At 50.3% G+C, this 57,671-nt stretch carries 37 protein-coding genes and 1 riboswitch (2 of these 38 running past the window's edge); of the genes, 20 read left to right on the top strand and 17 right to left on the bottom strand.

What is annotated here, in order from left to right; translation table 11 throughout:
* A protein-coding gene (locus GJR95_RS32975) for an AraC family transcriptional regulator (protein WP_162389907.1) crosses the window boundary here: on the top strand, positions 1–36 show its final stretch. 1,005 nt of this gene lie to the left of the window's left edge; the window shows 36 of its 1,041 coding nt (coding positions 1,006–1,041); its start codon lies beyond the left edge, outside the window; its stop codon occupies positions 34–36.
* 20 nt (positions 37–56) lie between these two features.
* Here GJR95_RS32975 and GJR95_RS32970 read toward each other — a convergent pair whose 3' ends face one another.
* Entirely contained in the window at positions 57–401 is a 345-nt protein-coding gene (locus tag GJR95_RS32970; protein ID WP_162389906.1) for a DUF4260 domain-containing protein, read from the bottom strand.
* 60 nt (positions 402–461) lie between these two features.
* Positions 462–1,502 carry an NAD-dependent epimerase/dehydratase family protein gene (locus GJR95_RS32965; protein WP_162389905.1) on the bottom strand — a complete coding sequence of 347 codons (1,041 nt, stop codon included), beginning with the start codon at positions 1,500–1,502 and terminating at the stop codon, positions 462–464.
* A 250-nt stretch (positions 1,503–1,752) separates the two neighbouring features.
* On the opposite strand from GJR95_RS32965, the gene GJR95_RS32960 reads away from it, so the two are divergent.
* The 19 genes from GJR95_RS32960 (at position 1,753) to GJR95_RS32870 (ending at position 32,062) form a co-directional block, all read left to right on the top strand.
* Positions 1,753–2,370, top strand: coding sequence for an RNA polymerase sigma factor (locus tag GJR95_RS32960; protein ID WP_232540937.1), 618 nt, complete (start codon positions 1,753–1,755; stop codon positions 2,368–2,370).
* Between the two features lie 116 nt (positions 2,371–2,486).
* A complete protein-coding gene (locus GJR95_RS32955; protein WP_162389904.1) occupies positions 2,487–3,611 on the top strand; it encodes a FecR family protein in 1,125 nt (374 codons plus the stop codon).
* Between the two features lie 211 nt (positions 3,612–3,822).
* Positions 3,823–7,323 (top strand): TonB-dependent receptor, encoded by a 3,501-nt coding sequence (locus GJR95_RS32950; protein ID WP_232540936.1) that lies wholly within the window; start codon positions 3,823–3,825, stop codon positions 7,321–7,323.
* Between the two features lie 47 nt (positions 7,324–7,370).
* A complete protein-coding gene (locus tag GJR95_RS32945; RefSeq protein WP_162389903.1) occupies positions 7,371–8,822 on the top strand; it encodes a RagB/SusD family nutrient uptake outer membrane protein in 1,452 nt (483 codons plus the stop codon).
* A 63-nt stretch (positions 8,823–8,885) separates the two neighbouring features.
* Complete coding sequence (locus tag GJR95_RS32940) at positions 8,886–9,440, top strand: gluconate 2-dehydrogenase subunit 3 family protein (protein ID WP_162389902.1); 555 nt, start codon at positions 8,886–8,888, stop codon at positions 9,438–9,440.
* Between the two features lie 66 nt (positions 9,441–9,506).
* Entirely contained in the window at positions 9,507–11,216 is a 1,710-nt protein-coding gene (locus GJR95_RS32935) for a GMC oxidoreductase (protein WP_162389901.1), read from the top strand.
* 54 nt (positions 11,217–11,270) lie between these two features.
* Positions 11,271–13,469 (top strand): hypothetical protein, encoded by a 2,199-nt coding sequence (locus GJR95_RS32930; RefSeq protein WP_162389900.1) that lies wholly within the window; start codon positions 11,271–11,273, stop codon positions 13,467–13,469.
* 74 nt (positions 13,470–13,543) lie between these two features.
* Positions 13,544–14,155 carry an RNA polymerase sigma factor gene (locus GJR95_RS32925; RefSeq protein WP_162389899.1) on the top strand — a complete coding sequence of 204 codons (612 nt, stop codon included), beginning with the start codon at positions 13,544–13,546 and terminating at the stop codon, positions 14,153–14,155.
* Between the two features lie 128 nt (positions 14,156–14,283).
* On the top strand, positions 14,284–15,285 hold the full coding sequence (locus tag GJR95_RS32920) for a FecR family protein (protein WP_162389898.1): 1,002 nt from the start codon (positions 14,284–14,286) through the stop codon (positions 15,283–15,285).
* Between the two features lie 92 nt (positions 15,286–15,377).
* Positions 15,378–18,899: a SusC/RagA family TonB-linked outer membrane protein gene (locus GJR95_RS32915; RefSeq protein ID WP_162389897.1), complete on the top strand. Its 3,522-nt coding sequence runs from the start codon at positions 15,378–15,380 to the stop codon at positions 18,897–18,899.
* A gap of 29 nt (positions 18,900–18,928) precedes the next feature.
* Positions 18,929–20,368, top strand: coding sequence for a RagB/SusD family nutrient uptake outer membrane protein (locus tag GJR95_RS32910; RefSeq protein ID WP_162389896.1), 1,440 nt, complete (start codon positions 18,929–18,931; stop codon positions 20,366–20,368).
* 99 nt (positions 20,369–20,467) lie between these two features.
* Positions 20,468–22,645: an alpha-amylase family protein gene (locus tag GJR95_RS32905; RefSeq protein ID WP_162389895.1), complete on the top strand. Its 2,178-nt coding sequence runs from the start codon at positions 20,468–20,470 to the stop codon at positions 22,643–22,645.
* 89 nt (positions 22,646–22,734) lie between these two features.
* On the top strand, positions 22,735–24,504 hold the full coding sequence (locus tag GJR95_RS32900) for an L-lactate permease (protein WP_162389894.1): 1,770 nt from the start codon (positions 22,735–22,737) through the stop codon (positions 24,502–24,504).
* 20 nt (positions 24,505–24,524) lie between these two features.
* Positions 24,525–25,436: a sugar phosphate isomerase/epimerase family protein gene (locus GJR95_RS32895; protein WP_162389893.1), complete on the top strand. Its 912-nt coding sequence runs from the start codon at positions 24,525–24,527 to the stop codon at positions 25,434–25,436.
* Between the two features lie 170 nt (positions 25,437–25,606).
* Positions 25,607–26,563, top strand: coding sequence for a D-2-hydroxyacid dehydrogenase (locus GJR95_RS32890; protein ID WP_162389892.1), 957 nt, complete (start codon positions 25,607–25,609; stop codon positions 26,561–26,563).
* A gap of 16 nt (positions 26,564–26,579) precedes the next feature.
* On the top strand, positions 26,580–27,662 hold the full coding sequence (locus tag GJR95_RS32885; protein WP_198424765.1) for a hypothetical protein: 1,083 nt from the start codon (positions 26,580–26,582) through the stop codon (positions 27,660–27,662).
* Between the two features lie 91 nt (positions 27,663–27,753).
* Entirely contained in the window at positions 27,754–29,901 is a 2,148-nt protein-coding gene (locus GJR95_RS32880) for a hypothetical protein (RefSeq protein WP_162389891.1), read from the top strand.
* A 15-nt stretch (positions 29,902–29,916) separates the two neighbouring features.
* Positions 29,917–30,816 (top strand): NAD(P)-dependent oxidoreductase, encoded by a 900-nt coding sequence (locus GJR95_RS32875; RefSeq protein WP_162389890.1) that lies wholly within the window; start codon positions 29,917–29,919, stop codon positions 30,814–30,816.
* A 112-nt stretch (positions 30,817–30,928) separates the two neighbouring features.
* Positions 30,929–32,062 (top strand): glycerate kinase, encoded by a 1,134-nt coding sequence (locus GJR95_RS32870; RefSeq protein ID WP_162389889.1) that lies wholly within the window; start codon positions 30,929–30,931, stop codon positions 32,060–32,062.
* Positions 32,063–32,261: 199 nt separating this feature from the next.
* Here GJR95_RS32870 and GJR95_RS32865 read toward each other — a convergent pair whose 3' ends face one another.
* The 15 genes from GJR95_RS32865 to GJR95_RS32795 all read right to left on the bottom strand — a co-directional run.
* The gene (locus GJR95_RS32865) at positions 32,262–33,137 is read right to left on the bottom strand and encodes a DUF1684 domain-containing protein (RefSeq protein ID WP_162389888.1); all 876 of its coding nucleotides are present in this window, start codon (positions 33,135–33,137) and stop codon (positions 32,262–32,264) included.
* A gap of 182 nt (positions 33,138–33,319) precedes the next feature.
* Positions 33,320–35,041 carry a tetratricopeptide repeat protein gene (locus GJR95_RS32860; RefSeq protein WP_162389887.1) on the bottom strand — a complete coding sequence of 574 codons (1,722 nt, stop codon included), beginning with the start codon at positions 35,039–35,041 and terminating at the stop codon, positions 33,320–33,322.
* 18 nt (positions 35,042–35,059) lie between these two features.
* Positions 35,060–36,520: a RagB/SusD family nutrient uptake outer membrane protein gene (locus tag GJR95_RS32855; RefSeq protein WP_162389886.1), complete on the bottom strand. Its 1,461-nt coding sequence runs from the start codon at positions 36,518–36,520 to the stop codon at positions 35,060–35,062.
* Positions 36,521–36,682: 162 nt separating this feature from the next.
* Positions 36,683–39,874 (bottom strand): SusC/RagA family TonB-linked outer membrane protein, encoded by a 3,192-nt coding sequence (locus GJR95_RS32850; RefSeq protein WP_162389885.1) that lies wholly within the window; start codon positions 39,872–39,874, stop codon positions 36,683–36,685.
* Positions 39,875–40,170: 296 nt separating this feature from the next.
* A riboswitch (SAM riboswitch) is annotated at positions 40,171–40,270 on the bottom strand.
* 184 nt (positions 40,271–40,454) lie between these two features.
* On the bottom strand, positions 40,455–41,729 hold the full coding sequence (locus tag GJR95_RS32845) for a YeiH family protein (RefSeq protein WP_162389884.1): 1,275 nt from the start codon (positions 41,727–41,729) through the stop codon (positions 40,455–40,457).
* Positions 41,730–41,782: 53 nt separating this feature from the next.
* Entirely contained in the window at positions 41,783–43,285 is a 1,503-nt protein-coding gene (locus tag GJR95_RS32840; RefSeq protein ID WP_162389883.1) for an SLC13 family permease, read from the bottom strand.
* Between the two features lie 6 nt (positions 43,286–43,291).
* Entirely contained in the window at positions 43,292–44,542 is a 1,251-nt protein-coding gene (gene soxC, locus GJR95_RS32835; protein WP_162389882.1) for a sulfite dehydrogenase, read from the bottom strand.
* Between the two features lie 24 nt (positions 44,543–44,566).
* The gene (locus GJR95_RS32830; protein WP_232541310.1) at positions 44,567–45,076 is read right to left on the bottom strand and encodes a c-type cytochrome; all 510 of its coding nucleotides are present in this window, start codon (positions 45,074–45,076) and stop codon (positions 44,567–44,569) included.
* Between the two features lie 100 nt (positions 45,077–45,176).
* A complete protein-coding gene (locus GJR95_RS32825; protein ID WP_162389881.1) occupies positions 45,177–47,000 on the bottom strand; it encodes a hypothetical protein in 1,824 nt (607 codons plus the stop codon).
* A gap of 13 nt (positions 47,001–47,013) precedes the next feature.
* Entirely contained in the window at positions 47,014–48,408 is a 1,395-nt protein-coding gene (locus GJR95_RS32820) for a DoxX family protein (protein ID WP_232540935.1), read from the bottom strand.
* A 22-nt stretch (positions 48,409–48,430) separates the two neighbouring features.
* Entirely contained in the window at positions 48,431–49,783 is a 1,353-nt protein-coding gene (locus GJR95_RS32815; RefSeq protein WP_162389880.1) for a RagB/SusD family nutrient uptake outer membrane protein, read from the bottom strand.
* Between the two features lie 80 nt (positions 49,784–49,863).
* Complete coding sequence (locus GJR95_RS32810) at positions 49,864–52,905, bottom strand: SusC/RagA family TonB-linked outer membrane protein (RefSeq protein ID WP_162389879.1); 3,042 nt, start codon at positions 52,903–52,905, stop codon at positions 49,864–49,866.
* A gap of 508 nt (positions 52,906–53,413) precedes the next feature.
* Entirely contained in the window at positions 53,414–54,433 is a 1,020-nt protein-coding gene (locus GJR95_RS32805) for a Gfo/Idh/MocA family protein (RefSeq protein ID WP_162389878.1), read from the bottom strand.
* 36 nt (positions 54,434–54,469) lie between these two features.
* Entirely contained in the window at positions 54,470–57,148 is a 2,679-nt protein-coding gene (locus GJR95_RS32800; RefSeq protein ID WP_232540934.1) for a PQQ-dependent sugar dehydrogenase, read from the bottom strand.
* A 126-nt stretch (positions 57,149–57,274) separates the two neighbouring features.
* A protein-coding gene (locus tag GJR95_RS32795; RefSeq protein WP_162389877.1) for a beta-N-acetylhexosaminidase crosses the window boundary here: on the bottom strand, positions 57,275–57,671 show its 3' end. Its footprint extends 1,421 nt past the window's final position; the window shows 397 of its 1,818 coding nt (coding positions 1,422–1,818); the start codon falls outside the window, past its right edge — the gene reads right to left on this strand; the stop codon is at positions 57,275–57,277.

The following is a 57,671-nucleotide window of genomic DNA, read 5'->3' as shown; positions in this document are numbered from 1 at the left end:
ACACCGGGGGCTTATCGACTGGCTCTGGCGGCTTGATCGCTCTGGCAATCCTGGCTTTAAAGCGTTTCCAAACTGGTGTGTTTAAAACTGTCCGGGTATTTTAAGCCGTACCCCATCGTACGGTCCATACTTGAATGCGCAAACAGAATGATTCCTGCCAGCATCAGGTTCTGATTACCCATCATCAGACCGAGCAATCCGATGGCAACACCTAATCCTTTATGGTGAAAAATATTATATAAAACCGCACCAACTGCCGGATTTACAGCATAACCAATCATACTCAGATCGGGTAACAACAACAGGGCAGGAAACCACCACCAGGAAAAATCAAGGCGCGAGAACAGGTAAATAGAGCCTAAAAACTGAATCAACTCTTCGGATTTCAATAGCGTTTTCATGAGTTTTCGATTTTAAAAGAAGCGAGTAAGGGCTTTTCAATCAGGAACGCAAACTGCCTGCTAAAAACTAAGAATTGAAGACTGGCTGGCGACTGGCTTAAATGGCTGTTTCAACTGGTTTTTTGCAAACCACGTTAAGGTTTCGGTCAATGCCTCGTTCATGGGCGTAGGCCGAAAATCAGGAAATAAGGCAAGCACCTTTCGGTCATCGAGCAGAATGGTGTTTTCGTAGAGGTACAGCATTTCTTTTACCTCCCGCATAATGGGCATAAACAAACCCAGCGCCGTAATCAGAAAACGGCTGTACACCTGCACTTTCAGCGGGTTGCCGGTCACCGCACTGATCTGCCCAAACCACGCCCGAATGGATGGCAGGGTGATTCCACCATAGTTCCAGACTTGATAGGGTTGTTCTGTAGACTGTTCGCCTAAAGCCCATTCGCGCAACATGAGCCGGACAATAATTTCGGCCGCATCTTTCGTGAATACTAACTGGTGTGGCACATCGGCATTCAGAATCCAGGGCATCGCTTTGCCGGTCAGCGCATTCTCAAAAATGGGGGCAATACCTGCATTCAACACATTAGGACCCCAAAAGTCGGGGAGTCGTACGTTCATCACCCGGCACCGGCCAGCGGTTGCGGCCTGTTCCAGAAGGGCTTCAATCTCAACACGTAACCGGCCTTTACGAGTGCATGGATTCGGGTGACTATCCTCCCGAATCGGTTCTTTTGTATTGCCAAAATTGTATACATTGCCGGGGAAAACAATGGTTGCTTTCGCTGGTGTGGCAGCATCGATTACTTTCTGAGTGGCTACATCCATCGTACCAAACCACTTGTTGTAGGGATAGTTGATACCATGAAAAATGAAGTCTTTATCAGCCGCAATCCGGTTCAGCAAATCAGCATCCTGCACATCACCTTCGACAATGGTTAATGTCGACTGATTCGGAAATAAAGCCTCGGCCTTTGCCCGATTACGGACGAGGATAGTAACAGGCAGTTGGCGATCGAGCAGGTTAGCCGTTACGGCATAACCGATACTACCCGTAGCGCCCAGAACAAGAATAGTTGGCAGTTTGTCAGCAATTGCGTTCATGATGGTTGTGAATCAATTAGTACATGACAAAGGTCCGACGAACTCATCGGGCGGTCGCTGACAAACGACGCAAATCGACTGACCAATTGCGAAAAAGTGCAGGAAAGCAGTCAACCTATCCTGCATACGCTGATTCTGCTATTTTATCACGATACGCAACTCTTTCCACAAACTAATTGTATTTTGCGCATCTATAATTAAGTTTATCTAATTATCGTCCTCTACGAGTAATTGGTTGTTATAAGCAACAGTGGCCAGTCTACCTTCCTCCTGGATTAACTCCACCGATCAGCAACTTTGGCGTAGCCTTCGCGACGGAGACGAATCGGCATTTACGGCCATTTTTGACCGCTATCATCGTACCCTATACAACTATGGCAATAAATTAGTGAGTGATTCAGCACTGACTGAAGATGCTGTTCAGGAGGTATTTATCGATGTCTGGCGCATGCGGGCAACGCTGTCGGAAGACATCAATTCCATCAAGTTCTATCTGTATCGATCCTTACGTCGCCGGATTCATCGGATGCAGGACAAATACCAAACAGCCGAAAGCATCGATGACATGGCTGACGATGAGAAGACGCCAATGGCTATTGCCGAAGAAACCGTACAGATCGAACAGGAATCGAGAGATTTAGTAAGTCGGCGAATTCAGGAGCTGCTTACTCACTTACCGAAACGGCAGGTAGAAGCCCTTACGCTGTATTATTTCGATGATTTCGGCATCAGTGAAATTGCCCAGATCATGGACGTCAACGAAAAATCGGTCCGTAATTTCATCCATCGCGCGCTTACTTCACTTCGCCAGAACCGGAACTGGCTCATCGGTTCGCTCCTGATTTTCTGGCTATTACTGAATCTGTAAAATTTTTAGAAAAATTTCTATCTACAAAAGAGGTCAACGGCCCATTTTCTGTTTCTTTCTTTATGAAGGGGAAATAGTTCTATAACTTCTTGCGTAGATCCCGTTTTTGTCGTGTTATGAAACAAGCCTTCTACTCGCTGATTGATTTTCTGGAAGACCCGGACTTTATAGCCTGGGTGAAGTACGCTGACGAAAAACAGGAGGCTTACTGGCAGCATTTTCTGGAAAGCTATCCGGCTCAGAAACCAGTGATCGAGACGGCCCGTCAATACATTTTGGCATTAGCCGAACAAACGGGAGCCAACCAGCCTTCGGAAGCACAGAGCCAGTCGATGCGCCAGACCATTCAGAAGCATGTTCGTCAGGAAGAAGCACCCATGCCTTTTGTTCAGGTTACACGAACCGGCTGGAGCTGGATGCAGATGGCCGCTTCGGTTGCACTGGCCTTGGGATTGGGGGCAACGGCGTACTGGTATAGCCAGAAAACAGACCAGCCGGAAGGTTATCGTCACTTTACGCAATCGGTTCCTACCGGAACGGCTCTGCAAGAAACCCGAAACGATGATGATACTCCACTTACGATTTCTCTGAGCGATGGCAGTTCGGTTGTGCTCCAGCCGGGCAGTCGGCTCAGTTATCCGAACAAGCTTCAACAGCGCGAAGTGTATCTGGTCGGGAAAGCTTTTTTTGAAGTGGTGAAAGACCCGGCAAACCCGTTTTTGGTCTACACACGCGGAATAGCAACCAAAGTGCTCGGGACCAGTTTTTCCATCGACGCGCCCGACACAAACCAGCCCATAGAGGTCGCAGTCAAAACAGGGCGAGTAGCTGTTTATTCGCTCGAAAAATCTGAATCGACAAATCCAAAAACCACTGATTCTGAACAAAATAGCCTGGTATTGACACCAAACCAGAGCGCCGAATACCTAACGGACAGCCATCAACTGGTTCGCAAAGCAGATACCCTCTCGACCTTTGCTCAACCCGGAACGCTGGTTGTTGCCAAGCAATCGTTTGACTTCGATGAAACGCCGGTGTCGGCGGTGTTCAGTACGCTCGAAAAAGCCTATGGTGTCGATATCGTTTACAATGAATCGGCTCTGGGCAAATGCTCACTATCGGCCTCGCTGGTCGGTCAGCCTTTCCACGAAAAACTGTCGGTCATTTGCAAAGCCCTCGATGCTCAATATTCCCTTCAGGGCAATCGGGTCGTTATTACCGGTGGGCAACGGTGCCAATAATACTTTATTCGTATTCCTAATCGTAAAAACCCTTAGCAGACCAAAATGAACTCTTCCATCCAGTAAAAAAGGTCAGCTATGTTCCCGCATAGCTGACCTCTGAAACTCCCCTACTTACTGACCTGACAAGCCGAAGTCATTCACTGACAATGAATGGATTAGGGGGGATTTTGCCGAATTTTCCGTTCACCCAACAAATCCTGACAAAGGTATGAAAAAACTATCACTGGCAGATGACAGTCTTCTAACAATCATGCGTATCACCCTCATCCAATGGTTTCTGGTCTGTGCTTTAGCCGGAATTTCGTGGGCGCGCGATGGGAGGGCCCAACAGCTCCTCGATCAGCGAATTACAATTCTGATTGAGGGTCAGAATGTTAAAAAAGTGCTGCACCAAATTGAAAAACAGGTTGATGCCCGATTTGTATTTAGCCCTGAACTGATTCAATCGAATCGTAAAATATCCGTGCGGAGTCAGGCCGAACCGCTGGCCGACGTACTCAATCGGGTTTTAAAACCACTCCAGTTAACGTATGAAGTTAGCGGAAGTAATATCATTATCAAGCCCGATCATCCGGCAAAATCCGCCCAGCTCGACGAAGCCCAGGCCGTGCTACCCAGTGTACCCGAAGTAGCCATACGTACAGTTTCAGGAACCGTTTCCGATCCCAGTGGCGAAACCCTGCCCGGTGTTAATGTTCTGGTCAAAGGCACCCAGAAAGGTACCACAACCGACGCTCAGGGTCAGTTTAAGATTGACATGAACGATACCGAAACAACGCTGGTTTTCAGCTTTGTAGGCTATTTAAAGCAGGAGGTCGTGGTCGGCAATCAGTCAATACTGGCCGTTATTCTGTCGACCGATAATAAATCGCTGGCCGAAGTGGTTGTGGTTGGTTATGGTACGCAAAAACGCTCCGACGTAACAGCAGCCATTGCTTCGGTACCGATGGGCGAAGTGAAAGATATGCCCGTATCGAACGTTGCTACGGCTTTGCAGGGCAAAATTCCGGGTGTTGTAATTCAGCAAAGCAGTGGCGCACCCGGCAGTGCGCCAACCATCAAGGTCAGAGGGTTTGGTTCCATCAGCGCGGGAACATCACCGCTGGTCGTTGTCGATGGAAACATTGTCGGAGCCGGGGTTTTCGGTTTGCTCAATAGCGTTGATATCGAGAGCATCGATGTACTGAAAGATGCCTCATCCACTGCTATTTATGGCTCCAAAGGGTCCAATGGCGTGCTGCTTGTTACAACCAAACGGGGCAAATCAGGCCGCACGCTGGTGAATTTCGACGTCTATACGGGCTTTCAGGAAGTAACCAAGAAAATCGACCTTCTCAACTCGCAGCAATACGCCGAATTTGCCAAAGAAGGGTCAAATAATGCATACCTCGACAATGTTCCGGGAGCAAAAGCTACTGACCCAAACAGCGTACGACCAGCGAGTTACCTTCGTTATCGCTACCCACGGGGCGACCTGTTCGACTGGTTCAACTACGACGATCCGGCCAAAGTAGCCAACCTGCCATATACTGACTTTCAGGATCTGATTTATCGGAAAGCAAAAATGAGCAGCTACCAGCTTTCGGTATCGGGCGGAAACGAAAAAGCGCGTTATCTGGTCAGTGGAAGCTACATGAAACAGGATGGTATCATCCTGAAATCGGGCCTCGATCGGTATATTTTTCGGGCTAATGTTGAAGTAAACTTATTGCCGACATTGAAGGTAGGGCTGAACCTGAATCCGTCATACCGTATCACGCAGGAGGTTACCGCCGAGAATCAGTGGTTCAATCAGGGCATTATTACCGCTGCATTGGCCGCCATACCGATGGCCCCGACCTATGCAGCCGATGGTTCGTATTCATCACAACTGGCACTGGCAGCTCCCTACAACCTGCCGGGCGTTACAAACCCGTTGGCAAACATTACCGAATACAGCAGCCCCTATACGTCAGGGAATCTGTTGGGGAATGTGTACGTAGACTACGGCTTCCTGAAAAATTTCAACTACCGGGCATCGGCCAACATTAACTTTAGCGACAACCGCCGGAATACTTACCGGACTTCCCGAATGCCGCTGAGCAACCTGTTGCCGCCTACTACGGCTATGGGAACGGCCTATTCCGATCAGGGCCTGAGCTGGTTATTCAATCAGGTGGTCGGCTACAATAAGACCATCAAGTCGGTCCACAACATTGAAGCATTGGTGGGTATGGAAGCCACCTCGACCAAGTTTCAGTCGAGCAGTGCATCGGGGAGTTCCTACGCCAATGATGTGGTCGAAACGTTGAATGCCAGCGCTACGGGCTCAACTACAACGGCCTGGTCGTTCAAATCGGCCAATGCATCGGTTTCCTACTTTGCACGAGCCAACTACAACTACAAAGGCAAGTACCTGGCCAACCTCTCTGTTCGTCGCGATGGGTCGTCCATCTTCGGTCCCGAAAATCGCTGGGGTACATTTCCGGCCGGTTCGCTGGGCTGGCGCATCAGCGAAGAGTCGTTCATGAAAGACATTCGGGCCATCTCGGAAACAAAGCTCAGGGTTAGTTACGGTCTTTCAGGAAACAACGCCTTTTCGGACAATTATCCGTATGTGGCCCTGCTTCGGCCGGATAACTACAGCTTCAACAATAACCTCATCAACGGATTAGCCCCGTCGTCATTAGCGAACTCGAAACTGGGCTGGGAAAAAAACCAGCAATTCGACGCCGGTGTCGACCTGGGGTTGTTCAACAACCGCATTTATCTGATTGTCGATTATTACCATCGGATTACCAAAGATCTGCTTCTATCGGTCAATGTACCGTCGCTTACGGGCTTCACAACGGCCTATAAGAACATTGGTAAAATGGAGAATAAAGGCTGGGAATTTGGCATTAACACCCGCAACTTCACCAAAGGATTTATCTGGAACACAACGCTCAATATTTCCTTCAATCGAAATAAAGTGCTGGCGTTGGGGCCCAACGGCGATCCCATCCGGACAGCCAGCGGCAGCATTAGTGACCTGAATATCACGCAGATCGGCGCACCCATCGGTAGTTTTTATGGCTACAAGCAACTCGGCATTTTCCAGAATCAGGCTGATCTGGATGCCAATCCGCACGATGCTACGTCCAAACCCGGCGATGTAAAATATGCTGATATCGATGGAGATGGCAAAATCACGGCCAACGACCGGACAATTTTGGGCAACAACCAGCCCGACTTTATTTATGGTTTCACGAATTCGTTCAGCTACAAAGGTTTTGATCTGAACATTGCCATTCAGGGAACACAGGGCGGCAAAATTCTGAATCTGGGTCGCCGGTATTTCGACAACATGGAAGGCAATCAGAACCAGTTGACAACGGCTCTGCACCGCTGGCGTTCGGAGAGCGATCCGGGCGATGGCATCACGCCACGGGCCAACGAACGAACCACTGGTAACAACAATGCCATTTCGTCGCGCTGGGTAGAAGACGCCAGTTATGTACGGATTCAGAACGTTAGTTTAGGCTATCGGCTGCCAACAACCCTGCTCAGCAAGGTCAAACTTCAGCAGGTACGGGTCTATGTCTCCGCGCAGAATCTGTACACCTGGACGAAGTATCTGAACTACAATCCCGAAGTAAGCAACTACGAAAGTCCACTATCGGCAGGTATCGATTATGGTGCTTACCCGTTGGCCCGTACGCTCACGTTTGGTATCAGTGCAGGATTTTAAATCAGGTTTTCTCAGAAATCCGACAATTAACCAACGCATTCGCAATCATGAAGACCTATACAATTCTTACGACTCTGCTGATTTTGCTGACGATCAGTTCATGCAGCCAGCAATTTCTGGACTTAAAGCCCATTTCGAACGCAACAACCGACAATTTCTACAAAACGGGCGACGATATCCGGAACGCCGTGAGTGGTAGCTACGCGGCTCTACAAGCCGACGGTGTTACGGGAAACAGCTACGTATTCACCGAAATAGCTTCCGATAACACCTTGCCGGTGGCGTCGGGGTCAATCACCGATCAGGATGAGTTCGACCGTTTCTATATCAAAACGACCAATCCGTACATAAATGGTCGCTGGAATGATAGCTACACGGCCATTGCCCGCTACAACACGATTCTGGATAAAATTGGCGATATCACCATGGACGAAAGCCTGAAGAGCCGCAACATTGGTGAAATTAAGTTTCTGCGTGCGCTGATCTATTTCAATCTGGTGCAAACGTTCGGCGATGTACCGCTGGTTACCAAGGCCATCAATGATCCTGACGAAGGCTACGCCTACTCCCGTAATCCAAAAACAGAGGTTTATGCTCAAATTGAGAAAGATCTCGCCGATGCCGAAGGTGCCTTGCCCGTTTCCTATACGGGTGTCGATATTGGTCGGGCAACAAAGGGTGCCGCCAGGGCGCTCCTGGGCAAAGTCTATCTTACAGAAAAGAAATTCGCACAGGCGGTGGCCAAACTCAAAGAAGTCATTGATCTGAACGTGTATACCATTCTGCCGAGCTACGCCGATGTATTTAAAGTGAGCAATAAAAATCACAAAGAATCGGTTTTTGATGTGCAGTACAAATCGGGCGGATCGGGTGAAGGCAACCCCTGGCCCAACCTGTTTGCTCCCCAAAATTCGGGCAACTCGGTCATTGCGTTTAGTGGCAACGGCAACAACCAACCCACCGACGATCTGATAAAGGCTTTTGAAACGGGTGATGTACGTAAAGACGTTTCGCTGGCTACGTCCTATGTCAATGCAAGCGGGCAGACGGTTCAGGCTAACTATGTAAAAAAGTATTTCGATACGCCGGTCGTCAACAACGACAATGGGAACAACATTCCGGTCATTCGCTACGCTGACGTGCTCCTGATGTACGCCGAAAGCCTGAACGAAGTTGGTTATCAGGCAACGGGTGAAGCGTTAACGTACCTGAATCAGATTCGGAGCCGGGCTGGCCTGAAACCTAAACCCGCCACCGACATTCCTGATCAGCAGTCGTTCCGGCTGGCGATGGAACAGGAACGGCGCGTGGAGTTTGCGTTTGAAGGTCAGCGCTGGTATGATCTCGTTCGCACAGGGCGGGCCGTTACGGTGATGAATAGCAAAAAAGACCAGATTAGACTGGTCAATGTACTGACTGACAACAATCTGGTTTTCCCCATTCCACAGAGCCAGATCGACATCAATAAAGACAAAATCAAGCAAAATCCTGGGTATTAAACCGATATGCTGGTCTTTTATGGGCAACTCTTAAAAGGCCAGCCTAACTTAATCAATAAGCGAATGAACAGACGGGAAGCAGTAACGCATGTAGCCTGGATACTCGGAGGAGTATTTTCGGCCCCAACTCTACAGGCCATGAGCCGGTGGGAACAGATTGGCAGCCAGGCAAGTGCTCTTCGCCAATCAGGTTCTTTTCTGACCGAAACGCAGCATGAAATCATGGCTCGCGTTGCTGAGCTGATCATTCCACGAACCGATACTCCCGGCGCCATCGACGCGGGTGTACCCGATTTCATGGAGGTTATGCTTCGCGACTGTTACCGGAAGCCCGCCCAGGATACGTTTTTGGCCGGAGTAGGCGAACTGGAGCAGAAAGGCTTCCTGAAGTTATCGCCCGATCAGCAAACGACCACTCTAAAACAGGTAGAAGCTGAAACACAGAAAACTAGTGATTCGTCGTTCTGGCTCATCACTAAAGAGTTGACCCTGCTTGGCTATTACACATCCGAAGTGGGCGTTAAAGCCTCATTTGATTACCAGCCGATTCCGGGGCGATTCGAAGCAATTAAAATAAAACCGGGGCAAAAAGATTTCATGTACGGCAATCAGGCCTAATCACTGATCATCACCCTGTCAACGTCCGTTGCGGTAATCCTTCACTCTTTCACCCATTAGAATACGATGAACCTGAACATCAAAGCAGATAAAGCCCAGACCTATGATGCCATTGTTGTTGGATCGGGAATGACCGGGGGCTGGGCCGCTAAAGAACTGACCGAAAAAGGCCTGAAAGTACTGGTCGTCGAACGAGGCTATGAACTCAAGCACGTCGAAGATTACAAAACGGCCATGAAAGACCCGTGGGAGTTCGAGCATCGCGGCAAAATACCCATTGTGGCTGCCGAAGAGCATTATGCGACCATGTACTTTTCGGCCAAGGAAGGTTCGCAATACCTCTATAGCAACGACAAGGAAAATCCATACATCCAGAAGCGGCCTTTCAACTGGATTCGGGCTTACCATACGGGCGGGAAATCGCTGTTGTGGGGCAAGCATACCTACCGCTGGAATCGCGAAGATTTTCTGGCGAATGCGAAGCAGGGGCTTGGTGTCGACTGGCCGATCCGGTACGATGATCTGATTCCCTGGTACAATTACGTCGAAAAGTTTGTGGGAATCAGTGGCCAGGCCGAAGGATTAGCGGTATTGCCCGACAGTAATTTCCTGCCACCCATGGCCATGACCGCGCCCGAAATTCATCTGAAAAAATCGGTAGCCCAGAAGCTGAATCGCCCGATCACCATTGGCCGGGTTGCCCACCTGACCAAGCCTCAGCCGTGGCATACCGCCGTTGGCCGGGCCAGTTGTCAGTTCCGAAACCGGTGTTCGCGAGGCTGCCCGTTTGGTGCTTATTTCAGCTCACTGGCCGCAACGATACCGGCGGCTCGACAGACCAACCGGCTCACCATCGTGCACAATGCTATCGTCAAGGAAATTATTCTGGACGATAAAGCCCAGAAAGCCAAAGGCGTACGGGTCATTGATCAAAATACGCTGGAAGTTCGTGAGTTCTACGCCAAGCTGATTTTCCTGAATGCCGGAACCATTGGCTCTACATCTATTCTGATGAATTCGAAATCGGCCCGTTTCCCGAATGGACTCGGCAACGACAGCGATCAGTTAGGCCGCAACCTGATGGATCACCACCTTGCCATTGGGGCACGGGCCGACATCGAAGGGTTCGAAGACGACTACTTCTTTGGGGCGCGTCCGGGCAGTTTGTACATACCGCGCTTCCGAAACTGGGGCAACGACAAACGCGACTACCTACGGGGCTTTGGCTATCAGGGAGGAGCCTCCCGCGCCGACTGGTCACGAGGGGCCACCGAAACGGGCTTTGGCGCTGACTTCAAGAAGAAAATGACGCAGCCCGGACCCTGGAAAATTAATCTTAGCGGTTTCGGTGAAGTGCTTCCCAATCCAAACAATCGCTTCTACCTCAGCGAAGACCAGAAAGACAAGTGGGGTCTACCTCAGATCGTTTTCGATGCTGATTTTGGCGAAAATGAACGGGCCATGCGCAAAGACATCATGAACGATGGTGCCGAAATGCTCGAAGCGGCTGGCTTCAAAAATGTGGTTCCTTACGACAATCCCGTCGCACACATGGGTTTGGGCATTCACGAAATGGGCACGGCCCGCATGGGTAAAGATCCAAAAACGTCGGTGCTCAATAAATTCAACCAGGTACACGCCTGCAAAAATGTATTCGTCACCGATGGATCAGCAATGACCTCGGCCTCAAATGTAAATCCTTCGCTGACCTATATGGCACTGACGGCTCGGGCAGCCAGCTATGCGGTCGAGCAGTTAAAAGCCGGAAGCCTTTGAGTTGTTCGGCGTAGCCTTGGTTTGACTATGCCGAACAACAAATTATTTCAACTGATGAAAAGGCAATACATTATTTTTTGGGTTTTCATGCTGGTGTCTTTCCCGCCATTTGTGTTCGCACAGGCAACAGGCGGCAAGAATTCTCAGGTCGCCATTAGCTTTGATACAAGCAGTAAACCACTTCGTTTTGGTGTAGATCATCTGGAGAAAGCACTTCAAAAGGCTGGGCAATCCGTCAGGACAGAGTCACTGACAGCGCAGGCAAAAACAGGGAATATCACGATTCAGGTGCTGTCCGCCCAGGCCGAGCCAACGATTCGCGAGGAGGGCTACCGAATCAGTTATCAGGCCGGGCAGCTTCAGCTAACGGCCGTCGATCCGGTGGGAGCGATGTATGCTGCTATGGATGTTGCGGAGCAGATCAGCATGGGTAAAACCTGGAAAACATTGGCCTCTAAGACCGTGAGCCCTCACTTTACCGTACGCGCTCTGAAAGTCAATTTACCGTGGTCGTCCTACCGCTCCGGCCCGGCGATGGAGGTGCATACAGACGTGTGTAAAGACCTGGCATACTGGCAGAAGCTACTGGACCAGATGGCCGAAAACCATTTTAACGTGCTGTCACTCTGGAATATTCACCCGTTCCCGTTCATGGTAAAACCCACTAACTTTCCCGAAGCCAATAGCTTTTCCGACAAGGAAATGGCCGAGTGGAAACAATTGTGGACAGCTTTGTTTCGAATGGCCAAAGAGCGGGGTATCGATCCCTATATTGTCAACTGGAATATTGCCGTATCGCCCGAATTTGCAAAGCACTACGGCGTCAACGAGCGAAACGATACCTCAGCCATCGTGAAGCGATACACCCGCGAAGTCGTTACGCAGGTGATCAACGAATACCCCGATCTGGCGGGTATCGGCATTACGCTGGCCGACTGGATGAGCAATTTTAAAGCAGAAGGATCGACCTTACCCGACATGACACCCAAAGACCGGGAAGACTGGCTGGAAGAAACCATTGTAGCCGGTATTAAAGCAGCCAACCGCCCCGTCAAATTCCTGCACCGATCGGTGCTCTCTGCCGATCCGGCCGAAATGCGACGCGTCATCAACAATGCCCATCTGCCCGATACGACCCTGGTCGAGATTAAATTCAACTGGTCGCATGGGCACTCGACACCGGTGCTTGCCTTAACGCACGACTCCCATTCCGGCAAGCGTGATGATGGCTACTGGAATCCGACACCCACGAATTACCGCATTCAGTGGATGATTCGGAACGAGGATTTTTTTATTCTCCGCTGGGGCCAGCCTGATTTCATTCGTCGGCACATTTCGCAAAATACGGCCCCCTATGTCAATGGCTATTTCGTGGGTTCAGAAGGGTATATTCCGGCCAGTGATTATTCGCACGTTGCCAACGCCCACCGTACCTGGAACTACGCGTTTGAGAAGCAATGGTTGTTCTATCAACTCTGGGGGCGTCTATTGTATGATCCCACAACGCCCGACGCCGTATTTGAAGCCAGCTTTGCGAACCGATACGCGCTTAAATCGGGCAAGCCGATGGTAGAGGCCAGTGCGGCAGCGAGCCAAATGCCCTTGCGGCTGGCATCCTTTTTCGGATCGACCTGGGATTATACGCTGTATTCCGAAGGGTTCCTGTCGCCATTTCCGGCCAGCAAGGGCTTTCAGGACGATGTTTCTTCCTTCATTTCGATCAACGAACTAATTGATCACCAGACCTTAGACCCGGCTTATGTATCCATCAAAGATTACGTTACCTGGGTACAGGAAAAGAAGCCGATACCGACCGACAAGGTAAGCCCATTAGCACTGGCCGATTTACTCGACGCCGATAGTAAAACGGTTCTTACACGTGTCCAGCAACTACGTTTGGGGGCTTCGCCTACGTTAGCCTGCGAACTGGCAGATCTGGAAACCTGGGCGTATCTGAGCCGTTATTTTGCTGATAAACTCCGGGCCGGAGTGGCCTTGCAGACGTATCGGATTTCTCAGAATAAAACCCAGCAACAGCTGGCAATAGGCTTATTAATGAAGTGTCGGGATCACTGGCAAAAGGTCAGCGAAATCACCGCCAGTCACTACCACGAAGTACCTTACATTGAGGGGTATATCTCAAAAGAAAACGCCTATAAAGATGCAAAACGTTTTTTCTGGCCGAATTATCTGCCACAGGTTGAACGCGACATCCGATTAGCAGAAGAAGCCAGTCTGGTCGGTAAACAGTGATAAAATCAAATACGACAATGAAATTATACCACAAAGCCACGTACTCTGTTTAACTTGCTAACCGGTTCAACGAAATGGTTTCTGCTAATCGTGTAATGAGTTCCGCCGTTCAACAGGAAGATGAAACAAGCTGGTGGCTACGGCTCCTGCGTGGAGAACCGAACGCATTGGCTTTCTTTTACGAAAGGTATGCCGACTGGTTGTTAAAATACGGCCTATCGGTTGCTTATAACCGCGAACTCGTACAGGATTCTGTTCAGGAGCTTTTCATTCAAATCTGGAACCGCCGTGAAAACCTGACCGTCCCTCAATCGGTCAAGTATTACCTCATGGTTTCGCTGCGCCGAATTATTCTAAAAGATGTCATGACCGGGCGGCTCACAACCGAACTGTTTCCGGATCATACACTCGCCGTTGATGATCAGTCTGGTCTTGACTTTGAAGAAGTTGCAGAAGCAAACGTTCGAAAATTGCAGGCCGCCGTCCGGGCATTACCCCCTCGTCAGCAGGAGGTTATCTTCCTCCGCTTTTTCGACAAAATGAGCTATGAGGAAATAACAGGGCTTACTGGTCTTGATTATCAGGTACTTCGAAACACGATCCACCGCGCCATCAAAGCGCTCCGACAGGCACTCATTCACAACATTGATTTGTTGCTGCCTTTTTTTCTGCTATCTACCATTTAGCTGACTATCAGATAGTTAAATAATTTTGTTTATTTTTTAGAAAAATTTTCCTTTTTCGGAGGTTACGAAAACCGGCTTCGGCTTTCTATGTACTTGTAGCCACACACTACCTTCTCTTAATTTTTGTTATGAACTATTCTGACTTTAACGAAGAAGATTTTGCTGCCGACGATTTCTTTCAGCGATGGGTTCTTGAACAGGACATCGAAAGCGAATCGTTCTGGCAAAACTGGCTGGTCGATCATCCGGAGAAGCGGTTGATCGTCAAGAAGGCACAATGGATTGTTCAGAATGTCTCCTTCACCGAAACATGGAGTCCAGCTGAGCGGGCAGCGATGTGGCAGACCATACAGGCGAATCTAGTTCCGGACGTAAAAGAAGAGGCACCTGTTATCCCGCTTTGGCGTCGATTGGGCTGGGTCGCAGCGGCCAGTATTGTTCTGGTGCTCGGGAGTGTAGGGTTATTTTATTCACTGTGGAACGAGCAGGAAATTAAGACTTCGTTTGGCGAAATGCGCCAGATTAAGTTAGCCGATGGGTCAACCGTAACGCTGAATGCCAACTCAACGCTAAAGATTCCCAATGACTTTTTAGGGAAACCCAGCCGGGAAGTCTGGATTGAAGGCGAAGCTTTCTTCGATGTTACCCAACGAATTGTGAAAGCGGGGAAAGTACCGTTTGTTGTGCACGCCAACAACCTGACCATCCAGGTGTTAGGTACGGCCTTCAACGTGATAAACCGCCGGGAAAAGATCGACGTCGCGCTGGAACACGGTTCAGTAAAGGTGGTCGATGAGCAGAATACGACGAATGCCGTAGTACTTAAACCCGGCGAAAAGGTGAGTCAGGTTGCCCAAAAAGCCCCGCTGGTGAAACAGGCCGTTCAGATTGAAGACTATACGTCGTGGAAAGAAAACGTTATTCTCTTCAAACAGAAGTCGTTGACCGAGCTCGCCGAGATGATGAAAGATATGTATGACATCGACGTAGTGATCGACAATCCGGCCCTAAAACAGGAAACGTTTACCGGCTCTTTCCCCGCCGACTCGGCCGAGGTCTTCTTCGACAAGCTCGAAAAAATGTATCCCATTGCTATTCATAAGGATGGAAAAGTCTTTCACCTGAAGTGATAAAAAAATCCCGCCCTGATGCTTGAGGTCTTGCCGGACGAGTAGCATAAGGACGGGCGTAATCAATTGTAAACCCTAAACCTAAAAAAAGAATGTCTCAATCACTACGAGCAGTTCTGTTTTTTTTGTCGCTGCATGGCGTCCTGCTGCTATCAGAGACAGCCAGGGCCCAGACGTTTGCCGTTAACTATTCGCGGCCATCGTTTCAGGGCGAAGTATCCGCCACGCGCCTTTCGTTGAATGAAGCGCTGGATGTGCTGAGCAAGCATCACAAAGTAATTTTTGAGTTCAACGACAATTTACTGAAGAATAAAACCGTCGATCGGAGTCTGCTCGACAGTAAGCAAAGTCTGGAAGGAAAGCTCGAACGTATATTAATACCGTTCGGACTGATATACGAGCGGTATGGCAAAAAATCGTACCTGATTTTTCTGCCGAACAACGGTGTTAAACCATCCGCCGAACCGAAATCGATCGATAGGAGCCTCTTAAAAGCATCCGCCGATGAAAGCTCGCTGTACAATTCGCTGGATTCCAGAACCGACCAGGACAGGCTCCAGCGACTCAGCGAGATTCCGGTATTACCCGTCCAATTGGCCGACGTCGCTGTGCAGGGAGCCGTAACGGACGATAAAGGTGAATCCTTACCGGGTGTGAGTATTATTCTGAAAGGGTCTCAGAAAGGAACAACAACCGATGCGCAGGGTCGGTATAAAATCGATGTACCAAACGCAGCGGCTACGCTGATATTCAGCTTCGTAGGCTATCTGTCGCAGGAAGTGACCGTTGGCAATCGGACAAGTCTGGATGTGGTTCTGAAGGTAGACAACAAAACCCTCGAAGAGATTGTCGTTGTTGGTTATGGTACAGTAAAACGGAAAGATCTGACGGGTTCAGTCGGATCGGTCAGCACGCAGGAAATCAAGGAATTAGCCGTTGCCCGGATCGATCAGGCGCTTCTGGGGAAAGTAGCCGGTGTTCAGGTAAAAACGGTCAGTGGCGATCCCGGTGCGGCACCGCAAATCAAGATACGCGGCATTGGCAGCATCTCGGCCGGATCGAACCCGCTGTATGTTGTCGATGGCTTTCCGATTGATAATATCCAGACGCTGAACCCGAATGATGTGGAGAGCATGGATATCCTGAAAGATGCTTCGGCAACGGCTATTTACGGCTCGCGGGGCGCCAATGGCGTTATCATCATCAACACAAAGCGCGGTAAAACGGGCAAGGCAACGATCAGTTTTGACACCTATCATGGGTTTCAAAATGTATTGAAGCGCCCCGAATTTCTCAACGCAAACCAGCAGGCTCAATATTACTTCGATGGTATCCGGAACCGCAATATCGACAATGGGAACAATGTATCTGGTCCTTTTACGGGTTGGGCCATTCCCGTACCACAAACCGTTCAGGATGTGCTGTCTGGCAAAAATACATACAACACCGATGCGCTTGATGGTGTGTTGCGTACGGCCCCGCAAAGCCAGTATCAGCTGTCGGCATCGGGCGGTAGTGAAAACGTGAAATATGCGATCAGCGGGGAGTACTTCAATCAGGAAGGGATTATTCTGAACAGCAACTTTAACCGGTATTCGCTACGGGCTAATATCGATGCCAAACTGACCAATAAGCTATCGGTACGGCTGAATGTCAACACGGCTTATACCGATGCGAAAGTGGTTACGGCCAGCGGTCCGGGTGGTGGTGATAACGACGGCATTATCGCGCAGGCAACCTCTGCCCAGCCGTATTATCCGCTCTACAATGCCGATGGTAGTTACTTCGTTTACTCCAACCTCGATGCGTCGACCATTCTCCTCAACCCGGTAGCGCTGGCGCTGGAAATTCAGGGAAAGCGAAAAGGAATGCGGATGCTGGGCAATGTCAATCTGGAGTATAAATTCACCGATGCTCTGAGCTTGAATGTCATGCTGGGTGCCACATCGTATAATACGAAGGCGATGCGGTTCCGACCCCAGATCCCGGCTTTCTACAACAACGCGGCTGTTGGTACCGACAGCACGTCAAGTACGCTGAACTGGCTCACCGAGTACACGCTGAATTACCGGAAGAGTTTCGGCAAACATAACCTGGTGGGTCTGGCTGGCTTTACGGCCCAGAAAGAAACCAATGAGTCAAACTTCCTGACCAGCAACCGGTTTCCGAACAATTTAGTACCCACGCTAAGCGCTGTCAGTGGTATTCTGACCGATGGGTCGTCCAGCACCTATCAGTGGTCATTGCTTTCCTATCTGGCACGGGTCAATTACAACTACAGCGATAAATATTACCTGACAGCATCCATTCGTACCGATGGATCATCGCGATTCGGAAGCAGTCATAAATACGGTGTATTCCCTTCGCTGGCCGTTGCATGGCGTATTTCGGATGAAGATTTTCTGAAAAGCGTCCGGAGTTTGAGCGAACTGAAACTTCGGGTGAGCTACGGTGAAACAGGCAACAACAACATCGGCAATTACGAGCACTACCCGACCATCAACTACGAAAAATATACGCTCGGTGGTGTCGCCATCGGTGGCAATGCGCCCGCCCGGCCCGCCAATCCGAACCTGACCTGGGAAAAACAAAAATCCTTCAACATTGGACTCGACGCCAGCTTTTTCAACCGTCGGTTGACCGTCAACATCGATCATTTTCAGGCCCGGAACGCCGATTTGCTGCTGAACGTAAACGTTCCTGATATCACGGGCTTCAGCACGGCGTTGCAGAACATCGGCGAGGTTAAAAATACGGGCTGGGAGTTTGTTGTCAGTACGCTAAACCTGCAAAACAAGCTGGTCTGGTCCACTGATTTCAACATCTCGACCTACCAAAACAAGGTTGTTAAACTAGGCGTACAGGGCGACCCCATTATTTCGGGCCGGAACATCACCATGATTGGCCAGCCGATCGGCATGTTCTACGGCTTTTTAACGGATGGCATCTTTAAAACCCAGGCCGAAGTAGACAAAGGTCCGGTCTATAATCCAGGGGCTCCGGATCGGTCGCGGCCGGGCGATATCCGATTTGTCGACGTCAGCGGTCCAAATGGCACACCCGATGGTATCATCAATAATTACGATAACACCATTATGGGTAGCCCCTACCCCAATTTTTACTACGGCATGACCAACCGATTGTCGTATAAGAACATCAGTCTCAGCATCAACATCCAGGGGACACAAGGCAATGAAGTGATCAGTACGGCCCGTAACATTACGCTACTCACCCGGTCGCGCAGCCGCACACTATCGACGCAGGCAAACTACTGGAAATCGGAGCAGGACCCCGGCGATGGCGTAACACCCCGGCCAAACGATGCTCCGACCGGTGGCATTCGGCTGTCGAATCAGCGCTATGTCGATACCGGTTCGTACCTGCGGATCAACAACATCACGCTCAGCTACCAACTGCCCAGCGATTTCGTTAAGCGGCTTTCACTCAACTCGATTCGGGTTTATTCGAGTGCGAACAATCCGTTTATTTTCACGAAAAACACCTCGTTCAATCCCGATGTCAGCAGCAGTGGCGATGCGCTCACCCCCGGTATCGATCTCAACAACTACCCATTGGCGAAGAGTTTTCTATTTGGGTTAAACGTTACTTTCTGATGTCAGTCATCCTCCCAAAAACCACGACGATGAAAAAGCTCCTAAACCTTGTCGCCTTGACATCTCTCCTGATGGTGTCGTGCAGTAAAGAATTTATTGAAATTCCGCCCGTTGCTACCGTGAGCGTGGATGCTTTATACAAAACCGACAAAGATTTTCAGGATGCGGTTGTGGCTTCTTACAACACGCTCCAAACGCAGTATCAGGACTTCTGGATCTATGGCGATGCACGGGGTGATGACTCGCGGCAGGAAGTCGTAAAAACCGACCCCTGGTATTTTTCGGATGCCTTTATCCTAAGCAGTGATAACGATCTGCTCAAAACAACCTGGCGGAACTATTACAACATCATCAACCGCACGAATATCATCCTGGCAAAAATTGAAAGTGCCGATGCGGCCGTTGTTACAAATAAACCCCGGCACATCGCTGAAGCGAAGTTTTTACGGGCGTTTGCGTATTTCGATCTGGTCAGGATATTTGGCGACGTCCCTCTGCTGACCAAACCCGTAACGACGGCCGAAGCCTATACCCAGGCACGCGAGAAAGCCGATAAGATCTACGAAGAGGTAATCATTAAAGATCTTCTGGATGCCGAAAATGGCCTGCCTGTCAAATACACCGGAGCCGATGTTGGCCGGGCAACAAAAGGGGCAGCCAAAGCGATTCTGGGTCGCGTTTACATGACCCGCAAGGATTTTGTAAAAGCCGAAACCAAACTACAGGAAGTAACTACACTCGGGTATTCGCTCCTACCGAACTACAATGATCTGTTCGACTACACGAAAAACGAGCACCACAACGAATACATCTTCGACATTGAGTACGAAGAAGGTATTGGCGAAGGCAGCGTTTTCACGAATCGGTTTTTCCCAAACTCGGCGGCCATGGCCGATGTCTATGGTGTGAAAGGGGGCCTGACCGAAACCAATTCACCTTCGCCCGGTTTGTTCGCCATTTTTACCGCCGACGATAAACGAAAAGACATCACTGTGCAAAAAGATGGTTTTATCGATAAGACCGGAGCTTTTGTAAAACTTCCCTCGGCAACGTCGCAGGCTTACACCAGGAAATACATTACGCCCGTGGGAACGGCCAATGACAGCCGGGCCAACTGGAAAGTGATTCGCTATGCCGATGTGCTGCTGCTTTATGCCGAAGCGCTGAATGAAAACGGTAAAACCGCTCAGGCTCTTCCTTTTATCAATCAGGTTCGGACTCGGGCAGGTCTGACCGGATACAGTAATCTGGCGAAAGATGAGTTGCGCGAAAAGATTTACCTGGAACGCCGGTTAGAATTATCATTTGAAGGCGTTCGCTGGTTCGACCTGGTCAGAACGGGCCGCGCTTTCGATACACTTAAATCGCTGGGTATGAAAGAATACATGACAGTTTTTGCGGTTCCACTAGGCCAGATTCAACTCATGAACAATCGTACCCTGTTCCCGCAGAACCCAGGCTACGAATAACGACCTGTTTTGTTCCGACTATCCACACCGATCTATCAATCAACGAAGCAGACACGAGACAATAACATTACCGGAGCCATTACGCTCATACGTACTACTATGGAAAGAAGAGATTTCATTAAAACCACTGGCCTCATCGGAGGTGCCTATGCGCTTACAGGTCCTTCCGCCCTGGCAACTCCGGCAACCAGTATACTCGCCCCAACAGAAACTTTCTGGCTCGATGGACCGATGCGATGGGCACAGCTTGCCTTTGTGGAACGTGACCCCGGTCATTACGATCCTGATTTCTGGCTCCACTATTTCAAGCGTATCCATGCCGATGGCGCACTGTTGAGCGCGGGTGGCATTGTAGCCTTTTATCCGACTAAAATTCCCCTGCATCACCGCAGCGATTTTATGGGTAATTCCGATACGTTGGGCTACCTGGTGGAGGGCTGCAAAAAACAGGGTATGAAAATCATGCTGCGTACCGATCCGCACGCAGTCCGGCAGGATGTCTATGACGCTCACCCCGACTGGATCGCCGTTACCGTCGACGGGCAGAAACGCCGTCACTGGGCCAACCCGGATTTGTGGGTCACCTGCGCTCTGGGGCCTTATAATTTTGATTTCATGACGCAGGTGAATCAGGAGATCATGGAAAAATTCCAGCCCGAAGGGATTTTCTCGAACCGCTGGCATGGCCATGACATTTGTTACTGCGAACACTGCAAGACTAATTTCAAAACGGCCTCCGGTCTCGAACTGCCCAAAGCTGCCGACAAACTCGATCCAACGTATCGCAAATGGGCCGATTGGCGTATGAAACGCTTACGCGAAGTGTGGTCGGTGTGGGATGCAGGCATTCGTAAACAAAAACCGACGGCCCGCTTCATTCCCAACGGTTTTCCCGATAAAGTAATGACCGGCAAAGAAGCCGATCTCTTCTTCGCCGACCAACAGGCCCGACGTGGCCTTACCCCGCCCTGGGCGAATGGAAAAGGAGCCAAAGAACTCCGCTCAACACTGGGTCTGAAACCACTGATCGGTATTTTCAGCGTCGGTATTGAAGAAGAATTTCGCTGGAAAGATTCGGTTCAGAACGATGCCGAAATCAGGATTTGGGTAGCCGAAGGTACTGCCAACGGCATGCGCCCCTGTTTTGTGAAATTTGGGGGCGACATCTACGACAAACGGTGGATGGAAGCAGTAGCCAAACTGTATGAAGGCTACCATAAAAACGAGAAATACCTCCGCAACACGGCATCGTTAGCTCGGGTCGGCATCGTTTATTCGGAACAAACCGACCGCAATTACGGCGGAAAACCCTGGCAGCAGAAAAGCGGTGACCATCTTGACGGCATGTACCACAACCTTGTGGAGAACCGCATTCCGTTCGACATGGTAAACGACCGACTGCTCACACCCGAAGACCTCAAGCGATTCAAACTGCTGATCCTCCCCAATATCGCAGCACTTTCAGACACACAGTGCAAGCAGTTACAGACCTTTGTGGACAATGGCGGCAGCATTGTATCTACCTTCGAAACATCGTTGTATGACGAAGAAGGCAAACAACGCTCCGATTTCGGTTTAGCCAGTCTGTTCGGGGTTTCGTATGACCAGAAAGTAGAAGGACCTCTACGGAACAGCTACCTGCAACTGCGTCAGGATGCGAAAAATAGTCAGACACAGCTGATTCTGAAAGGGCTGGACGATACGCCCCGGATCATCAACACGATTTACAAAGTCAACGTAAAACCGACAGCTACATTCCCCAGCCCGATTACACTGATTCCTACCTACCCAGACTTACCGATGGAGGATGTGTATCCACGCGTCGCCGAAACCGATACACGGGAGCTATACCTGCGGCAGGTGGGTAAAGGACGGGTAGCCTACATTCCCGGCGATCTGGACCGCTCTTTCTGGCAACTGATGGGCACCGATCACGGACAGCTTCTGAGTAATGTCGTGAATTGGGCACTCGACGAAGAACCGGTGGCCGCCGTAACGGGGCCGGGTGTAATTGATGTAAACGTTTGGCGGCAGGCCAACTCGATGACGGTGCATCTGGTAAATCTAACGAACCCCATGATGATGAAGGGTCCTTTTCGGGAGTTGATACCCGTAGAAGCACAGGTCAGCATTATGGTTCCGGCAGGCGCAAAAGTAACTGGGGTAAAGCTACTTATGAGCGATCAAAAGCCTAAATTTGAGCTAAAAGGTGGTAAAGTAACAGTGACGGTGCCTAAAATCCTCGATCACGAGATTGTAGCGCTGGATTTAGCCTAATAGCCAATCAGACCTATCTCAAACCTATAAGGTTTCAAAAACCTTATAGGTTTAGACTTGATAATCAATTCATTAACTGAATACAACTTATGATCTGGAAACAAGTTATTGATCCGTTCAACAATATCGCTTTATCCGTCCTGGTTGCGGCAGTGCCTATTCTGTTTATATTCTGGGCGCTGATTATCAGGAAAATGAAAGGTTATCAGGCCAGTTTGATCGCTACGGGTCTGGCCATGATCATTGCCATTCTTGTCTATGGCATGCCCGTAAAACTGGCGCTGTTATCGGCCGCACACGGCGCCGTATACGGTTTGTTCCCAATCTGCTGGCTTGTGGTGATGGCCGTATTTCTGTTCAACGTCACGGTGAAGAGCGGCCAGTTTGAGATCATCAAACATTTTATGGCCTCGATCACCTCCGACCGGCGGCTACAGGCGTTATTGATCGCGTTTTCATTCGGCTCATTTCTGGAAGGAACGGCCGGATTTGGTGCACCCGTTGCCATTACGGCAGCCATGCTCGTAGGACTGGGCTTCAATCCACTCTATGCGTCAGGAATTTGCCTCATTGCCAATACCGCCCCCGTTGCGTTTGGCTCCATCGGCATTCCCATTACGGTGGCCTCGCAGGTGTCGGGTATCCCCGAATTACCCATTTCGCAGATGGTCGGCCGGACGCTGCCGATTTTATCGATTATGCTGCCTTTTTATCTGGTTAGCATCATTGCCGGTTTTAGAAAAGCAAAGGAAATATGGCCTGCCGTATTAATATCGGGCATTTCGTTTGCCTTCCTGCAATATTTCTCCTCCAACTTTTTAGGACCCGCCCTGCCCGATGTCATTGCTGGTCTTGGTTCTATTGTGTGCCTGATGGCTTTCCTGCGCTTCTGGAAACCAAAAACCATCTGGCGCTTTGCGAACGAACCAGCGGCTACCATCAATACCGATATCAGCTACACGAACGGCCAGCTCATCAGAGCCTGGTCGCCTTTTATTGTGTTGACCATCATGGTAATTGCCTGGGGCATTCAACCGATTAAAGATGCACTTAATTCGGCCGGAATGGTACAATTTGAGTTTCCGGGCCTTCATAATGCCATCCAGGGCGAAGATGGGAATTTATTACCTAAGCTATTCAAATTCAACTATTTATCGGCAGCCGGAACAGCCATTCTGATTGCGGCCCTGACCGCTATTCCGCTGGTAGGTCTAACGTATCGAGAGGGAGCAAACGTATTTGGTGCCACGTTAAACCAACTGAAATTCCCAATTCTTACGATTGCGGCTGTGTTAGGATTCGCCTATATCCTGAACGATTCCGGCATTACACTCACCCTGGCCGACGTACTGGCCAATACAGGCTTCATGTTCCCATTTTTCGCTCCCGTACTGGGTTGGCTGGGGGTTTTCATCACGGGTTCCGATACGTCGGCGAATGCCCTGTTCAGTAAACTCCAGTATGCCACGGCAACCTCGATTGGTGTAGATCCGGTGGTAACTGTAGCGGCTAATATATCGGGCGGTGTTGTCGGCAAAATGATTTCTCCGCAATCCATTGCCGTTGCCGCAGCAGCGGGTAATCTGGTGGGTAAAGAGTCGGAACTATTCCGCTTCACGGTAAAGCATAGTTTCTACATGCTGCTCTTTATCTGCCTCATTGTACTCGCTCAGGCCTACGCCTTTAAATGGCTTATTCCAGTCTATGAAATGCTTGGCACCAAAAAAGCCACAGCCTTGCCCGACGTGTCGAAAGGGTTTACGTACCTTATTGTACTGGGCGTCTTACTAATCGGTATCGCAACTGCCATTCTGATGACCGCCAGAAAGAAAGAACAAACCCCAGATTTAGTTAATTAACTTTTGCACCCTGAATTAGCATGAATGCTCCGCTTTGCAACTACATGAAAGTTGGCCTTGTCCATTTCATGGCATTTCCCGAAACCATGAAAGGCGAAGGGCCGGTGTTGGAAACCATAAAAAAAGTCGTGTTAGACGAGTATTTCACGGCCATAGAAATCACAACGGTTAAGGATACCGACGTTCGGAAGAAGGTAAAAAGTCTTCTGGACTCATCACACATGACCGTGGCCTACGCAGCACAACCCCGTCTGTTAACCACGGGCCTTAACCTCAACGATACCAACGAAGAAGGTAGACAACGGGCGCTCGCCAACGTAAAAGAAGGCATTGATGAAGCCTATGAAATTGGCGCCACTGGCTTTTCGTTTCTGAGCGGGAAATACGAAGAAGCCCGGAAAGAAGAAGCGTTCGAGTTACTGGTAAAATCGACCAACGAAATCTGCGCCTACACGAAAAGCAAAGGCGATATGAAAGTTTCACTGGAAGTGTTCGATTACGACGTCGATAAAAAATCGCTGATTGGCCCGGCCGATCTGGCCTTACGCTACGTGCAGGAAGTTCGGAAAGAGCACGATCATTTCGGATTAATGGTCGATCTGAGCCATATTCCCCTGATTCACGAAACGATTGAAGAGTCGCTATTGCCGGTAAAAGATTACATCACACACGCACACATCGGAAACTGCGTGGTCAAAAGCCCGGATATGCCTGCCTATGGCGATGTACACCCCCGCTTCGGTTTTCCGAACGGCGAAAATGACGTTCCGGAGGTAGTTCATTACCTGAAAGTATTGCTGGACATTGGTTATCTTAATACAGAAAATCCGCCCATCGTTAGTTTTGAAGTGAAACCGTTTGGCGATGAAGATCCGGATGTGGTTATTGCCAATGCCAAACGTACGTTAAACGAAGCCTGGGCACGGGTGTAGTATCGTTGTTATTTAGTTTTTTTGCCATTCCTGGAAACGAGGAATATAGGACTTTCGCTTAGATGCGTGCCACCGCACGGCGGACCGTGGTTTGTTTGCGTATCACTAGTAACCGTGGCACGCAGCTGAGCGAAAGTCCTGGATATAAAACATAATCAAAAAAATCAACGATGAAGATTGTCGTATTAGACGGTTATACGCTGAATCCGGGCGATTTATCCTGGGATGGTTTAGAAAAACTGGGTGAGTTAACGGTGTATGACCGAACTCCCGCCGATCAGGTAGTCGAGCGGGCAAAGGATGCGGAAATCATCTTTACCAACAAAACACCGCTGGGCGAAGACATTTTAAACAATCTGCCTAATTTGAAATTTATCGGCGTATTGGCCACTGGTTATAACGTCATCAATACAGACATTGCCAAAAAGAACGGAGTTATTGTCAGTAATGTACCCGGCTACGGTACGGCGTCGGTCGTTCAGCTAACCTTCGCGCTACTCCTCGAACTGACCCAGCATGTTCAACGGCACAGCGATTCGGTTATGGAAGGCAAATGGGCTAAATCGATTGACTGGTGCTTTTGGGATTATCCGCTAGTGGAGTTGTCGGGCAAAACCATCGGCATCATCGGTTTCGGCAGTATCGGCGAAAAAGTCGGTGACATTGCCACCGCATTTGGCATGAATATCATCGGCTCGAAACGGAATCGTACGGATCAGTCGCACCGAAAAAACTTCCGCTGGGCCGAGATTCCCGAACTGCTGGAGCAATCGGATGTTGTCAGCATCCATACACCTTTAGTGCCCGAAACGAAAGGGCTGATCAACAAGGACAATTTAGCCCGTATGAAGCCTTCAGCCTTTCTGCTCAATACGTCAAGAGGGCCAATCGTCGTTGATCAGGATCTAGCGGACGCACTCAATAACGATGTCATTGCCGGAGCCGGTATCGACGTTTTATCAGCAGAGCCCCCTTCTGCCGATAACCCATTGTTCAGCGCAAAAAATTGCCTGATTACGCCACACATAGCCTGGGCAACCAAAGAAGCCAGAGCCCGGCTTATGGATATTACAGTCAATAACCTCACAGCCTTTATCAACGATAATCCTGTCAATGTAGTCAATTAACCAAGCGAGTCGGCTTATGGAAATTACCCCGATCGGGCGTTTGTTCGCTACCCAGCGGACGAATGCCCTACGTCTCTTATTGTGTCTTTTTTTTGCCAGTCAGCCTGTCGTGGCGCAGCAAAATCCGACGGTTAGTACTCGCAAACAAGGTGATCCATTGGAGCAGCTTCCGGCAAACATTGAGATCCTGACACACTTCGGGGAACGAGCCGATATTTCGCCAGACAACAAAAGCATTGCCTTTATGGCTAAAAGCTTCGGCGATGCCATGACCATCGACCTCAAAACACGGACCATCCGCTGTCTCACCTGCAACGTTCCGGCAGCTGCGTTCCTGCGCGTGATGCACCTGCCCAACGGCGATTATCTACTGACGGGTCCAGACCACTTCGAAGACGCCACCATCAGTCGGGTTCGCGACAGTGAGCTCTGGTTTTTGCGGAACCAGCGGGGAGCAAAACCCATAAAATTAGGCCAGAAAATCAGTGCAGGACTGGCCATCTCAAAGAAGACGTTAAAAATAGCGTTCACGCAGGAGTACCGGTCGGAATCTGACCCAGCACGTACTACATCTGAATTGGTCGTGGCCGATCTGATTATTTCGGGCGACACGCCAATACTTACGAACCAAAAGAAAGTATACAGGGTCGAAAATCAAACGTGTACGCTGGAAGCTCAGGACTTTTACGACAACGATAGGCAGCTGATTTTCTTTTGCTACAACCCCGCCGAAAAAGCCGCCGTGATGGCTATTGATTTACAGACCGGGCAGCTAACCGATCAGTCAAAAACTACCGAAACGCACAATGAACCGGAAGGCATTTTTGCCAATGCCAACTACGTTACGGTTGAATCGGACAGGCAGGTCGCCTGGCTGGGCGGGAAAACTGGCCCCAGCAACATCGACATCTGGAAACTAAAACTCGACGGAACCGGCAAAAATATGGAGCGTCTAACTCACTTTAATGACTATGAAGGCTGTAAAGCGTCGAATTCCGTCGTGTCAACCGATGGAAAATTCATGGCTTTTCAGTCGGCAAAATCATCTGATCCGGCCGGAGTTGGTTATGGCGTACTGCTTTACTGGTTCAACAAATAAGGTGCACCCTATGTAGAAGCCCGTGGACCAGCCTCTGCGGCCCAAGCCTACATAAGGTGATTTGATTTCAGACTTTCTAAACCCAACAACCATGAAAATCAATCCCAATTTACTTGCGTTGCTGCTTCTGGCCTCCGGGGTCGTACTTGGGCAAACCGGCGCGGCAAAAAAAACGGCCGCCAATAGCACCAAACCAGATCCGGGTAGCTATGATGGCACCTGGTGGAATCGGGCACCTGTCCGGCTCATTCAAACCAACCTGCGCGAAACCGATGCGTTAATGAACACCGATGTTTATGTGCAGTCGATGGTCGATGCTTCGGCCACTGTAGTGATGTTAAACGTGGGCGGTATCGTGGCGAATTATCCGACTACGCTTGATTATCACTTCAAGAATCAGTTCATGAAAGGCGGGGATCTGGTCGGCGATCTGGTGACCAAGCTCCACGCGAAAGGCATAAAAGTGATCGGTCGATTTGACTTCAGCAAGATCAATGAAACATACGCCGAAAAGAAACCGGAATGGCTGTATGTCGGCACGAACGGAAAGCATGTGCATTTCAATGGGCAGGTTCATACGTGCCCCAACGGTGGCTACCAACAGGAATATGGCTTTGAAATATTAAAAGAAGCGATTACAAAGTATCCGCTCGACGGCATTTTCTTCAACATGATCGGCTACACGACAACCGATTATGGCGGCACTTACCACGGCATCTGCCAGTGCGACAACTGCAAAAAACGCTTTCAGACCGAAACCGGCATGATCCTTCCGGTCAAAGCAGACATGAACGATCCGGTCTTCCGACGGTATAATACCTTCAAAAAAACCACTGCCGACGAGCTTTTCTATAAAATTGGCGATTACGTAAAAAAGCTGAATCCGAATCTGATTGTCAATACTTACGCCGATGCGGGCGTCGACATGATCCGCGACGAGTCGAGCTCCTGGCTGACCGACGAATACGAATGGAATTACTCCGGCACCGATCACGTAAAACGTGTGCTCGGATCTTACAGGGATAAAACACCCAGCAACGTCTTCATCTATTTTATCGCCATCCCGTTTCGGCATACGGCGACCTCGCCCAATATTGGCCGGGTATGGTTACTGGGCAACATGCTCAACGGGGCTCCACTTGATTTCAATGTTATCGGCACACTGGTCAATCAGGACGATCGGGTGTTTATTCCGATTCTGAATGACCTCTATGGCTTTCATAAAAAGAACGAAACGTTTTTTACGAACCTTAAACCGGTGAGCCATGTCGGCCTCATCAAAGGCACCGAGAAAGAGTATAGAGGGATGATTAAACTGCTCTCCGAAGAGCACATCATGTACGATATCATTGAACCCCTAACCATTGGCAGCAAATCAGCCCCACGTCCGTTGCAGGATTACGACGCGGTTATTCTGGGTGATCTGCCCAATATGAGTGATCAGCTGACCGCTCAGCTTGACGAGTACGTACAAAAAGGGGGGAAATTACTGGTAACAGGCTTTAGCTCGACGAATGATGAAACGGGCAAACCACTGAAAACGATACGACTTAAATCGCTGGGTGTATCGCCCGAATACGAGCTATTTCCCAGAACAAATTCGACCTACCTGCAAGTGTCGGCCAGCGACAAAAAAACGCTTGGGGCCGACGGCTTCAAAGACCTCGACCTGATCATGCTCTATTCTGACTTCATGAAATGCAAAACCAGCGGTTCTTCACAAACGTTCATGAAACTCGTGCCCGCCGTTCGGTTCGGGCCACCCGAAAAATCGTATTTCACCGATAATGACATCACTGATTCGCCCGGTCTGATCAGTAATTCGTACGGGAAAGGCAAAACGGTTTTTATTCCCTGGCGTCTGGGCACACAGTATGAATTTAAAGGTAATCACGGACACCGGGCTTTGTTCACGGCTGCTTTGCAAACGGTTTTACAAACACCCGGTTCGATAAAAACCAATGCATCGCCCCTCATCGAAATGACGCATATGGCCAATCGCAATGGTGCCTTTGAATGGATCGGTATGATCAATCACTCCGGCCAGATTGGGGCATCGTTGCGGGAGCCAATTCCCATTCAGAACACGACGATTCGGTTCAAGCCCGCCAAACCAGTAAAGCAGCTAAAGCTCGCCCGGTCGGGCAATAATCTGAAATTTACCCAAAGCAACGGATGGGTAGAATGCGTGGTGCCACAAGTAGATGACTTCGAAATGCTGGTTTGTCTGTATCAGTAAGTACAAAGAATCATCATGAACGATAAAACGATTGGCGTAATTGGCACCGGCCTGATGGGGAATCCAATTGCAAAACACCTGCTGAATGCCGGGTACACCGTACATGTCCATAACCGAACCAAAAGCAAAGCCGATTCGCTCATTGAAATGGGTGCGACCTGGTTCGACACTCCGGCTGCCCTTGCCGAACAGTCGGATGTGGTGATCACCATGGTTGGTTACCCGAAAGACGTAGAAGCCTGCTATTTCGGGGCCGACGGTGTGTTTCGGGGCATCAAGTCGGGGGCTGTTACCATTGATATGACAACGACCAAACCCAGCCTGGCCGTCCGGATTGCACAACATGCCGCTACGCTTGGTGTTGATTCCATTGACGCGCCCGTATCGGGTGGTGAGGTGGGTGCGATCAACGGTACACTGTCAATTATGGTTGGGGGCGAGAAAAACGCCGTCGATCGGGTAATGCCGGTTTTTGAGGCATTTGGCAAAAATATAATCCATCAGGGCCCGGCCGGAGCGGGGCAGCACACGAAAATGTGCAACCAGATCACGATTGCCGGAACGCTGATCGGCGTATGCGAAGGGCTGATCTACGGCCGTAAAGCGGGGCTTGACTTAACGACCATGCTCCAATCGATCAGCAAAGGAGCAGCGGGTTGCTGGAGCCTGGATGTGCTGGCTCCTAAAATCGTTAAAGGCGATTATTCGCCGGGCGGCACGATCGATAATTTTGTCAAGGATATGGGCATTGCCCTCGAAGAAGCCGAAACCATGCAGTTGTCTCTACCGGGACTTGCGTTAGTCAAACAACTGTCATTATCCATCCAGGCAATGGGCAAGGGCTCGTTGGGAAATCAGGCACTGTATCTTGCCCTTGAAAAACTGTCTAATATGGATTCCAATGCCGTTTCATGAACACGGCGTCTAAAAGGGCAAAAAGTTTCTGTTCAGTGACGAATAAAACGCGAATTCTTCGTCGGGGTAGTGCCTCTGTGTTTTAATTTCGCGCCTTACTCCCCTTGCTATTATGAAAAATACGCGTGTCCTCATTGCCCCTAATGCGTTTAAACACAGCCTCAATGCTATGGATGTAGCCCTGGCCATTCAGGAAGGTTTACAGAAAAGCCGTCTCGACTGTGTATGCGAGTGTTTTCCGGTGGGCGACGGCGGTGATGGAACGGGCGACTTAATGATAAAAAAACACAACGGTTCGATTGTTTCGGCAGAAGTCAATGATCCGTTTAACCGAAAAATCATCTCGTCATTCGGCCTGGTCAATGATGGCGAGACGGCTATTATTGAAATGGCCAATGCGTCAGGGCTTCACCTGGTCAAGCCCGAAGAATTAGATCCACTACGGGCAACGTCGTTCGGAACGGGCGAACTGGTCAAACTGGCGCTCGACAAAGGCGTCAGGAAAATTGTACTGGCTATTGGTGGTTCGGCTACGGTTGATGGTGGTACTGGCATTTTACGAGCGCTTGGCATCCGTTTTCTGGATGCAGCCGGGCAGGAACTGACAGCACCCGAAAGCCTGACCGAACTGGCCAGCATCGATGTTTCCGGGCTCGATCAGCGGATTTTAGCCTGTGAGGTCAGTATTCTTTGCGATGTCGATAATACGTTAGTGGGCGATCACGGCTCTGCTGCCGTTTTCGGCCCGCAAAAAGGAGCTACCCCCGACGGCGTAAAAAAACTGGATACCAGTCTGCGGAAGTTTGCCGATGTGGCCCTGGCTCAGACCGGAATTGATATGACGCTCATCAAACACGGCGGAGCAGCCGGGGGTGTGTCGGCGGGGCTTTATACGTTTTTCAATGCCAACCTTGTCAATGGCATCGATTTCTTCCTCGACTTTACTGGCTTCACCGAAGCCGTGGCTAAAGCCGACGTTGTCATTACCGGCGAAGGCAGCATCGATGAACAGACCTTGCATGGTAAAGGGCCTTTTGGTGTTGCTTTCCAGGCAAAACGTAAAAATTTACCCGTAATTGGCCTTGCCGGAAAAATTCCGCTTGAACAAAACGAGAAGCTGAATCAGTATTTCGATGTATTACTGGCCATTGGAAACGGGCCTACAGACATTACGACGGCCCTTAAATACACGGAAGAGAACCTGATCCGTACGGCCTGGCAGGTTGGCAATCTCCTTGCTAACTAGTCGTTCTATTTCCAATCATTTCGTCCATCAAAAACTGATCATGGCGAATCTTCATCTGCCAGTATCACCTGAATTAGGATACAGGTAACGGCTAATGCTTGGCCAATTTAAACCTATAAGGTTTTTGAAACCTTATAGGTTTTGTACAACCACATTCATGACTAGTACGTATAAACTATAAATTGGAAGAGTACTGGTCTCAATGGTCACCGTAGCGTTTTTCACCGGCGGCAATCGCTACGGCCAGTTTGTTTTCCTTGGGCGGTGTTGGGCAGGTTGCATAGGGCGTGAAGGCGCAGGGCGGATTGGTGGCTTTGTTAAAATCCAGATACGTGTAGCCATCAGCGTCCGGGCCAGGCGCATCCAGGAATCGACCACCGCCATAGGTGTCATGTTTATTGGTCTGATCGGCGAAAACGAAATGCAATCGACTGGTTGTCCCGGTAGCATCCAGACTATATTCTTTGCCGTTCACCGTAAACAGTAATCTCCCCGGCGACACCTGATCACTTACCCGGCCCGTAATGTCAGTAATGGCTATTTTCTTCCCAGGCGTAGGCACGAACTTCGCTTTTACCCGCCAGTCTGTACTGATTGGATAGGTGTCGATTCCCTTGAACTCTTTCAAATACGGGCTTTCCAGATCGCGCAAACGAATGGCGTATTTGTCGCCCCGCTGAATCACGAACCACCGTAGCGACTGGTGTTTCAGCACAATAGGCTTGCCCGTATAGGGGAAAATATCGAGGCTGGTGACGGGCTTATCCCCCTCAAAAATCTGAGAGCCGGGTGTCGCTTCTACGGTGACTTTCCCTTTTTTCAGGATGATTTTGCCTAGTTGTGCATTGCTGTGATCGGCCGGAAACACGATGATATTTTTATCACTACCCCCAAAGGTATTGTCGCCTTCGTTGAGCCAGAATAACCCCGCCAGATTAAGCCACCCTTCTTCTTTTTTGAGGTCTTCTACCCGTTTTGCGTGCCACAGTTTTATTTCTTCTTCATACGATGAGTCGATAGTGAACGCCAGTAATAACAGCGGTAACAGCAACAGCCAGTTCATTTGTTTTTTCATGATCGTATCTAGTTAATTGGTTGAACGTTTTATACTAATTATCTTTGAGGCACTGTGGTGTCGGTTTCTAAAAACCGACATTTCGCGTCAGGAATGCAGATTTGAGAATCTGTCGTGGTGTCAGTTACCGTGGTGTCAGTTTTTAGAAACTGACACCACGGTAACTGACACCACCGCATCGGTCATAAAGGGAACAAGGCTTTGTCGCCAAACTGGGCCGTAGCGTGCAGGTGGTTAGCGTACTCCTTTGTTTTTGCCACATCCCCTTTCTGCTTGTAGACCTTATAAAGTCCCCAATACGCATTCGCCGAATTCGGATGTCGTTCCAGTAATTGGGTATAGGCCGCGATCGCTTTATCGTATTGATTGGCCTTCAGATGTGTCTCGGCCAGACTGATCAGCACCGGGCGCGCGTAGGAAGGTGGTTCGCTATAGCCCAGATCGTCTTCTTTTTTCTTGGCTTTTTCCAGCAGTGCAATAGCGTCGCTGTACTTATTTTCGGCACTTTTAATGACGCCCTGCAACTCCAGCGAAGCCACGTTTAGATCGTTCAGTCGACGGATCGTGATCACATCGTCGGGTGTTTGCTGATTGGCATTTCGCCAGAGCGACCCATCCAGTGCATCAGCAAATCGTTTGGCGTCCTCAATCCGATTGTTTTTAACGGCGTCCATCCCCGAAGCGAAGTAGTAAAGCCCATCTTTGTAGGCGATCGCTTTGGTCGTATACAGGCTATCTTTATCGAGTTTTATGGCTGCCAGTCGGTCAGCGGCCTTCTTATAAAAACCAAAACATAATTCCATTTTTGCCGGAGCAATCACGCCCTGATAGAAAAAACGGCCTTCATATTTCCGTTTCCGCTCTTTGGTTGCGGGCATATTTTGCAGTTTCTCGGCATACTGCAAGGCCGTTGCATAGCGCCCGTCTTCAGCACAATTCGAGAGCAGGTAGTTGATGTTGTGGATATAATTCCAGGCATCAACCTCCGGTATATGCTGCTTTTTCATGTAGGCCGAATCAACCGCCAGCGAAGCCTTGAAGGCATCATACGCCTTTTTATAATCGCCGATTTTGTAGTAGATATGACCGGGCATGTGCACCATATGTCCCGAAGCGGGAGCCAGTTTGGGCAGCAATTCAGCACTTTGGACCGCTTGTTCGGGGCAGCAATTTTCCATCAGGTGAATCCAGTAATGGTGCACGGCAGCATTGTTCGGATAGGTTTTGAGCAGATCGCGCAGCAAATATTCCGCATACATCTGGCCTTCGCGCGGATTCATCTCGGTATCATAGCCACCCATTTTACTCAGGGCCAGAAACAACTTGGCATCCACATCGGCGGGGTATTTATGCACAATTACCTCCAGTTTTTTCTGGTATCCCTGCTTGCCGTTCTCACTATCGGCATCGCGTAACAGAATCCCTTCGGCATAGAGTTTCTCGTGCTCCGAAGCCGACACTTTCAGTGCTTTCAGTTTCCGGATCGCCAGCTTTTTATCCGCATTGAAATCATTTCCTTCAATGGCTCCGATCGCACTGTATAAGCCCCAGTAGGGCATAATAGCCGTTGAATCGGATCGAATGGCTTCTTTAAAAGCACGATAGGCCTCGAAATCCCAGAAGCAATGCAGCAAGGCCACACCCTGATTAAAAAAGGTCTGGGCCTGTTTCGACGACGTTGTGATCCTGAACTCAACAGCCCCAATGCCGCTGATCAGTTCAGGGGCGGGCAGATTGTGTACATAAACCGTTTCCTTGCGGTAATCCTGAATGTGAGCCAGATGGCTATGGCCGAGATCGTGGCTATCGCCATCATGCACATCGTGCTGATGCTCGGGCTGGCGGGCCCGCTGTCCCATCGCGCTAAATACAATCAGGCAACCGGCTAAAATGCGTAGTATCATGGATAAAATCAGGTGTAATTAGCTCAACAGCAACTTATTGGTCGTGATCTCGGTGTTGGGAAGCGGAAAGGCGTAATTGCTTTGTGAAGGCTCGACCGCCGGAGCACTGTTCGAACTACTCGACTTGGCCGGTAATGGCAACAGGTTTCTGAGCAAATCATTTGACCGAAAGCCTTCGCCCAGCAACTCGATGCGTCGTTCTTTCAGAATCGTACCAATCAGCGACAACTGGGCTCCTACGACAGTCGCCGGGAACGTGTAGCTGGCATCCGAACGGTTTCGAACAGCTTTAAGCAGATTGGTAGCCGTTGTGAGATCGCCCGTGCGGGCAGCCGCTTCGGCGTAATTCAGAAGCACTTCCGAGTACCGGATAATGGGCAGATAATCCAGAAACGGCGATGGTTTGTTGTATTTTGTCAGAAACTGAACGCCGGAAGCAGTGCGCGCAAACGTCCGTCTCGCGTCCGTCGATTTCCATTCGGTGTCGCCCCAAATGCCGCTCGGATTCAGGTTATACTCCGAATTGGCATTAAAGACATACGGAAACGACGACTGACCCGTCACATTGTCAAGTTCGGTCATCGGAACCGACAGAATCGACTCGGTACTGGTGTAATTGGTCGTAAAAATTTCGGTGATCGTTTGCAGCTTGTGATTCACGCCCGTAGCCGCCGAATAGGGTGCACTAACCGACACAATCTTCTTCGCTTCCTCAATCACTTTTGCCCAGTTACCGCTGTTCAGGTATACGCGCGTTTTTAGCGCAATGGCCGTGTTGCGGTGTGCTCTGGTTGTATTGAGCAACGCTGTCGAATACGTGAGCGGAAGGTCGGCTTCGGCTTCATCCAGATCTTTCAGAATCTGGGTGTATACCTCAGCGACCGAACTACGTTTCAGGTCGTTGTTGGCCGTGGTTGTTTCGGCCTGCAAACGCAGTGGCAAACCGGGCGATGCCCCTTTGTTTTCGTTGAACGGACGTGCATAAAGCGTAACGAGGCTGAAATAGCTAAGCGCCCGCGTAAATTTAGCCTCAGCAATGTATTGCTTCGTGAGGGTCGCACTTACTTTGTTCGGATTGTCAGTCAGCCCTTTAATCAGAATGTTGGCGTTGTTAATGGTCGCATAAGCTGCCGCCCAGAAACCCGCCACGAAGTTGGAGCCCGAATTCAGGGTCTGATTCCATGCCTCATAAGCCGTAAACGTATTGCTCGTTCGGTTGATGAACTCCTCACCGCGGGCTTCCTGATAGGTATAATAATTGCCACCATAAAAATTCGCGTTTTTCAGCGCTTTGTAAATACCGTTGACCAGGCCCAGAATCCGGTCGGGCGTGTCGAACGCATTGGCTCCACTGATTGAGGTTACGGGTGCCGGATTCAACAACTCGGTTTCATTACAAGCCGAGACGGTTAGCAACAGACCAAGGCTGATGTACCGGCCTGAACGACCGATGGCTTTACTGAAATTATATGTTTTCATGCGGGGTAAATACTGGTTAATGTAGCTTATGGCTGTCGTTCATAGCGTTTAGCTTACGGCCTGCAACTCGCTCACTAAAACATTGACTTTCAAGAAGTACTATAAACGACAGACCATAAACTACAAGCTTTTTTACTTGGTGGAATGCGATATAAAGTCGGCTTAAAAGCCCACGTTGAGCCCAACGGTAAAGGTTCGGGCCTGGCCAATGGAATTTTTCTCTACACCCGGCGTCGTATTGGAATTACCGTTCGAGGATGATTCCGGATCAGCTCCTTTGTAAGGCGTCAGTAAAAACAGATTGGAACCCTGAGCGTACACACGAAGCGAGCTAATCCCTGTTTTACCGAACAGCGCAGTTGGCAACCGGTAGCCGATCGATGCCGTTTGCAGACGGAGGAAATCACCTTTTTCGGCATTGGTCGATACGGGAAACGACGATCCAGTCGATGTCTGATCATTGTAAACCAGGCGTGGTACATCGGTAATGTCACCGGGTTTCTGCCAGCGTGTCAGCACCTCCGTCGAGTTATTATAAGCGCGCTGATCGAGCAGCGTGGCACGGGTACCGTTCATGATCAGGTTACCACCCGAAAAGGTCAGGTTAAACCCAGCATCGAAATTCCGGTACTTGAAATTATTGGAAAAGCCGCCGTACCATTTCGGTAATGCATTGCCAATCAGGTAATAGTCTGCGCCCGTAATGGCGGGGGCCGTCTTGCCATCCAGGTACGTCCACTGGCTTTCGCCCGGTGCCACAACCTGGCTATACTGCACTTTCTCGCCTTTGGCGTTGATAAAAATGCGACGGCCATTATCAGGATTTACTCCGGCCGTTTTAGCCCCATACAAACTCCCCACCGAATAGCCAACCCGCGTGACGTTCGTGGCCTCATAGGCGACCATGGTTGTTCCGACGATGTCGGTATTACCATCCGACAATGCCGTTACTTTATTGGTCAGATTGGTGTAATTGAGCGAAGCATTCCAGGAAAAGTCACCTTTCCGAACAACGGTTCCAGTAATACCCAGTTCAATGCCCTGGTTGTACATGGCCCCGACATTACCCAGAATCGAATTACTGGGAATGCCTTTCGATACGGCCTGTGGAGCACTCAGAATCAGACCGTTGACATTGTTATTAAAATACGTCAGTTCAACCTGTACGCGGTCGTTGAGGAAGCCCAGATCAGCACCGATGTTCGTCTGGTCGCTGGTTTCCCAGCCTAAGTTGGGGTTACCCGCCTGCGAAATCGACCAGGTCGGCACATTCCCATACAGCGAGCCACTATACAATTCCAGTGAGCTATACGAATCGCTCAGGTTACCATTACCGACCCGGCCCCAGCTGGCCCGGAGTTTAACATTACTGAGAGTTGTGGACAGTCGTGAGTTTTTATAGAATGGCTCCTCCGATAAGGCCCACCCGGCCGATACTCCGCCGAAGTTTCCGTATTTCCGACCGGTTCCCAGGGCTGAGTTACCATCCCGCCGGAAGTTGATGGTAGCGAAATATTTCTTACTCAGATCATACGTCAGCCGCGAAAAGAACGACAGATAAGCCCGCTCATTCAGGTCGTTGTTTGAGGCCGTAATCGAGCCCCAGTTCCCCTGATAATTCTGAAAAAATGGATCAGACGTCTGCGTGCGGGTGGCCCCCCAGGATGAATTATTAAACTTCTGCACGTCATATCCCGCCAGAACCGACAGGGCATGTTTGCTGCCAAAGGTCTCATTATATGTCAGTGTATTGGCCCAGTCCCAGTTATCGCGAACGGCACTGACGTTGGTGGCCGAGCCCTTGCTCGAATAGCCATTCCCCTGAATCGGACTATCGAAACTGATGTTATCAGTTCGCAGACGGTCAATGGAGTAAGTCGTTGTAAAGTCGAGGTTCTTCAGCAGTTTGGCATTCGCGCTGAAACTACCGATGATCCGGTCGTTTTCGGATGAATACCGGTTTAAATCCAGCAGTGCTACCGGGTTTCCGAAATTACTGATCACCTGATTGTTGCCCATGCCAATTGTGTTCGGGCTGGCGGGATTGATGCTATAGCTCCCATCTGTATTATAGACGGGTACATTTGGTGGCAGGGCGATGGCCAGGCGGGCTGCCGAGACCAGCAGGAAGGTCGTATTGGGGGTTGACCCCGAGTAGGGCGACAGATTGAAACTGGTATTATAGGAAACGCTCGCTTTCAGTTTCAGCCAGTTTGTAATGTCCTGATCGATATTAAATCGGGCACCTTTCCGGTTAAAATCATTTCCTTTCAGAATTCCCTGCTGCTTGGTGTAGTTGGCAGAGAAATAATAGGTCGTTGATTTTGTACCACCCGATACGCTGATATTGTGGCTTTGCGATACCCCCGTCCGGTAGATGTAATCGTACCACCGGGTGTCGATAGGAGAACCATCGGGATTATTATTCTGAAAGAAAAGTGCCGATGCAACATTGTCGTTGTTCTGATTACCGCCCAGAATCTTGGCATTCAAAACAGCTTCATTCTTGATGGCGATGTATTGTTCAGCGTTCAATAGCTTGGGTAGCCGAACCGTTTCGGAAGAGCCAACCCAGGTCTCATAGCTGATCCGTGGCTTCCCTTCTTTTCCGCGCTTGGTGGTGATCAGCAACACACCCGCAGCAGCCCGTGAACCGTAAATGGAAGTCGAAGCGGCATCTTTCAGCACATCGATCGATTCAATATCGGCGGGATTGATGTCGCCGAGCGGGTTGTTGGGTACAGCCGTACTAGCCGACACATTTCCCGTATTGATAGGAATACCATCGACCACAACCAGTGGATACGAACTCAGCGAGATTGAATTTACTCCGCGAATCCGGATCACGGGCGGATTGTTGAGTACGCCATTGGGCTGCGCAATACTTACTCCGGCGGCCCGCCCCTGAAGGGCCTGATCGAAACTTTGTACGGGTTGTTGTTTGATCGCGTCGCCGTTGACCCGCACAGCCGATCCCGTAAATTCGGCTTTTGTCTGCGTACCATAGCCAACCACCATCACTTCGCTGAGTTGCTTCGTATCGGCACTCAGATCAATTGAAAAAGCTGTTCGGCCCTGTACGGGTTGCTCCACAGATGAATAGCCAATGAATGAGAAAATCAGGGTTGCGTTTGAGGGAGCGTTCAATTTAAATCGTCCTTCCTGGTCAGATGTTGTGCCTGTGGTTGTCCCCTTCACTACAACAGATACTCCGGACAACCCTTCTCCGGTTGCTTTGTCCCTGATTGTTCCAGAAACCGACTGTCCCTGGGCTAGAGCATTTTGTGAAAGCCATAAAAGGGCAATGCTCAAATGCAGTAAGCGGTAAAACGTGCGTAAAACTTTGTGTGTCATGGTGTTTGTGTCTAGACCGTAAACTGGTGGTGAGTTCACAGGAATAATTATTAATACATATATTCTATATATTAAGTAGAATATATTGATACAGAATAAATCAGCGGGAGCTATTTAGCCGACGTATCGAGATGGAGTTACGAATAATCAATCAACAGTACAGCCAATAGATCATTGGTCCGCCAATCAACAAAGGCAACAACAGAATTGTAGAGCCAAATTGCGTGAATTCCTGATTCTACAGGAGCCGGAAGAAGATGTTTGGGTAATCATGCCTGTCCGCCGGAGCGGGTGTAAATTTATAGTTCCTAACCAATTAGGCAGGTTAGCACGGTTTCCAACTGGAACGTTGCTAAGGGTTCAATGAGCCTGTCTCTCCCCCTTTCGGTATAAATCCACAGCTACTTTGCAGGTAGTAAGTGTAAGACGATTCAAATATAGAGCCTCTGTTTTCAAAAAAGCAACAAATTCCTATATAATCTATAAGAAAAGAATACTTTTCTTGAAAATTTACTACTTCACCCGCTGGTCAGCGTAGAATTTACTGCAATCGGGCCAGCATCCAGCCCGATCGTAAAGCTTACCGAAACAGAAAATACGCGATTATTAGCGTGATAAAAATATTGAATGTCTGGGCAATCAAAAAGGCGTAAAGCGGTCGGCGATTGTCGGCTTTGAACAGATCCGCAAAGCGGGTTTCAAGGCCAATGCTGGTGAAGGCCAGCGCAAACCATAGTCCCTGAAGGCTTTTTAGACTTCCTTTTACGCTGTCTACCGTTTCCGCATCCAACACAAAAGAAAACAGCAATGATGCTCCCAGAAAGCCCAGAATAAACTTCGGAAATCGCTCCCAGATGACGCCCAAAGTTGGTTTACTGGTCTGCACATCGGCAGACTGGTTTTTAGTATAGGTCCAGTATACGCTAATGGCAAAAGCGGCCACGCCCAGCAACACATTCTGCGAAAATTTGACAATGGTACTGATTTTTAAAGCCTCATCGCCCGCTAATGTTCCTGATGCCACAACCGCACCGGTTGTATCGATCGTTCCGCCCAGCCAGGCTCCCGTTACCTCCGGCGACAAACCGAGCGCGTGCGCTGCATAGGGCATGAACAACATCATTGGAATCGCCGTAATCAGTACCAGCGAAATAACATAGGAAAGCTTTTTGCTATCGCCCTGAATCGCTCCCGAGGTTGCAATGGCTGCTGACACCCCACAGATCGACACGGCCGACGCCAGCATCATGGTCAGTTCATCGTCTATTTTCAGCCGTTTACTGATCCAGTAGGCAAAATACCAGACCGACACCACCACGACCAGAGCCTGCACCAATCCTAGTGATCCGGCTTTCAGAATATCACCAAAAATGACAGTCGTTCCCAGCAATACCAACCCTATTTTGACGAACAACTCCGTAGCCAGTGCGCCCTTCAGCCAGTCGGGTAGTTGAACCAGATTACCCACCAGCAAACCAATGCCTAAGCTGAAAATGACTGCTTCCAGGTTCAGATCTTTCAGCGTTTTATTTCCAGCCAGCACCAGGGCCAGTACTGTCAGCCCAAAAATGATTGGAAATCCGAACAGCGTGGACCGCAATGGCTTGCCCGTTAAAATGGCACCAATGAGGGCAATGGCATACGTGAAACCGAATTGTTCGAGAATTATCAGTCCGTTTTTGGCACTCAACACCGTAGCTGTCAGATCACTTCCCTCTTTCCAGCCAAACGCAGGCGCAGGAATCACTACACCCGAAAGCGAAAGGGCAATAATCAGCAGGCCGAGCACCACGACGGTCCAGTCTTCGGTTAGTGTAGGATTAGTTTTAGTGATTGGTTCAGCAACAGTTTCCATTTGATTTATTTTTGAGAAAGGTTAATTCGTTTTGTCTTGTGGTTCAGGTCTGTTCAGTTGGTCATCCATTTGTAGGCTCCGCCAAACGCAATCAGCAGCAGGAAACCTACCAATGCCAGTAGTAACCCGGCTTTGATCATATCCCGAATCGTAACCTGGCTGGTTGCCAGCACAATGGCGTTCGGTGGTGTCGACATGGGCAGCACGAACGCAAAACTAGCTGCAAACGTCACGGGGGCGCCCAGTAGAATCGGATCGATACCGGTGGCCGTAGCAATCCCAAAAACCATCGGAAGAGCCGCCGTTGCCAGTGGCGTATTGGCAATGATTATTTTCAGTAGCAAGGTGATGCCTACCAGCGCGACAAGCAATCCGCTGTAGTCATGCGAACCAGACGACGCAACGGTATCGCCGATCAGTCCGATAATGCCGGAACTTTCGAGCGTTTTGGCCAGCGCCAGCCCTCCGCCGATCATGAACAGAATACCCCAGGGTAACTTATTCATACTACTCCAGTCGAATAATAGACCAGTATTACTGGTCGGGTCGGGAGTCAGAAAGAGCAGTAAAGCACCGCTCATGCCAATGATCGTGTCATTCAGAAAATCGGCTCCCAGCCACTTCACGAACAACGCCCTAAAAACCCAACCAATGGCCGTAAGCAAAAACAGCCCACTGACAGCGTATTCGGAATATCGTATCGGTCCCAATGCCGTCAGTTTATCTCGAATGATGGCCGATGCATCAGGCAACGCATGGCCTCTCACCGGAAACAGGAGCCGGACCAGAATGAGGTATGTGGCCGTGAGCATCAATACTGCCAGTGGAAATCCGACAACAAACCAGCCCGTAAACGAAATATCGGTTTTGTAGGAATCGCGCAGGAAACCCAGCAACACGCCATTGGTCGGTGTGCCAATGGTGGTGGCAATACCTCCGATACTGGCTGAATAGGCCAGGCCAAGCAGCAAACTCACCGCAAAAGGGCGAAACTGGCGCTCCTGACCCGCCCGCCGGAAATCGTCTTCCAGTAAATGAAGCACCGACTGCGCAATGGGCAGCATCAGCAGCGCAGCCGCCGTATTGTTCACCCACATACTGACAAAAGCCGTAGCCACCATAAAGCCCAGCACCAGCCGGTGGCTGGCCGTACCGATCAGACGCACGATGTGAAGTGCAATGCGGGTGTGCAGATTGTGCCGTTCAACCGCCAGCGCAAACACAAAGCCCGACAGAAACAGCAGGATCGTGGGATTGGTGTAGTTGGCGGCTGTAGTCGGCAGATCCAGAATACCCAGCGCCGGGAACAGCACTATGGGTAAAAAAGCCGTCACGGGTAAGGCTACTACCTCGCTGATCCACCAGACCATCATCCAGACTGCAACACCAATAACCAGCTGCATTTTTGGCGCAACTGGCAACAAATTGCTGTAACCCAATACCCAAAAGAGCAGTGGTCCGGCCAGCAACAGGCTATATTTCGGCCAGTGTGCAGGCAATACGGTTCTTCGAACAGTGGCAGGATGGACTAATTCGGGAATTGTCGTATTTTCCATAATCGCTTATCGAAAATTTTCGGGCCGGTTCAGCACACGCCCATCGGGTTTGATTTGCCATACCGTAATCGGGTTAAAATGATAGCCTCCAGTATCGGCGCCCCGTGCGTCAATGAGTTGGGCGAACGTTGGCTGTACGTAGCCCGTCTCGTCGGTTACGCGGCTCATGATCTCGGTTTCAGATCCATTCCATTGCCACAGGTGCCGGAATCGTACATGTGCTTTATCCAGAATGGGCTCCTGTAAATCAGCCAGTTTCCAGTTTTTACCGGCATCTGTACTGACCTCTACCCGGCTCACTTTTCCGCGACCGCTCCAGGCCAGCCCCCGAATTTCGATCCAGCCTTTCTGAATCTGAACCGGATAAGCCGGAAAGGTAATGATCGATCGGGCGTCGATGTCAAAGCTAAATTGCCGGATTTTGCCTCCTTTAATGCCTTCTGAGTATTTCGAGGTTTCCTCTCGGGTTTGCCAGGGAGCGTCACCCAGTTCAAGCCGACGTAGCCATTTGACGCTTGTATTCCCTTCCCAACCGGGCAGAAATAGCCGCACCGGATAGCCCTGTTCAGGCCGAAGCGCTTCGCCATTCTGCGCATAGGCAATGATGGCATCGTTCCAGCCTTTGCTGGTCGGAATGCTGCGGGTCATCAGCGCAGCATCACCGCCCTCAGCCAGAAACCAGTTGGAGCCGGGCTTTACGCCCACTTCCCGAAACAGCGTTGAAAGCAGCACACCGGTCCATTCACTCTGACTGGTGAGGCCACAAATTTCCTGCGGAGACATGGTTTCTTTGCCCGTACGAAAATTGCCGGAACATTCCAGAAAGGCAATGCGCGATACCGACGGAAACCGTTTCAGATCAGCCAGTGTGAACACCGTTGGGCGTTCGACCAGGCCGTGAATAAGCAGTTCGTATTTGGCCGGATCGATTGCCGGGACCCCATTGTGATGCCGCTCGAAATGCAGATCCGAAGGAGTGATGGTGCCGTACAAATCCTGCAACGGCGACCGCGACGAAATATCGGAGGCATTTTTTGCCAGTTTCTCAAATGACGACCGTGTTCCAACCTTACCCGGCGGAACGCCCATCTGCTTCGTTGGATCGTCGGAAATCTGGGGAATACCAATCTGCAAACCCTTTGCAAACGAGGTTTGTACCACCGCTACAGCGGCAGTAGCAGCTCCACCCAATAAAGTTCGGCGGGTGATCGTTGCGGGTTTAGCCGGTTGATCACCGTCGCTAGCAGGCTTCACCATGATTCATTTTCCATTAGTTTCTCCCTAGTGTATTTCTGGTCCCGCTTTCCGGTCGTCGGGCACGAATAGTTTTTGAGCAGGCATGACTACCTTCGGCAATGTCTGGGCATTTAGCACGGCTTTTTCGTCGAACAGTTTATTCGCCGTCAGCAGGTAAGCCGTCAGCGAATAAACTTCTTCATTGGTCAATGAACCCGGCTGACTGAACGGCATAGCCCGCCGAATGTAATCGAACACAGTTGTGGCATAGGGCCAGTAGTTTCCAATCACTTTTTCGGTTCGTTTTCCCGGTGCCGGAGTCGTTGTCACCAACGATCCGTTGGGCCCTCCTACCCCACCCGCACCATGACAGGCAGCACATTTTGCCGCGAAGATTACCGCACCGGTCGTTGCCGTACCCGATCCGGCAGGTAAACCCTGACCATCAGGACGCACATCGATGTCCAGCGGGGTTATCTGGGCAATAGTTGCCGGTTTGCCCAAACCAAATCGGGAAGGCAATGAGTCGACCTTCGGATCGCTCATTCGATTCATCCCCACCTGGTTCCTGTCAGGAAACATGGGGCCAGCAATCGGACGCGGATATAGATCGAGAACCGCAACAAACAAACCAACAGGTAGCACCAGCCATGCATTACTCATACTTACCGGCTTTCAGGGTACTCTCCGACAGGGCATATTTCCGGTTATAGCGATCCAGCACCACATAAATCGAATCTTTCGTTTCGTTGATTCCCCGCAGGATGACCTTATTGCCACCATCCTGTGCGGTATAACTGAGAATCATACGATTACGCTTGGCAGGGCGATTCTCGGCATCAATCCCTTTGGTGCGCCGGGCCGACCGGGCAATGGGATCAATCTTCGGGTCTTCGGGTCCAATGATTGCCAGCGCTTCTTTTGGAATCCAGTTATCTGGTTTGCCAGATTCACCGGCATCGTCTTTTCGCCGGCCTTCACCGCGACGGTCTTCACCGCGACGGTCTTCACCGCGACGGCCCTCACCTCTCGATCGGTCACGTGCCCCTCCTTCGTTCGTGCCGCCCAGATCGCGGTTATTGCCCAGAAATTCCCGGTTCTCGGCATTGCGGGCTCCCCGATTTTTATCCTGCAAATACAGAACGTGATGGACTGGGTCGGCTTCGTAATAAAATACCCGCTGCCCACCTGAAACACCCGTCAGTTCGAAAGTTCGGTTGATGTCACGCATGGGCGCACCACCCCCATTGGAGAGGTCTAATTCAACCGGTTTATTGACCTTGAACGTTAATGTAGTCCAGTTTTCGAAGGTAGCCTGCTGCCAGCGTACCGAATCCAGTGGTGAGTAGGGTAGCTCCTTACCATTGAGCCGGAACTCGGTCACGTTGTAATTGCCCCGGAGTTCCTTGATGCCTTTTTGAGCCGGTTGCTTATAGGGATCATACCGGAAATTGACGTACTGGAGCCAGAACAGCAGCACCAGAAATAGACCGATCGTGAGCGTTTTCAGTCCAATCCGCCCATACTGCTGCCAGCCCGTAAACGTTGGCGCGAAATAGTTCGGAATTGTCAGCCGCTCCCGGATGAGCAGGTTGTAAATGTCTTTGATGTAGTAAATCAACAGGAAGCCGGACAACAGCACGAAATATGAACTGTAGCCATGCACTCCTCCATCATAAGCGAAGTTGACGTAAACAATATCGGCCAGCGCCCCAAACAGCAACACGGCACCCCAGAATGTGGTGACCCGAAAAAACAGCAAAGCACCCGCCAGCACCTCGACCACCCCCGTAAACACTTCATACCAGGGCGCAATACCAATTGAAAGCCAGTAGATTTTCTGGGCCGTCAGGTCGCCGAAGTTTGTGTTCAGTACACCCAGTGATGGATACGGCAATTGGGTAGGCATCAGTTTGGTGAAACCGAAACCAATAATGCCGATGCCCGCCCGATAGCGCACAACAACCCGCAACCAGTAATAGAGCAGCTTGTAATCACGGGCTTCGGCGTTGCGAAACCGGGCGACAGCCGTCCAGATCAACCCAGCAACGGTCGCAAAAATCAGCGTAATGATCCAGGGTGCGTACCCATTCAGCGTACTGCCGAAGAGTTTATTGCCAAAGATTGTCAGGCCTGAACCAAAGCGGGCCACGTCGTAGAGATCGCGGTAATGCAGGTGCAGCCAGTCGAATTCCAGGATTTCTTTATACCAGTCGAGGCTGTTGGGCAGCGACATACTGATGAAGAACACAAACGCAATCCGGAACAGGATTTTCTGGTTTTCTGTCCAGGCCGGTACTGACTTAGTCGATACGGATTCAGCCGGGATTGGCCAGGGCCGCTCTTGAACGGCTGACTGAGCGACAAATGGAGATTGCAGCCGGGATTGGCTCGCATCAGACCGGGGTGGCCCAGCTAATTCTTCGGGCGATACCAGTCCTAAGTCCGCACGTTCGGGAGTGATGTTTGGGGTTGCCATCGTTCAGAGGAGATTAGAGTTTGAGCGATCCGCGCCGACCAGCTTTGGCGGCCTCGTCGATGAGGTATTTTTTGTTGATTTTATCCAGAACAGCGTAGACTGAATCGCGTTTTTCGTCCAGACCAGCAAGAATAATCTGCCCGTTACCTGCTTTTGTATACGTTAGTTGCAGCGTTTCGGCAGCGTAGTTAGGATTGCTGTTTTTAAGAGTCAACAGGTTTCGGGCCGGGTCTACGGTATAGCGGTAATAATGCCTCCCCTGCGATCCGGCAAATTCATAATCCTCTTCGGTCGATCCGCCGGTGCGGTCGGTAGCTGGCAGCTTTTCCGTAACCGTATTGACGATACTGACGGGTCGGTTCGATTTGATACTGATCGTATTCCAGGTCTCGAACACCACATTCTGCCACCGAACGGGGTCGTTTTTGGCATAAGGCAATGTTTTGCCACCTACCCGAAACTCACGTACATTATAAAGTCCGGCAGCACCCGGCAAACCCGGTGTTTTCGGAAACCGAACGGAGCCATTTCGGTAGGTTGAATAGGTCGTAAATCCATAAAGCAGGACCGTAAACAGGATAAATACCGACTTGAGAGCGAGTCGTCCATACCGCTGCCATTGCTCGTTCAGAACTAAATAAAAACGATTGGGAGACGCAGGCAACTCCAGCGATAATAACCGGAATAAACGGATCGCATCGAAGGCAAACAGAACCAGCGCAAACGTGATGAGTAGTCCGCTATAGACATATTCGCCCCCTTCATAAGCCAGATTCGAGAAGAACACATTCCCCAGAAACGGCAGCAGAATCAACGTACCAATCGTGGCCGTTTTGCGGTGCAGCAACAATAGGCCACCTACCAATTCGACCGCCCCCAGAAAGGATTCGTAATTGGGCACGATCCCCAGCGACAGCGAAAATAACTTCCAGGCCGTATGGTCGCCATAAGCGGTGTTGAGGTTGCTGATAGACGGCAGTGGCGCCTGCAACGGGAACAATTTGATGAATCCGTAGGCAATCACGCCCAGCGCCAGCCGATAGCGCAGTACAACCCGAAGCCAGTAATACAACTGGTCGTAGTCGGTTTTAGAATCGTTCCGAAACGACCATACCACTGAACCGATGGCGGCAAACACCAGCACAACGCCCCAGTTAACAAAGGTATCCTCTGGGCCGAAAAACCGGGGGGCGTAGTGCGATAGATTGAACAGATAGCGTGTATATCCGCCATTAAAGTCAACCAGATTCACGAAGAATTGTGCATCGAGTGGTAAGGCCTGAATTAGAAAATACAGGAAAACGAATCGAAAAATTGTTTTTTCGACGACTGTCCAGTGACCATCAGCCGGAACAGTAAAAGGCTGGCTAGTCGGTGACGGAGCGGAAATAGTTTCTGAATAACCCATGATGATGTTAATTGAGTAGTGGTCAGTATCCAGGATTTTGTTCCAGCGCTTTATCGGTCAGCAGTTGCTGCACCGGAATGGGGAGCACAGATCGGTTTGCGTCGGTCAGGTTAAAAACAGCCTGAGCGCGGCCCGTCCGTACGATGTCGAACCAGCGATGCGGTTCCAGCGCAAACTCGACCCGCCGTTCGTTTTCCACAGCCAGCAGGACCGCATCTTTCGTTGCGGTTGTGGCCGTAGTGAGTGCGGTCAGCCCCGCCCGATCGCGTACGGCGTTGAGGTCCGTCAGTGCATCGGTGAGTTTGTCCTGTTGCGCACGGGCTTCGGCACGAATCAGGTAGGCTTCGGCAATTCGGAAGATGTACGACGGGTCGGAAGCCGGGTTACGGTAATAGAGGTTTCCGTACCAGCGGTTCTGGTTGTCTTTAGCCACGAGTACCGAGCGATTTCCGCCAATGGCTGGATTATTCAGCAGAGCCACCAGCGCATCGTTGGGAGCCCACTGGCGTGTACCGCCATTTGTTTGTGGCTGCCATTGGCCCCGATGGCTATTGACTTCGGTCGTGCCGTTATAGAAAATCTCGAATACGGATTCAGCCGTTCCCCGCGCATCGCTCTGAAAAAAGGCTCCGTATGGTTTCAGCAGCTTATAATTGGTCGCATCGCTGATGAGCCGGGTAGCGTAATCTTCGGCCTTCGCGTAGTCTTTCTGATACAGATAATAGCGTGATTTCAGGGCAAAAACCGTTTTCTGCGTCACCCGATAGCGATCGACCGTAGTTGGCAGGAGTGGTTCGGCCGCTTCCAGATCTTTCAGCACCTGCGCATAGGTATCGGCCTGACTGCTCCGCTTAATGCCCGAATTATCCGTCGGTTTGGTCGTTGGACTGGTGATGATAGGCACCCCACCAAATGTGCGGGCCAGATCGAAGTAGGCCAGGGCACGAATGGTATACGCTTCGCCGAGGTACTGGTTTTTAAGGGCCGTTGTCAGGGTTGGGTCCGTCACAGCCGGCACTTTCGCCAATACATTATTGGCTCGGTTGATCGTCCGGTAAATCGCGACCCAGACACTGGCAATTGTCGAGTTATCGGCGTTGACTTTCTTGTTGATAAACTCCTGCACCTGCGACTGCGAGCCGGTCCATTGAATATTATCGCCCGTCAGGTAGCCAATGCTCTGAAAACTGGTGCCGTAATAATCACCGCTGGCCAGTGCGCTATAAACGCCACGTAAGGCTGTCAATGCAGAATTCTGATCGGTTATCGTTTCCGTATCGGAGATCGACTCCAGCGGTTTGACATCTAAAAACTCCTTGCAACTACTGGCGCTCAGGAGCAGGAGCAGCGAAAAAATGATTTTTATGCGATTCATTGGTTGATTCATTTGGGTGATATCCTGCCGTAGTCGATGAAGACACATGACCTGGAAAGACAGTACCGGAAAGAGGCTGTTTATAAAGTCAGACTAATACCGCCCTGTATACCAACAGGTTGAGGAGGCGTACCCAGATCGATACCCTGCGAATTCGGATCGCTGCTGGCACTCGACTCCGGATCGAGCCCCGTGTATTTGGTCAGCAGCCAGAGATTCGTACCCACGGCATAGACCCGTAGGCCCTGAATGCCCACCCGACGGGTTAACTCTTTGGGGAGCGTATAACCAATAGCCAGCGATTTGAGCCGCAAAAACGACCCATCTTCCAGCCAACGGCTTCCGCCATCGCGGTAGTTGTTGACATTAATGCCATCGGGGCACGGTACATCGGTGATGTCGCCGGGCTTCTGCCAGCGGGCCAGATTGGACGCAAAAATGATGCGGGCAGCATCACGCGCTCCCCCACCCTCGCCAAAGAATTTGTTGTGATTATAAATCTTGTTACCGTACTGGTACGAGAAGAACAGATTGATATCAAACCCTTTAAAGGTCAGACTATTGGTCAGTCCACCAAAGAATTTTGGCCAGATGCTCCCCACCAGCTGCCGGTCGTCAACGGTTATTTTGCCGTCTTTATTCACATCGTCGTAGACCACATTGCCGGTTTGTGGATCTACGTAGAGCTGCTTATAGACCCAGAACGAATACAGCGGGAATCCCTGCTGCTGGAGAATCAGGTCGCGGCTTCCGTAACGCAGGGGTGTGGCCAGCTTCTCGATGCGGTTAACGTTCTGCGCTACGTTGAAGCTGGTCGTCCAGGTTAGCCCACCCCGACGAATATTGACCGTATTGATGCCAAATTCAAAACCTTTGTTGCTGATTTCGGCCGCATTGCTCCAGTAGTTACTGAAGCCGGTTGCGCCCGGAAGAGCGATTTGTAGCAGGCCATTCGAGGTGTATTTGTCGTAGACGTTAAACTCAAAGCCAACCCGATCGTTGAACAGCGACACATCGAGCCCCGCGTTGATCTGCCGGGTCCGCTCCCACTGCAAATCGGGATTGCCCAACTGCTGGGGCGAGATACCAGGACTGCCCTGATAGCCCGTGCCACCGGTCCAAAGACCTTGTGCGGCAAAGTTGCCGATGCCGTTCTGATTACCCGTTACACCCCAGCTGGCCCGGAATTTCAGGTCACTGATAAATGTCGCGTCGCGCAGAAACTCTTCCTGCTTGATACGCCAGGCCACACCCACCGACGGGAAATAACCCCACTTCCGCGATGAACCAAACCGCGAGGAGCCATCGGCCCGAACGCTGGCATCAATCAGGTATTTGCCCGCAAAATTGTAGTCGGCTTTGGCGAAAAAAGAAGCCAGTGTGCTTTTACTCCAGTTCTGTGAGCTGGCCGTTGTGGCCGCCGACGAAATCTGGGTAAAGTTGTCATTCGGGAAACCACGCCCCTCGGCGTAGGTACGCGTTAGGTTATCGCTTTGCAACGTATTACCGACCAGGAGACCAAACGAATGGTTCGCGCCAAGCTTTTTCCGATACGTCAGTGTCTGTTCGTTCAGCCAGGTTGTGTATTGGCTGACGCTCGATGTTGCATAACCGTTGGGGCTTCCCGAAATCAGGAGCGAATTCCAGTATTCCGACTCGTTGTAGTTGTTGTAGTCAATGCCGAAACTGGTCCGGAATTTCAGACCCGGCAGCAGTTGAGCATCGGCGTAGAGATTGCCAATGTAGCGAAGACTGGTGGTGTGAACATTGTAATTATTGATCAGCAGGGTGAGGTTATCGAACCCGGCCCGGCCAACCAAAACGCCCTGATCATTCGTTGGTGACAGGTAGGTAGGCGTATGCAACGCAGCCTGCAACAGCCCTCCGGCCGGACCATCGCCCGCGCGACCCTGATTGCGGTAGGTGCGGGTAAACGTATTACTTACCCCAACCTGAATCTTATCGTTTACCTGCTGATCGAGGTTTACTTTAAAACTGGCACGGCTAAAATCAATAGGCCGAATAATGGCTTCCTGCGTATTGTAGCCACCGCCAATGTAGTATTTGGTCGTTTGGGTACCGCCCGTCAGCGAAATATCGTAATTTCGGAGTTGGGCCGTACGAAACAGTTCGCCCAGCCGATCGTACGTTTTTTGCTCCTCGGGAAGCCCGCGCCCACCCTCCGATACAGGCCGGAATGGGCGGTTAGCAACCGTCCGGTTTAGCGTCGGATCGTCTTTGCCAGTATTCACCCACCATTCGTTCACCAGCGTAGCGTGCTCCGGGCCGGTTGTCAGGTCCCAAAGTTTAGCCGCTTTGGCAGCCCCCGCCGAAGCATCGATCTTGATCGTTGGCCGCTGACCAAACGCTCCCCGTTTCGTGGTGATGATCACAACGCCATTAGCTCCGCGCGAACCGTACAGAGCCGTTGCTTCGGCATCTTTCAGAATTTCCATGCTTTCGATGTCGGACGGGTTAATGTCGGCAATTGGAGAGGTCGCCTTACCGCCCGTACTGATACTTTGCAGGCTATTGTTATTGATAAACACGCCATCGACCACGTAAAGCGGGTCATTACTGCCGTTGATGGACGTCGCCCCGCGCACCCGAATATTGACCCGTTCGCCGGGTACACCCGTGGCACTCGAAATCTGAACGCCCGGCACTTTGCCCTGCAATTGGGCGTCTACGCTCCCGACCGGAATAACTTTTGTGTCGCTGGGGTCTATTTTGGCGATGGAACCGATGAGGTTTTTTCGTTCCGCAGTACCATAGCCGACCACAATCACTTCATTGAGCTGCCGCAAATCGGCTTCGAGTTGCACCCGTAATGGCGTCGAACCCGTTGCGCGCACCTCAATTGTTTTGTACCCAATAGCCGATAGTACTACTAGATCGCCAGGTTTGGCAGATAAGCTGAACTGCCCGTTGGCATCAGTGACAGTACCTTTTGTCTGCCCTTTCAGGACAATGTTTACGCCAGGAAGCAGTTCGCCATTGTCGGCCCGGACGGTGCCGGTCAGTGAAGCATTGGTTGTATTTGATGGACTGTCTGGCGACTGTGCCGACAATCCGAACGGAATGAGTAATAGAATTACCCAAACTGCATAGAGTTTTTGCATTACTTTGTAATGGTTACGTGAGAAACAAGGTAGGCCAACCGGCGTTGCGATCGCCGGGAGGCCATGTGCCAATATCTTGTTGTGACCGACCGGAACGGTTGCCGCCGTTCCGGTTTTTTTATTGGCAGGTTTTAAGTGACTGGTAGTTCGTGCAGGAAGATTATGTCATAAGTCAACAACGGGATTAAACAAATATCAATTTAGTATATAGACTAAGAGTTTTATTGATGAGCAACACGGACTAATAGAGCCCCTTCATATCTGGTATCTGTGACTTTATTACTGGCTTGCGATTGCCAGCAATTTTGCCAAACAGAAATCTTTTATTTTCAGGAAAAGCTACAAACAAAATACCTTTATTCTCTATAGAATAGATAGGAAATAGGGGTATTTAATTGACTATCAGCGCACAAAGTTGTGCATAGACCACCAAACCCGCAAATTTTATTTCGCGTTTTCCGAATAAAAATTTGGTAATACCGCTGATTGTCAGCCCTTCGGATAAGCTTTATAAGCGCACAGTTTTTCCTTTCTGGCGCTTGCTTGCATCAGCAGCTTCCATAAAGGCAACCATCTCCAGTGTTTCTGTGGCGGGTACGGGTGGTTTCCCTGTGTCGAAAAATTGCACTATTTCCCGGACCAAGGGCAGGTAACCGGTAAACGGACCAAGGGTCGCAATTCCTTTTTCACCATAGGCAGTACCGCCAAAGCCGGTCGCCCCTTTTCGAATGCCGCGGAATGTACCGATTCGATTATCGTTCCAGACACCCACGACCAGATCGACCTCATCATTGAACGTTCTTGTCACGCTTTTACAACCCACTCCCATAACGGCAAAGAGCATTTCGACGCCGTGTATGCCATACCAGAACAGGTCCGGATGCGTTTTCTCCAGGGTTGCCGGGCTGTATACATCCGCTCCCGTAACAGCTCCTATCTTCCCCTGAACCACCTGCTGAACATGCTCCTCAAAGCGAAGAGCCGACGACGAAAAGACGGGGATGTGATATTGATCGGCAGCGGCAAAAATAGCTTTTGTGTCGTTTAACGAAGCGGCAATCGGTTTATCGATGAATACCCGCTTTCCGGCTTTGAAGACAGGTAAGACCTGTTCCAGATGCAATCGCCCGTCGTTAGTTTCCAGCAGCACGACGTCAACTTTAGCCAGGAGCGCATCAATGGAATCGACGATTTCGACCCCGTATTTTTTGACTTCTTCCGTGTATCCGGCAATCATGCTGACACTCGAAACGATGTCTCTGCTCCCCTGCGGATAGGCCGCTACGACTCGGTAGCCGCCCAGTTCGGGCAGGGCTTTCGGGTCGTTCAGGAGCTTCGTAAAAACGGCACTATGGGATGTGTCCAGCCCGATAATGCCAATCCGTTTCCTGTCTGCAACAGACGCATTTCGACGCTCTACCCCAAATGAAGGTTGCGCCAGGGCCAGTCCTATACTTGTTGCTATTGTGGTATGAATAAATCGACGACGGTTGACAAGAGGATTGTTTGGGTTAATCGTATCAGTCATGAAAATCAGGAAGGCTTTAGATACGTTGAGAAGAAACTACGGGTTTGCTTTGGGTTCAAAATACATCCAGTCGATGTGAAACAATTCTTTACGGGCAGCATCGGGATTGGTAAACACAAAGAACAGATTGTGAAGCCCCTGGGTGGATTTAACCGGTGCCAGTAGGTCTTTCCACTCCGTTTTCATGTCCTGAACTTTACCACCGGAAATATCTATCGTACTGACAACTGGCCCCTGCGTACTATCCAATCGAACCTCGATCCGGCCACCGGCTCCCTGCGATTGAACCCGGTATTTGATGTTGCTTATCTGATTCAGATCAAGCTTGTCGAACACGACGAAACTGTTGTTGTAGATCTTGCGAATGTAGGAAATGAAGCCCGTATTGGCCGTAGCAATGACTACACCCACATTGCCGCGATCATTGTCTTCCATCTGAATAAGCGGATTACGCAGCACAATGTATTCACGGGAGGTAATAGGCTCAATTCCATTAGCGCCTTCGTCTTTGTAGCTCGCCACCAACACATAGGCGCCTTCGGGCCCTTTTCCGACGTGTTCATTCAAGGCCAGCGTTCCCTGCATTGGCAATTTAGCTTCCTGCTGGTTGAGCGATAGAATATACCCAACCATTTCTTTGGCATCCTGCACCGACAAATCCGGGTGAGCCGACATGTTGTAATTACCCCAGACGCCACTTCCTCCTTTAATGACCTTTTGGGCAAGCTGATCAACGGCTTCAGTTTTTCCTGTATACCGTGCCGAAATTGCCTTCAGACTGGGACCGATCGACGTTTTTTCCAAGGCATGGCAGGCTTTACAGTCTGAAGCTGCCATTAGTTTTTCGCCCTGTAGATGCGTTGTTACCGTATGCCCACCTGACAAAACGCTGGCAATGTCTTTCCCATAGGGAAGGTAAGTGAACGATGTAGTTGTTCGGGCCGGGTCAATAATTTTGTCTTCCGGATCTTTAATGCTGATCTGGTAATTGAGTCTGGTGTTGTCCCAGTAAAAGCTTCGATTTCCGTTTGTGGTGATGCTTATCTGCGAAGGCGTATTTCCCACATGCAGCGTAGTGGTCGATAGCCCCTGTCCGCCGTGCTGATCCGTTACGGTAAGGGTTACCGGATAAACGCCTGGTTTATTGATCGTTGCCGATACCTCTTTCCCCGTTCGCTTTTCCGAACCGATCTGCCAGGAGTACCTCAGTTGATCGCCGGAATCATAATCTTTCGAGCCAGCTGCCGACAGAGCGATTGTCATTGGTGCGGCTCCGTAGTGTTTGTCTATCCGAATATCAGCGATCGGGTTTCGGTTGCCTTCCGAATAGTTGACCCGGATCAGTCCGGCATCGGTGTTATTAGCAAACCAATTGGTGCCGTACGCCAATATGTACAAAGAACCGTCGCGATTGAACTGCATATCCATCGGAGCGATTAATTTCAGATGGCTCAGAAAAGGCTCCATGCGTACATAATTGCCGTTTTTATCGAGCGTTACGGCCATCATCCACCGGCGTATCCAGTCGTAGATGAGCAACTTACCATCGTAATAATCGGGTAATCGGTTCTTATTATCAGCAAACTGATCACGGTAATAGACCGGACCAGCCATTGCACTAGCCCCGCCTTTGCCCACCAAAGGAAACCGTTTCGACGCCTGTTTGCCGTACCAGATCATAGCAGGCTGAGCTGCTGGCAATTCGCGAATCCCCGTGTTATGGGGTGAGTTATTGACCGGATGCACCGGGTCTTGTTTAGGCCCTTCCTGTTTGGTCGCAAAGTCATATTTCGGGAAAGCCTCGTTGTTGCCCAGAAAATACGGATACCCAAAAAAGCCAGGCTTGCGGGCCTGATTGATTTCGTCATAACTCAGCGTGCCTTCTTCGGCAGGCACATTCGTATCGGGGCCGACATCCCCCCAATACACATACCCATTCTTCGGATCGACCGACAACCGGAATGGATTCCGGCAGCCCATCACATAAATCTCCGGCCGACCTTTGGAACCATCTTTTGGAAACAGATTGCCATCGGGGATGGAATAGGTACCATCAGGTTCGGGTTTAATCCGAAGGATTTTACCGCGCAGATCCTTGCTGTTGGCGGTTGACGCCTGATCGTCGGAGAGTTCGCGGCCGGGCCGTTCGTCGGTTGGGTTATGCCCTTCGATTTCCTCCGCATTGGTGTTATCTCCGGTAGACAGGTACAATAAGCCCTTCGAAAAGGTCAGGTAGCCCGCTGAATGACAACAATATTTTCGCTGAGTCGGAATTTCCAGCAACACTTTTTTCGACGCCTGACTAAGCTGATCGCCTTTCAGTTCATAACGAGCCAGCTGGCTGACCCATTTTTCACCACCAACCCCATAGTAGAGATAAACCCAGTTATTCTGCGCATAATCTGGATCGACGGCCACCCCCAGAAGCCCGTCCTCGATGCCACTGAATACATTGATATGCGCAATGGTTTTGAGTTGCTTCAGTTCGGCATCGTATAGCCTTACACCCCCTTTTCGCTCTACAATCAACACATTGTTGTTGGGCAAAATGCCCATTCCCATCGGTTCGTCCAGTCCCTGCACCAACTGCATGGCCGTAAAGCGACTACTGTCGGGCGCATCGGTTCGCTGCTCCGACCAGAGCTGTGGTGATCGCTGTGACGTGAATGAAAACCACAATGTTGTCAGCAGCAAAAAGGCATTCATCAATTTCATAAGGATCGTCAAGGGGTTTAGGATGAGTAATGCAGCTGGAAAGCGACTAAACCAAAGGCTGGCCGCATCTAGTCGAAAGTAGGAGCCAGCATCTACTCTACTGTGCTTTCCAGTCGCATCACTTCGTTACTGAACGCGTTTTTCCATATCGGGCAACGTGACTTCAACCATGCGTCCGATGGGTTTCCCATTCCGGTAGGCCACAACCTTTACCCGATCGGCTCCTTTCGGCATCAGGAAAGGCTGGGTATACAAGGGAAAGTGGTCGTCAGGCACCGTATTATCCGTCGAATAATAAAGATAAGTATCGGGTAGCTCACTACTAAGCAAGACTTCCATCATACCCATCGGATGTTTTTTCAGCGTTACAATCGGGTTGTAGACACTGCGCGAGTAATTCACATCCTGCGCATCGAATCGCTTGAAATGAGCCTCCATCCGATTGACAAAATCTGGCCAGTTTCGCCGTTCTTTTGGCGACCATAACACTTCGGCTAAGGCAAACGCCCGCGGCCAGACCATG

The sequence above is a fragment of the Spirosoma endbachense genome, assembly GCF_010233585.1.
GTDB lineage: Bacteria > Bacteroidota > Bacteroidia > Cytophagales > Spirosomataceae > Spirosoma > Spirosoma endbachense.
Note: the sequence above shows the minus strand (reverse complement) of the source record. Positions and strands in the feature narration are given on the sequence as shown.

What these genes read in the sequence shown, in the direction of transcription:
- GJR95_RS32970 (WP_162389906.1), bottom strand. Translation starts at nt 401, where the DNA reads ATGAAAACGCTATTGAAATCCGAAGAGTTGATTCAGTTTTTAGGCTCT.
- GJR95_RS32965 (WP_162389905.1), bottom strand. Translation starts at nt 1,502, where the DNA reads ATGAACGCAATTGCTGACAAACTGCCAACTATTCTTGTTCTGGGCGCT.
- GJR95_RS32955 (WP_162389904.1), top strand. Translation starts at nt 2,487, where the DNA reads ATGAAACAAGCCTTCTACTCGCTGATTGATTTTCTGGAAGACCCGGAC.
- GJR95_RS32950 (WP_232540936.1), top strand. Translation starts at nt 3,823, where the DNA reads ATGAAAAAACTATCACTGGCAGATGACAGTCTTCTAACAATCATGCGT.
- GJR95_RS32945 (WP_162389903.1), top strand. Translation starts at nt 7,371, where the DNA reads ATGAAGACCTATACAATTCTTACGACTCTGCTGATTTTGCTGACGATC.
- GJR95_RS32940 (WP_162389902.1), top strand. Translation starts at nt 8,886, where the DNA reads ATGAACAGACGGGAAGCAGTAACGCATGTAGCCTGGATACTCGGAGGA.
- GJR95_RS32935 (WP_162389901.1), top strand. Translation starts at nt 9,507, where the DNA reads ATGAACCTGAACATCAAAGCAGATAAAGCCCAGACCTATGATGCCATT.
- GJR95_RS32930 (WP_162389900.1), top strand. Translation starts at nt 11,271, where the DNA reads ATGAAAAGGCAATACATTATTTTTTGGGTTTTCATGCTGGTGTCTTTC.
- GJR95_RS32925 (WP_162389899.1), top strand. Translation starts at nt 13,544, where the DNA reads ATGGTTTCTGCTAATCGTGTAATGAGTTCCGCCGTTCAACAGGAAGAT.
- GJR95_RS32920 (WP_162389898.1), top strand. Translation starts at nt 14,284, where the DNA reads ATGAACTATTCTGACTTTAACGAAGAAGATTTTGCTGCCGACGATTTC.
- GJR95_RS32915 (WP_162389897.1), top strand. Translation starts at nt 15,378, where the DNA reads ATGTCTCAATCACTACGAGCAGTTCTGTTTTTTTTGTCGCTGCATGGC.
- GJR95_RS32910 (WP_162389896.1), top strand. Translation starts at nt 18,929, where the DNA reads ATGAAAAAGCTCCTAAACCTTGTCGCCTTGACATCTCTCCTGATGGTG.
- GJR95_RS32905 (WP_162389895.1), top strand. Translation starts at nt 20,468, where the DNA reads ATGGAAAGAAGAGATTTCATTAAAACCACTGGCCTCATCGGAGGTGCC.
- GJR95_RS32900 (WP_162389894.1), top strand. Translation starts at nt 22,735, where the DNA reads ATGATCTGGAAACAAGTTATTGATCCGTTCAACAATATCGCTTTATCC.
- GJR95_RS32895 (WP_162389893.1), top strand. Translation starts at nt 24,525, where the DNA reads ATGAATGCTCCGCTTTGCAACTACATGAAAGTTGGCCTTGTCCATTTC.
- GJR95_RS32890 (WP_162389892.1), top strand. Translation starts at nt 25,607, where the DNA reads ATGAAGATTGTCGTATTAGACGGTTATACGCTGAATCCGGGCGATTTA.
- GJR95_RS32885 (WP_198424765.1), top strand. Translation starts at nt 26,580, where the DNA reads ATGGAAATTACCCCGATCGGGCGTTTGTTCGCTACCCAGCGGACGAAT.
- GJR95_RS32880 (WP_162389891.1), top strand. Translation starts at nt 27,754, where the DNA reads ATGAAAATCAATCCCAATTTACTTGCGTTGCTGCTTCTGGCCTCCGGG.
- GJR95_RS32875 (WP_162389890.1), top strand. Translation starts at nt 29,917, where the DNA reads ATGAACGATAAAACGATTGGCGTAATTGGCACCGGCCTGATGGGGAAT.
- GJR95_RS32870 (WP_162389889.1), top strand. Translation starts at nt 30,929, where the DNA reads ATGAAAAATACGCGTGTCCTCATTGCCCCTAATGCGTTTAAACACAGC.
- GJR95_RS32865 (WP_162389888.1), bottom strand. Translation starts at nt 33,137, where the DNA reads ATGAAAAAACAAATGAACTGGCTGTTGCTGTTACCGCTGTTATTACTG.
- GJR95_RS32860 (WP_162389887.1), bottom strand. Translation starts at nt 35,041, where the DNA reads ATGATACTACGCATTTTAGCCGGTTGCCTGATTGTATTTAGCGCGATG.
- GJR95_RS32855 (WP_162389886.1), bottom strand. Translation starts at nt 36,520, where the DNA reads ATGAAAACATATAATTTCAGTAAAGCCATCGGTCGTTCAGGCCGGTAC.
- GJR95_RS32850 (WP_162389885.1), bottom strand. Translation starts at nt 39,874, where the DNA reads ATGACACACAAAGTTTTACGCACGTTTTACCGCTTACTGCATTTGAGC.
- GJR95_RS32845 (WP_162389884.1), bottom strand. Translation starts at nt 41,729, where the DNA reads ATGGAAACTGTTGCTGAACCAATCACTAAAACTAATCCTACACTAACC.
- GJR95_RS32840 (WP_162389883.1), bottom strand. Translation starts at nt 43,285, where the DNA reads ATGGAAAATACGACAATTCCCGAATTAGTCCATCCTGCCACTGTTCGA.
- soxC (WP_162389882.1), bottom strand. Translation starts at nt 44,542, where the DNA reads ATGGTGAAGCCTGCTAGCGACGGTGATCAACCGGCTAAACCCGCAACG.
- GJR95_RS32830 (WP_232541310.1), bottom strand. Translation starts at nt 45,076, where the DNA reads ATGAATCGAATGAGCGATCCGAAGGTCGACTCATTGCCTTCCCGATTT.
- GJR95_RS32825 (WP_162389881.1), bottom strand. Translation starts at nt 47,000, where the DNA reads ATGGCAACCCCAAACATCACTCCCGAACGTGCGGACTTAGGACTGGTA.
- GJR95_RS32820 (WP_232540935.1), bottom strand. Translation starts at nt 48,408, where the DNA reads ATGGGTTATTCAGAAACTATTTCCGCTCCGTCACCGACTAGCCAGCCT.
- GJR95_RS32815 (WP_162389880.1), bottom strand. Translation starts at nt 49,783, where the DNA reads ATGAATCGCATAAAAATCATTTTTTCGCTGCTCCTGCTCCTGAGCGCC.
- GJR95_RS32810 (WP_162389879.1), bottom strand. Translation starts at nt 52,905, where the DNA reads ATGCAAAAACTCTATGCAGTTTGGGTAATTCTATTACTCATTCCGTTC.
- GJR95_RS32805 (WP_162389878.1), bottom strand. Translation starts at nt 54,433, where the DNA reads ATGACTGATACGATTAACCCAAACAATCCTCTTGTCAACCGTCGTCGA.
- GJR95_RS32800 (WP_232540934.1), bottom strand. Translation starts at nt 57,148, where the DNA reads ATGAAATTGATGAATGCCTTTTTGCTGCTGACAACATTGTGGTTTTCA.